At 38.8% G+C, this 57,671-nt stretch carries 56 protein-coding genes (2 of these 56 cut by a window edge); 35 read left to right on the forward strand and 21 right to left on the reverse strand.

All coding sequences use genetic code 11. The features are described from left to right. From FTV17_RS08780 to FTV17_RS08805, 6 genes are all read left to right on the forward strand, one after another. Positions 1-569 carry the 3' portion of a phosphoribosylanthranilate isomerase gene (locus tag FTV17_RS08780; protein ID WP_179998963.1) on the forward strand. Its footprint begins 76 nt before the window's first position, so the window shows 569 of its 645 coding nt (coding positions 77-645); its start codon lies off the left edge, out of view; it ends in the stop codon at positions 567-569. Continuing rightward, a complete protein-coding gene (gene trpB, locus FTV17_RS08785; protein ID WP_035265544.1) occupies positions 550-1,794 on the forward strand; it encodes a tryptophan synthase subunit beta in 1,245 nt (414 codons plus the stop codon). The genes FTV17_RS08780 and trpB overlap by 20 nt, the downstream gene beginning before the upstream one ends. Positions 1,795-2,348: 554 nt before the next feature. Then, positions 2,349-2,861 (forward strand): DUF1543 domain-containing protein, encoded by a 513-nt coding sequence (locus FTV17_RS08790; protein WP_179998964.1) that lies wholly within the window; start codon positions 2,349-2,351, stop codon positions 2,859-2,861. 229 nt (positions 2,862-3,090) lie between these two features. Next, positions 3,091-4,734, forward strand: coding sequence for a nitrite/sulfite reductase (locus tag FTV17_RS08795; protein WP_179998965.1), 1,644 nt, complete (start codon positions 3,091-3,093; stop codon positions 4,732-4,734). Next, a complete protein-coding gene (locus FTV17_RS08800) occupies positions 4,727-5,212 on the forward strand; it encodes a DUF934 domain-containing protein (RefSeq protein ID WP_179998966.1) in 486 nt (161 codons plus the stop codon). Before FTV17_RS08795 ends, FTV17_RS08800 begins: the two co-directional genes overlap by 8 nt. Positions 5,213-5,613: 401 nt before the next feature. After that, entirely contained in the window at positions 5,614-6,600 is a 987-nt protein-coding gene (locus tag FTV17_RS08805; protein ID WP_179998967.1) for a diaminopimelate dehydrogenase, read from the forward strand. 158 nt (positions 6,601-6,758) lie between these two features. On the opposite strand, the gene FTV17_RS08810 is transcribed toward FTV17_RS08805, so the two are convergent. Together FTV17_RS08810 and FTV17_RS08815 are read right to left on the reverse strand one after the other, a co-directional pair. After that, positions 6,759-7,934: an acetyl-CoA C-acyltransferase gene (locus tag FTV17_RS08810; protein WP_179998968.1), complete on the reverse strand. Its 1,176-nt coding sequence runs from the start codon at positions 7,932-7,934 to the stop codon at positions 6,759-6,761. A gap of 101 nt (positions 7,935-8,035) precedes the next feature. Then, complete coding sequence (locus FTV17_RS08815; protein ID WP_179998969.1) at positions 8,036-8,488, reverse strand: GspH/FimT family protein; 453 nt, start codon at positions 8,486-8,488, stop codon at positions 8,036-8,038. Between the two features lie 450 nt (positions 8,489-8,938). Here FTV17_RS08815 and omp38 point away from each other — a divergent pair, with 450 nt between their 5' ends. Together omp38 and FTV17_RS08825 are read left to right on the forward strand one after the other, a co-directional pair. After that, positions 8,939-9,991, forward strand: coding sequence for an outer membrane protein Omp38 (omp38, locus tag FTV17_RS08820; RefSeq protein WP_179998970.1), 1,053 nt, complete (start codon positions 8,939-8,941; stop codon positions 9,989-9,991). 108 nt (positions 9,992-10,099) lie between these two features. Beyond that, positions 10,100-10,558 (forward strand): OmpA family protein, encoded by a 459-nt coding sequence (locus tag FTV17_RS08825; protein WP_179998971.1) that lies wholly within the window; start codon positions 10,100-10,102, stop codon positions 10,556-10,558. Positions 10,559-10,606: 48 nt separating this feature from the next. On the opposite strand, the gene FTV17_RS08830 is transcribed toward FTV17_RS08825, so the two are convergent. The 3 genes from FTV17_RS08830 to FTV17_RS08840 form a co-directional block, all read right to left on the reverse strand. Next, positions 10,607-12,061: an amino acid permease gene (locus tag FTV17_RS08830; RefSeq protein ID WP_179998972.1), complete on the reverse strand. Its 1,455-nt coding sequence runs from the start codon at positions 12,059-12,061 to the stop codon at positions 10,607-10,609. Between the two features lie 10 nt (positions 12,062-12,071). Continuing rightward, entirely contained in the window at positions 12,072-13,097 is a 1,026-nt protein-coding gene (locus FTV17_RS08835; RefSeq protein WP_179998973.1) for a class I SAM-dependent methyltransferase, read from the reverse strand. Positions 13,098-13,158: 61 nt separating this feature from the next. Then, a complete protein-coding gene (locus tag FTV17_RS08840; protein WP_179998974.1) occupies positions 13,159-14,523 on the reverse strand; it encodes a uracil-xanthine permease family protein in 1,365 nt (454 codons plus the stop codon). Between the two features lie 177 nt (positions 14,524-14,700). On the opposite strand from FTV17_RS08840, the gene typA reads away from it, so the two are divergent. Then, a complete protein-coding gene (gene typA, locus FTV17_RS08845; RefSeq protein WP_179998975.1) occupies positions 14,701-16,533 on the forward strand; it encodes a translational GTPase TypA in 1,833 nt (610 codons plus the stop codon). 232 nt (positions 16,534-16,765) lie between these two features. After that, positions 16,766-17,200 carry a large conductance mechanosensitive channel protein MscL gene (mscL, locus tag FTV17_RS08850; RefSeq protein WP_035270698.1) on the forward strand — a complete coding sequence of 145 codons (435 nt, stop codon included), beginning with the start codon at positions 16,766-16,768 and terminating at the stop codon, positions 17,198-17,200. 161 nt (positions 17,201-17,361) lie between these two features. On the opposite strand, the gene FTV17_RS08855 is transcribed toward mscL, so the two are convergent. After that, entirely contained in the window at positions 17,362-17,646 is a 285-nt protein-coding gene (locus tag FTV17_RS08855; RefSeq protein ID WP_179998976.1) for a peptidylprolyl isomerase, read from the reverse strand. After that, the gene (mutM, locus tag FTV17_RS08860) at positions 17,643-18,497 is read right to left on the reverse strand and encodes a bifunctional DNA-formamidopyrimidine glycosylase/DNA-(apurinic or apyrimidinic site) lyase (RefSeq protein ID WP_179998977.1); all 855 of its coding nucleotides are present in this window, start codon (positions 18,495-18,497) and stop codon (positions 17,643-17,645) included. Before mutM ends, FTV17_RS08855 begins: the two co-directional genes overlap by 4 nt. Positions 18,498-18,744: 247 nt before the next feature. Between mutM and FTV17_RS08865 the strand changes: the two genes are divergently transcribed. Next, positions 18,745-19,863, forward strand: coding sequence for an NADH:flavin oxidoreductase/NADH oxidase (locus FTV17_RS08865; protein ID WP_179998978.1), 1,119 nt, complete (start codon positions 18,745-18,747; stop codon positions 19,861-19,863). 97 nt (positions 19,864-19,960) lie between these two features. After that, entirely contained in the window at positions 19,961-20,884 is a 924-nt protein-coding gene (locus tag FTV17_RS08870; protein WP_179998979.1) for an AEC family transporter, read from the forward strand. A 108-nt stretch (positions 20,885-20,992) separates the two neighbouring features. Here the strand turns inward: FTV17_RS08870 and FTV17_RS08875 are convergent, their stop codons facing one another. Continuing rightward, on the reverse strand, positions 20,993-21,793 hold the full coding sequence (locus FTV17_RS08875) for a tetratricopeptide repeat protein (RefSeq protein WP_179998980.1): 801 nt from the start codon (positions 21,791-21,793) through the stop codon (positions 20,993-20,995). 288 nt (positions 21,794-22,081) lie between these two features. Between FTV17_RS08875 and FTV17_RS08880 the strand changes: the two genes are divergently transcribed. The 3 genes from FTV17_RS08880 to FTV17_RS08890 all read left to right on the forward strand — a co-directional run bounded on the left by FTV17_RS08880 (position 22,082) and on the right by FTV17_RS08890 (position 24,271). After that, on the forward strand, positions 22,082-22,327 hold the full coding sequence (locus tag FTV17_RS08880; protein WP_092767507.1) for a hypothetical protein: 246 nt from the start codon (positions 22,082-22,084) through the stop codon (positions 22,325-22,327). A gap of 165 nt (positions 22,328-22,492) precedes the next feature. Then, the gene (locus tag FTV17_RS08885; RefSeq protein ID WP_179998981.1) at positions 22,493-23,056 is read left to right on the forward strand and encodes a TetR/AcrR family transcriptional regulator; all 564 of its coding nucleotides are present in this window, start codon (positions 22,493-22,495) and stop codon (positions 23,054-23,056) included. A gap of 27 nt (positions 23,057-23,083) precedes the next feature. Further along, complete coding sequence (locus FTV17_RS08890; protein WP_179998982.1) at positions 23,084-24,271, forward strand: MFS transporter; 1,188 nt, start codon at positions 23,084-23,086, stop codon at positions 24,269-24,271. 61 nt (positions 24,272-24,332) lie between these two features. On the opposite strand, the gene FTV17_RS08895 is transcribed toward FTV17_RS08890, so the two are convergent. Next, on the reverse strand, positions 24,333-25,769 hold the full coding sequence (locus tag FTV17_RS08895) for an NCS1 family nucleobase:cation symporter-1 (protein WP_179998983.1): 1,437 nt from the start codon (positions 25,767-25,769) through the stop codon (positions 24,333-24,335). A 212-nt stretch (positions 25,770-25,981) separates the two neighbouring features. On the opposite strand from FTV17_RS08895, the gene FTV17_RS08900 reads away from it, so the two are divergent. Continuing rightward, a complete protein-coding gene (locus tag FTV17_RS08900) occupies positions 25,982-26,686 on the forward strand; it encodes an aspartate/glutamate racemase family protein (protein ID WP_179998984.1) in 705 nt (234 codons plus the stop codon). Between the two features lie 177 nt (positions 26,687-26,863). Here the strand turns inward: FTV17_RS08900 and FTV17_RS08905 are convergent, their stop codons facing one another. Then, positions 26,864-27,586 (reverse strand): folate-binding protein YgfZ, encoded by a 723-nt coding sequence (locus FTV17_RS08905; protein ID WP_179998985.1) that lies wholly within the window; start codon positions 27,584-27,586, stop codon positions 26,864-26,866. A gap of 272 nt (positions 27,587-27,858) precedes the next feature. On the opposite strand from FTV17_RS08905, the gene acnD reads away from it, so the two are divergent. The 12 genes from acnD (at position 27,859) to FTV17_RS08965 (ending at position 37,275) form a co-directional block, all read left to right on the forward strand. Then, a complete protein-coding gene (gene acnD, locus FTV17_RS08910; protein WP_179998986.1) occupies positions 27,859-30,474 on the forward strand; it encodes a Fe/S-dependent 2-methylisocitrate dehydratase AcnD in 2,616 nt (871 codons plus the stop codon). A gap of 68 nt (positions 30,475-30,542) precedes the next feature. Then, on the forward strand, positions 30,543-30,827 hold the full coding sequence (locus FTV17_RS08915) for a hypothetical protein (protein ID WP_179998987.1): 285 nt from the start codon (positions 30,543-30,545) through the stop codon (positions 30,825-30,827). 31 nt (positions 30,828-30,858) lie between these two features. Next, a complete protein-coding gene (locus FTV17_RS08920) occupies positions 30,859-31,749 on the forward strand; it encodes a hypothetical protein (protein WP_179998988.1) in 891 nt (296 codons plus the stop codon). 30 nt (positions 31,750-31,779) lie between these two features. Beyond that, positions 31,780-31,986 carry a zinc ribbon-containing protein gene (locus FTV17_RS08925; protein WP_257219919.1) on the forward strand — a complete coding sequence of 69 codons (207 nt, stop codon included), beginning with the start codon at positions 31,780-31,782 and terminating at the stop codon, positions 31,984-31,986. Positions 31,987-32,104: 118 nt separating this feature from the next. Further along, positions 32,105-32,677 (forward strand): DUF4126 domain-containing protein, encoded by a 573-nt coding sequence (locus FTV17_RS08930; protein WP_179998989.1) that lies wholly within the window; start codon positions 32,105-32,107, stop codon positions 32,675-32,677. Between the two features lie 37 nt (positions 32,678-32,714). Beyond that, positions 32,715-33,437, forward strand: coding sequence for a hypothetical protein (locus tag FTV17_RS08935; RefSeq protein ID WP_179998990.1), 723 nt, complete (start codon positions 32,715-32,717; stop codon positions 33,435-33,437). Between the two features lie 245 nt (positions 33,438-33,682). Next, positions 33,683-33,886, forward strand: a complete 204-nt coding sequence (locus FTV17_RS08940; RefSeq protein WP_051586633.1) for a hypothetical protein — start codon at positions 33,683-33,685, stop codon at positions 33,884-33,886. Between the two features lie 518 nt (positions 33,887-34,404). Continuing rightward, positions 34,405-35,070 (forward strand): RluA family pseudouridine synthase, encoded by a 666-nt coding sequence (locus FTV17_RS08945; RefSeq protein WP_179998991.1) that lies wholly within the window; start codon positions 34,405-34,407, stop codon positions 35,068-35,070. A 166-nt stretch (positions 35,071-35,236) separates the two neighbouring features. Then, entirely contained in the window at positions 35,237-35,617 is a 381-nt protein-coding gene (locus tag FTV17_RS08950; RefSeq protein ID WP_179998992.1) for a ribonuclease E inhibitor RraB, read from the forward strand. A gap of 141 nt (positions 35,618-35,758) precedes the next feature. Then, positions 35,759-36,097 (forward strand): zinc ribbon domain-containing protein YjdM, encoded by a 339-nt coding sequence (locus FTV17_RS08955; RefSeq protein ID WP_035269853.1) that lies wholly within the window; start codon positions 35,759-35,761, stop codon positions 36,095-36,097. 235 nt (positions 36,098-36,332) lie between these two features. Beyond that, positions 36,333-36,797, forward strand: a complete 465-nt coding sequence (locus tag FTV17_RS08960) for a nuclear transport factor 2 family protein (protein ID WP_179998993.1) — start codon at positions 36,333-36,335, stop codon at positions 36,795-36,797. A gap of 73 nt (positions 36,798-36,870) precedes the next feature. Then, entirely contained in the window at positions 36,871-37,275 is a 405-nt protein-coding gene (locus tag FTV17_RS08965) for an NUDIX hydrolase (RefSeq protein ID WP_179998994.1), read from the forward strand. Between the two features lie 10 nt (positions 37,276-37,285). On the opposite strand, the gene FTV17_RS08970 is transcribed toward FTV17_RS08965, so the two are convergent. From FTV17_RS08970 to FTV17_RS09000, 7 genes are all read right to left on the reverse strand, one after another. Then, positions 37,286-38,236, reverse strand: coding sequence for a tRNA-dihydrouridine synthase (locus FTV17_RS08970; RefSeq protein ID WP_179998995.1), 951 nt, complete (start codon positions 38,234-38,236; stop codon positions 37,286-37,288). A 114-nt stretch (positions 38,237-38,350) separates the two neighbouring features. Beyond that, positions 38,351-41,125 (reverse strand): polymer-forming cytoskeletal protein, encoded by a 2,775-nt coding sequence (locus tag FTV17_RS08975; RefSeq protein ID WP_179998996.1) that lies wholly within the window; start codon positions 41,123-41,125, stop codon positions 38,351-38,353. Positions 41,126-41,139: 14 nt separating this feature from the next. Beyond that, positions 41,140-41,808 carry a PilW family protein gene (locus FTV17_RS08980; RefSeq protein WP_179998997.1) on the reverse strand — a complete coding sequence of 223 codons (669 nt, stop codon included), beginning with the start codon at positions 41,806-41,808 and terminating at the stop codon, positions 41,140-41,142. Positions 41,809-41,811: 3 nt separating this feature from the next. After that, positions 41,812-42,258, reverse strand: a complete 447-nt coding sequence (locus FTV17_RS08985) for a type II secretion system protein (RefSeq protein WP_179998998.1) — start codon at positions 42,256-42,258, stop codon at positions 41,812-41,814. Next, entirely contained in the window at positions 42,230-42,757 is a 528-nt protein-coding gene (locus FTV17_RS08990) for a Tfp pilus assembly protein FimT/FimU (protein ID WP_179998999.1), read from the reverse strand. Before FTV17_RS08990 ends, FTV17_RS08985 begins: the two co-directional genes overlap by 29 nt. 1 nt (position 42,758) lies before the next feature. After that, positions 42,759-43,172, reverse strand: a complete 414-nt coding sequence (locus FTV17_RS08995) for a type IV pilin protein (RefSeq protein WP_179999000.1) — start codon at positions 43,170-43,172, stop codon at positions 42,759-42,761. A gap of 360 nt (positions 43,173-43,532) precedes the next feature. After that, positions 43,533-44,342: an inner membrane protein YpjD gene (locus FTV17_RS09000; protein ID WP_179999001.1), complete on the reverse strand. Its 810-nt coding sequence runs from the start codon at positions 44,340-44,342 to the stop codon at positions 43,533-43,535. Between the two features lie 143 nt (positions 44,343-44,485). Here FTV17_RS09000 and ffh point away from each other — a divergent pair, with 143 nt between their 5' ends. Beyond that, positions 44,486-45,892, forward strand: a complete 1,407-nt coding sequence (gene ffh / locus FTV17_RS09005) for a signal recognition particle protein (RefSeq protein ID WP_035269264.1) — start codon at positions 44,486-44,488, stop codon at positions 45,890-45,892. 123 nt (positions 45,893-46,015) lie between these two features. Beyond that, positions 46,016-46,570 carry an alpha/beta hydrolase gene (locus FTV17_RS09010; protein ID WP_179999002.1) on the forward strand — a complete coding sequence of 185 codons (555 nt, stop codon included), beginning with the start codon at positions 46,016-46,018 and terminating at the stop codon, positions 46,568-46,570. Between the two features lie 30 nt (positions 46,571-46,600). Here the strand turns inward: FTV17_RS09010 and FTV17_RS09015 are convergent, their stop codons facing one another. The 3 genes from FTV17_RS09015 to FTV17_RS09025 form a co-directional block, all read right to left on the reverse strand. Next, positions 46,601-47,068, reverse strand: coding sequence for a hotdog fold domain-containing protein (locus FTV17_RS09015; RefSeq protein WP_179999003.1), 468 nt, complete (start codon positions 47,066-47,068; stop codon positions 46,601-46,603). Positions 47,069-47,168: 100 nt separating this feature from the next. Further along, entirely contained in the window at positions 47,169-47,909 is a 741-nt protein-coding gene (locus tag FTV17_RS09020) for a type III pantothenate kinase (RefSeq protein WP_179999022.1), read from the reverse strand. 26 nt (positions 47,910-47,935) lie between these two features. Continuing rightward, positions 47,936-48,688: a biotin--[acetyl-CoA-carboxylase] ligase gene (locus FTV17_RS09025; RefSeq protein ID WP_179999004.1), complete on the reverse strand. Its 753-nt coding sequence runs from the start codon at positions 48,686-48,688 to the stop codon at positions 47,936-47,938. A gap of 27 nt (positions 48,689-48,715) precedes the next feature. Between FTV17_RS09025 and FTV17_RS09030 the strand changes: the two genes are divergently transcribed. The 5 genes from FTV17_RS09030 (at position 48,716) to ligA (ending at position 57,084) form a co-directional block, all read left to right on the forward strand. After that, positions 48,716-49,516 carry a sulfite exporter TauE/SafE family protein gene (locus FTV17_RS09030; protein WP_035269256.1) on the forward strand — a complete coding sequence of 267 codons (801 nt, stop codon included), beginning with the start codon at positions 48,716-48,718 and terminating at the stop codon, positions 49,514-49,516. A 163-nt stretch (positions 49,517-49,679) separates the two neighbouring features. Beyond that, entirely contained in the window at positions 49,680-50,375 is a 696-nt protein-coding gene (locus FTV17_RS09035) for a GntR family transcriptional regulator (protein WP_035269253.1), read from the forward strand. A 10-nt stretch (positions 50,376-50,385) separates the two neighbouring features. Then, positions 50,386-53,838, forward strand: coding sequence for a chromosome segregation protein SMC (smc, locus tag FTV17_RS09040; protein WP_179999005.1), 3,453 nt, complete (start codon positions 50,386-50,388; stop codon positions 53,836-53,838). 1 nt (position 53,839) lies between these two features. After that, the gene (locus FTV17_RS09045) at positions 53,840-54,943 is read left to right on the forward strand and encodes a cell division protein ZipA C-terminal FtsZ-binding domain-containing protein (RefSeq protein WP_179999006.1); all 1,104 of its coding nucleotides are present in this window, start codon (positions 53,840-53,842) and stop codon (positions 54,941-54,943) included. A gap of 95 nt (positions 54,944-55,038) precedes the next feature. Then, entirely contained in the window at positions 55,039-57,084 is a 2,046-nt protein-coding gene (gene ligA, locus FTV17_RS09050; RefSeq protein ID WP_179999007.1) for an NAD-dependent DNA ligase LigA, read from the forward strand. A gap of 61 nt (positions 57,085-57,145) precedes the next feature. On the opposite strand, the gene FTV17_RS09055 is transcribed toward ligA, so the two are convergent. After that, positions 57,146-57,671, reverse strand: the 3' end of a protein-coding gene (locus tag FTV17_RS09055) for an aldehyde reductase (protein WP_179999023.1). 539 nt of this gene lie beyond the right edge of the window; 526 of the gene's 1,065 nt are visible here — the last part of the coding sequence; its start codon lies beyond the right edge, outside the window; its stop codon occupies positions 57,146-57,148.

Genomic DNA, 57,671 nt, shown 5'->3' on the forward strand with positions numbered 1-57,671 from the left:
CCATAGGATTTGTGTTTTTTCCACCAAGTCCAAGACACGTAGATGTTGAGCAAGCAGCACTGTTGGTTCAAGCGATTCCTGCTTATGTGCAATCAGTTGGATTATTTGTTAATAGCTCAGCCGAAGAGATCCAAAACATACTTAAAAAAGTCCCTTTAGATATTTTGCAGTTTCATGGCGATGAAAGTCCAGAACAGTGCAAACAAATTGCTCAAGCAGTGGGTCGCCGCTGGTATAAAGCAATTCAAGTAAAACCAGAACTAGATATCGTTGAAGAAATCAATAAATATCAAAATTTTGGTGCGAGTGCTGTGTTGTTGGATGCATGGCATCCAGATTTAAAGGGTGGAACAGGGCATAGCTTTGATTGGACAACATTTCCAAAATTAAATATTCCATTGATCTTGGCAGGAGGACTAAACCCTGACAATATCGAGCAAGCAATTCTTACAACACAAGCATATGCTGTGGATGTGAGCGGCGGTGTAGAGTCCGCAAAAGGTATAAAAGACCAACAACTCGTAGAACGCTTTATGCAAGGAGTCCATCGTGGATCAGCAAACCGTTAATCAACAAGATCAAGTGATTGACTATACCCAATACCCTGATGCAAAAGGGCATTTCGGTATCCATGGCGGACGTTTTGTGTCAGAAACTCTAATGGCTGCACTAGAAGATCTAGAGCAACTGTATTTCCGAATGAAAAATGACGAACAGTTTTTGGCAGAATTCGACCGTGACCTCGCTTTTTATGTAGGTCGTCCAAGTCCGCTTTATTATGCTGAGCGATGGTCAAAGGAGTTGGGTGGTGCACAAATCTATTTAAAACGAGAAGACTTGAACCATACTGGTTCCCATAAAGTAAATAACACGATTGGTCAGGCTTTGCTGGCGAAGTTATCAGGCAAAAAACGTATTATTGCTGAGACTGGTGCAGGTCAACATGGTGTGGCAACAGCGACCATCGCAGCGCGTTTAGGGCTTGAATGTGTTGTATACATGGGTGCAGATGATGTGAAACGCCAAGCGATGAATGTATATCGTATGCGTTTATTGGGCGCGACAGTTGTTCCTGTCGAAAGTGGTTCTAAAACATTAAAAGATGCCATGAACGAAGCCATGCGTGATTGGGTAACAAATGTCGATTCTACTTATTACGTGATTGGTACAGTTGCAGGTCCACATCCATATCCTCAATTGGTACGTGATTTCCAATCGATCATTGGTCGTGAAGCTCGCCGTCAAATTCAAGAGCAAGCAGGTCGTCTACCAGATGCACTGGTTGCTTGTGTCGGCGGTGGTTCAAATGCGATGGGCTTGTTCTATCCATTCTTGAATGATCAAGATGTGAAAATGTACGGTGTTGAAGCTGCTGGTTACGGTATTGAAACTGGAAAACACTCTGCTCCATTAAATGCTGGTCATGTTGGTGTACTGCATGGTAACCGTACTTATCTGATGTCGGATGCACAAGGTCAGATTATTGAAACACACTCAATTTCAGCAGGTTTGGATTATCCTGGTGTAGGCCCAGAGCATAGCTTCTTAAAAGATATGAAGCGTGTTGAATATGTTCCAATTAATGACAATGAAGCATTACAAGGCTTCCGTGACTTAACTAAGATTGAAGGTATTATTCCTGCACTTGAAAGTTCGCATGCGATGGCATATGTGACTAAGTTGGCTCCAACGATGTCTAAAGATCAAATTATTATTGCGACGGTTTCAGGTCGTGGTGATAAAGACTTAATGACAGTTGCACGCATTGATGGCGTGGAAATGGTAGAAATGTAATTCACCCTTTAAGTCTCTCCCTTTGGAATGAGAAGCACTGCTTCGTAAGGGGAGAGGTGCTATTTAGAAAATCGCATTTAAGCTATTGGATGCGATTTTTTTTATGCGCTCTAGAAAAGCTAAAACATTTTCCTAAAATTTGATTTTTGGATCGGCGACATGGATGTCGTCTGTATTTCTGTGATACAGGAAAGTATCATCAGAAATACAAAATGATTTTGTTACTTTTACCGAAAAAAAGTAAGGCAGTTTGGAGTGTGAATCTATTTGAGATTCAGATTTGAAGAGCTATTTCATGGACTTACTTTTACGTTACTTTGGAAAAGCCCAAAGTAACCGAAGGCTTTCTGTTGAGCAGATATTACATTCTTGTAATGCTGCTCAACGGGGGACATCCATGTCGCCACCACGTATCCAATATCGTTGCATTGGTCGGGTTAATCTTTAAACCCTGTATAAAAAATCAGTAACACAGCCAATCCATTCTTTTCAGTAGTGGCAAATCCAAATTCAGGTATGATTAATGGTCTTGTCAAAGCCAAAGGAAATCAACCATGCCAAGCCTATTTCTTGTAATGCTCGGTGGTCGCCACGCCCGTGCCAATACAGAAGTACATGATGTAGTTCTTGCTGTTGGAGATTCTTTAGAAGAAACCTATCCTCAATTAAAAACTGCATGGTTTGGTGAACAGAAAGGACTACATATTGATGCATGGGCACAAATTAATGGTGTGGAATTTGAAGGTAAAAAGTATCAGTTGCAGTTTACGGATGCGATGCCTAATCAAAATGATGAAAAGCTCTGGCTGATTAATCTCGGTGGCTACGATGCACGTGAATTTGGTGAATTGCATCGTTATGTCCTAGTGGTTGCGCAAAATCATATGGTGGCAAAACAACGTGGTAAGGCTTACTTTGCATCACATTGGCATAAACAACATACGGATCGCGTGCTAGATGTGGATGACTGTATTGCCATTGATCAAGTTCATGGTCGATATATTCAATTGATTGAGGGGCAATTTAAAGAAGGGTATTGGGAAAATACATACATCACGATCGGATAATTTTAATAAAGAACAAATTTACTATCTATATGAATTTATGTGCTAAGAATAGCTAAATAAAATCTTTATGTGGAATAAGTGCTGGAATCCAGAGCTTGTCTATATATCAGTGATTCGAGTGATTACATATCAATAAAACCGCTATTAAATATGTAAAAAACGCATTTTATTGATAGATGAATAAAAGCTATGCTGTGCTTCGTTAAAATTAAACTACTAGCTGTACGCCATGTATTTATATACTGATTTCGATCAGCAACTGATCAATGAACGTGTTGCACAATTCCGTGATCAAACGGAACGTTATTTAGCTGGAAAGCTTACTGAAGATGAATATCGTCCATTACGTTTACAAAATGGATTATATGTTCAGCGTTATGCGCCGATGCTTCGCGTCGCTGTACCTTATGGTTTGATGAACTCTAAACAGCTTCGTAAAATTGCTGAACTCGCTAAAGCGTATGACCGTGGTTATGCACACGTTTCTACTCGTCAAAACTTTCAATTTAACTGGCCAGCATTAGAAAATGTGCCAGACATGTTGCAAGAGTTGGCATCAGTTCAAATGCATGCGATTCAAACATCTGGTAACTGTATTCGTAATACAACAACAGACCAATATGCAGGTGTCGTTGCTGGTGAGATTGAAGATCCAAGACCGACATGCGAATTGATTCGTCAGTGGTCAACTTTCCATCCAGAATTTGCATTCTTGCCACGTAAGTTCAAGATCGCAGTTTCTGCTCTTGCTGAAATCGACCGTGCTGCAACAGCATTTCATGATATCGGAGTGTATATCGTTCGCAATGAAGCGGGTGAAATGGGCTATAAAATCATGGTGGGTGGTGGTTTAGGTCGTACACCAATCATTGGTGCTGTGATCAAAGAGTGGTTGCCACGTGAAGACCTTATTGCTTACTTAGAAGCAGTACTTCGTGTGTATAACTTACACGGTCGTCGTGATAACAAATATAAAGCTCGTATCAAAATTTTGGTAAAAGCTTTAACACCTGAAGTTTTTGCTGAAAAAGTTGAAGCTGAATTTGCGCATACGATTAAAACTTTAAAAGTTGATGCAGATACTCTGGCGAAAATGGACCAGAACTTCACACCATTTGCGTACCAAGATTATGCAGATGAAGATTTCTCAGAACTGTTTGCTGCACATCCGAAATTCAAACAATGGTTTAACATCAATACCAATGCACACAAAGTGAAAGGTTACCGCATCGTAACAATTTCATTGAAACGTGCAGGCGTTGCACCAGGTGACGTGACCACTGAAGAAATGAACTTGATTGCTGATCTTGCGGATAAGTACACTTTTGGTGAATTGCGTACCACGCATGAGCAAAACATTGCCCTTGTCGATGTACCGCAAAAAGATTTATTTGAGCTTTGGACGATTCTTGAAAAGAATAACTTGGCTCGCGCGCACATTGGTTTCTTAACTGACATTATCTGCTGTCCAGGTGGTGATTTCTGTTCGTTGGCAAATGCGAAATCTATTCCGATTTCTGAAGCGATTTCACGCCGTTTTGATGATTTAGATACGATTTACAACTTAGGTAAATTAGACTTGAACATCTCAGGTTGTATGAATGCCTGCGGTCATCACCATGTGGGTAATATTGGTATTTTAGGTGTCGATAAGAAAGGCGCAGAATTTTACCAAATTACATTGGGTGGTAATGCAGACCACGATGCCTCAATCGGTGACATCTTAGGACCATCATTTGCTGCTGAAAAAGTACCAGATGTGGTGGAAGAAATTTTGAACACTTATCTTGATTTACGTCAAGAAGGTGAAGAGTTCATTGATACTTATCGCCGTGTCGGCATTCAACCATTTAAGGAGCGTGCATATGCTTAATACCGCACTACAAGTGCTCTCTAAAGATGGCACGATTGCAGACAACACCTATCAATTGATCGGTGAAGATGGCGTTTTACCACAAGGTGATGTAGTTCTAAGCGTTGAACAGTTGGATCAAATTGAAAATGTTTCAGGCAAAAAAGCGCTCTACTTAACGGTTGATGCCTCTCCTGAAACCAATGAGTTTCCGCTTGATCAGTTAGATGCAATTTTTATTGAGTTTGCAGGTTTTAACGATGGTCGTGGGTATTCATTTGCCGCATTGTTACGTCGCCAAGGCTTCCAAGGCGAACTTCGTGCAACAGGTGATATATTCAAAGACGTGTTGAACTACATGAAGCGTGCTGGTTTCGATACTTTCGTGATTAAAGAAGGTAAAGACATTGCAGAAGCAGCGGCAGGTTTAAACGACTTTACTCAACCTTACCAAGCGTCGACTGCTGTACCAAAACCAAATTATCAAACGGGTGCTTAATTTTATTAAGTGATAAAAAAGCTGAACTTAGGTTCAGCTTTTTTTATTTGATGGAGACAAGATTTAGGTATTCATAGTTCAGCCTAAGCGCTATTCAAAATGACACATAGAAGGTCAAAGTTTAATCATAAGTCTATTTAGAGTAGAATTTTTTAATTCATTCAGAAATATATAGCGACAAAGCCTTTAGTGCAGCGGTTTTTTATATGATTCAATTGATCGATTAACACTGATTTAAATGATAAATTTGCTCCAAAAAAGTGCAGTTTATTGTAGTATGTTAGTATTCATTTGATCATTTTTGGTGCGGGTTTTTCTCCATTCAATCAGACTGTTTTGCTGTATATGTTTAGTACTCAGTCTAGTGATCTTGCCATCATTTAAATAGTGAAGCAGTTGTTATGCAAAATTTGATTCGTATTGGTATTGTCGGTTATGGCAACCTCGGTCGTGGCGTTGAAACGTCAATTCAAAAGAACCCAGATTTAGAGCTTGTGGGAATTTTTACACGCCGTGCACCTGAATCAGTGTCTCCTTGCTTTAGTGACACGAAAGTTTTTCATATGGATGACTTAAATGACCTTCAAGACAAAATTGATGTGTTGATCTTATGTGGTGGATCTAAAGATGATCTTCCAAAACAAACACCAGAATTGGCAAGTAAATTCAACACAGTAGATAGTTTTGATACGCATGCACGTATTCCTGAGTTTTTTGAAGCAGTGAATGAGCCTGCACTTGCTAACAAAAAAACGGCAATGATTTCGATTGGATGGGATCCAGGCATGTTCTCAATTAATCGTTTATTTGGTGAGGCATTATTACCAGATGGTGAAACCTATACTTTCTGGGGTAAAGGTTTGAGCCAAGGTCACTCAGATGCGATTCGCCGTGTGGCGGGTGTTAAAGCAGGTGTCCAATATACAATTCCATCACAAGATGCGATTGACGAGGTTCGTAGTGGTTCACGTCCTGTATTGGCGACTAAAGATAAACATACACGTGAGTGTTATGTCGTGCTTGAGGATGGTGCTGACGCTGAAGCCGTAAAGCAAGCGATTGTGACCATGCCAGACTATTTTGCAGATTACAATACGACTGTGAACTTCATTGATGAAGAAACACTTCGTAACGAGCATAATCGTATGCCGCACGGTGGATTTGTCATTCGCAGTGGTAATGGTAGTGCAGAGCAGACTCAAGTAATGGAGTTTTCGTTGAAATTAGATAGCAATCCTGAGTTTACTGCAAGTGTACTTGTGGCTTATGCACGTGCATGCTACCGCATGAATCAAATGGGTCAATATGGCGCGAAAACTGCATTTGACGTTGCACCAGGCTTATTGTCAATGAAATCTCCAGAGCAACTACGTAAAGAAATTCTTTAAGTCTAATAATTCAAAGTTATGCTTTGAATAGAGAAAAAAGCCTCTAGCTAAGTAGAGGCTTTTTTATTTACCCTCCTTGAGTCAAGGAGGGGGTAGGGGGGATTGATGATTTAAATCTCCCTCAAGCCCCTCTTTGAAAAATAGGGGCTTTAGACGCTTTAGATTAACTCAATCGCCACTGCAGTTGCTTCGCCACCACCGATACAAAGCGCAGCAATACCACGTTTACCACCTGTGCGTTTAAGTGCATGGATTAGCGTTAAAATAATCCGTGAACCTGTAGATCCTACTGGATGTCCTAAAGCACATGCTCCGCCGTTGATATTTACTTTTTCAGGGTCAAGTTTGAATTCATCAATAGGACACATGGTCACCATCGCAAAGGCTTCGTTGATTTCCCAAAGGTCAACCTCTGTAACATTCCAACCTGTTTTATCGAGAACCTTTTGGATTGCACCGACTGGTGCAATCGTAAATTCAGACGGATGTTGTGAATTAGAAGCATATGCCACAATTTTGGCTAAAGGATTTAAACCCTTTGCATGTGCTTGCTCAGATGAGCTGATAACCAAGGCTGAAGCACCATCAGAGATCGAGCTGGCATTGGCAGCAGTGATCGTACCATCTTTAGCAAAAGCTGGGCGAAGTGTTGGGATTTTATCGATGTTTGCGTTAAAAGGTTGCTCATCTTTATCTACAACGACATCTCCTTTACGAGTTGACACAGTAACAGGGACGATTTCATCCTTGAAGTAGCCTTCATTAATCGCAGTTTGAGCACGCTTTAATGAACGTATTGCAAAGTCATCCATTTGCTCACGGGTATAGCCTTTAGTGTTGGCCATATCTTGAGCAAATGAGCCCATCAAACGACCCGTTTCAGCATCTTCTAAACCATCGAAGAACATATGATCTTTGATTTCACCATGACCCATGCGGTAACCACCACGTGCTTTAGGTAAGATGTAAGGAGCGTTGGTCATAGACTCCATACCGCCTGCAACCACAAAATTTGCTGAACCAGCTTTAATCATATCAGCTGCTTGCATCACAGCTTTCATGCCTGACCCACATAATTTATTGATTGTCACTGCACCTGTCGAGTCAGGTAGTCCAGCTTTGCGCATGGCTTGGCGAGCAGGGCCTTGTTTTAAACCTGCAGGCAAAACGCAACCCATAATGACTTCTTCAATGTCTGCTGGTTGCAAGCCTGAGCGTGAGATAGCCTCTGTAATGGTCACTGCACCCAGTTCTGGTGCAGTCACACTTGATAAACTTCCCTGAAAGCCGCCCATTGCTGTACGTGCACCATTAAGGATGACGATATCAGTCATTATTCTCTCCAATTTATTTAGCTTTGTTTTACAGCTTGAGTATATGTAATATCAGGCCAATTAATATTGGCTATAGTGTGTAAAATGTGACTAATAAGTTGTCATTCACATGTCTTAGTTTCTTCAAGACGAGTCTGTCCCATCATTGAAAGTCTAACGATTAGATTTGATTTATTTGAATATGCACAGTATTTGAAATGTCCCATTGATCCACGTGGTAAACCAGAGTCTGGTTGGAAGGTGATCGTATTCTTGCTGGTAACACCACCTTTCCAACTGAAATCACCATATTGGTAATCTGTCGAAGTTGCTTGAATAAGCTTTTCGTGAGGATCGAATTGTTGATTGTGATTCTGATCTAGAAAGATGATAAACCCTTTATGCCACTGACTGTTCGTACATGATTTGAAATCTTGAGAAGCACAGATAATCACAGGGCTTCGGTAACTTACGGCATTGGCTTTAGCTTGGCTGATGGCCTGCCGCACCGTGCTAAGAATTTGAGCTCTTTCTTGATTTTCACGAAATTCATGATAATGAGGGAGTGCTATCATTACAAGAATACTAAGAATAACGATCGTGAAAATGAGTTCTAAAAGGGTAAAAGCAAGAGATTTACAATAGGAATACATTTTAAAGCTTCTAGTATTTGTTAATTATTTGAATTTATAGATAATATTGGTGAAGTTATATTATAAGCTGAAGTGCTAAAAAATGATTACTATCACCTTTGAATGCTGTTAATATACCAAAAATGAAAAGATAAGTTATTCATGCGGAAAAATTGAGTAAAAAATTACCGAATTACAACGGAAATTGTAAGTAATTTTGTCAATAATTTACTTGATTAAAGTAATCAAACACTTGGAATTCACTTTAAGTGTTTGTATGATTCAACATGAGTAGCTTAAAAAAAATACTGGGGTATAAAAAAGCCTATCTCAGGAAGCCATAATTATTTTAGGCTGAGCTTGAAAAACAATTGTTATCTCTGGAGGATATCCATGAAATTGAGTCGTATCGCACTTGCTATGCTTGTTGCTGCTCCATTCGCTGCTGCTAATGCTGGTGTAACTGTTACTCCACTATTAGTGGGTTACACATTCCAAGACACTCAACACAACAACGGTGCTGCTGATCACTTATCTGACAGCATTATCGAATTACAAGACGATTTATTCGTTGGTGCTTCGTTAGGTATTGAACTTACTCCATGGTTGGGTTTTGAAGCTGAATATAACCAAGTAAAAGGTGATATCGAAGGCACAATTACTGGTAATGATGTTGGCGAGTATAAGCAAACTCAAATCAATGGTAACTTCTATGTTACTTCTGATTTAATCACTAAGAACTATGACAGCAAAATTAAGCCATACGTTCTTTTAGGTGCTGGTCACTACAAATATGAATACGATGGTGTAAATCTTAAAGATGACGAAGGTACTTTAGGTAATGCAGGTGTAGGTGCTTTCTGGCGCTTAAACGATGCTCTATCTGTTCGTACAGAAGCTCGTGCAACTTATAACATCGACGAAGATTTCTGGAACTATACAGCACTTGCTGGTCTTAACGTAGTTTTAGGTGGTCACTTGAAGCCAGCTGCTGAAGTCGTAGAAGTTGCTCCAGTTCAACCAGCTCCAGCTCCAGTTCAACCAGCTCCACAAGAGTTGACTGAAGACCTTAACATGGAACTTCGCGTATTCTTCGATACGAACAAGTCTAACATCAAAGATCAGTACAAGCCTGAAATTGCTAAAGTAGCTGAAAAATTAAACGAATATCCAAATGCAACTGCTCGTATTGAAGGTCACACTGATAATACTGGTCCGCGTGCGTTGAACGAACGTTTATCTTTAGCTCGTGCTAACTCTGTGAAATCTGCTCTTGTAAGCGAATACAACATTGACGCTTCTCGTTTAGCGACTCAAGGTTTCGCTTGGGATCAACCAATTGCTGACAACGCAACTAAAGAAGGTCGTGCGATGAACCGTCGTGTATTCGCTACGATTTCTGGTAGCCGTACAGTAGTTGCTCAACCTGAAGCAGCAGCTCAATAATCTTTACTAGATTGTAAAAAACAGCTCTTAGGAGCTGTTTTTTTTACCCATTTTTTATAAATGTGATATATTTCACAAAATATAATCAACAACACAATGAGAATAAAGATGAAATATAGTTTAATAGCAAGCTTATGCATTGCTTTAACTTTGACAGCTTGTACAACGACAAAGATACAATCAACTACTGCTGTACAAGACTTGGATCAAAAGATACTAAATGAATTAAAACAAGGTCTACCGCTGTATTTTAATCACAATTCCCGTCAAATCGATGTCCGATATGAACCTTATTTAACAGCAGCTTCGAAAATTTTGGCGCAGAATAAAAGCTTTGTGCTTCAAGTAGATGGACATACAGATAATCGAGGGTCTGTAGCCGCGAATCAAAAAGTATCACTTGAGCGAGCAAATGCTGTCCGTAATGAATTGGTGATGCAATATAATGTTGATCCTAAACAAATTTCGACTCAAGGCTATGGTCCAAACCAGCCAATTGCGGATAACACAACAGAAGAGGGGCGAGCATTGAATCGTCGAGTGAATTTAACCTTAAAAATACAATAAGATCAGAATCTAATAATAAAAAAACAGCTCAATTTGAGCTGTTTTTTATTAATCTTGTTCGACTGGAATCGGTTTCACATCCATATCTTGATATTGAATCAACTTGGTTTTGTACTTGAACTTATAAACTAGCCATATTGCTAAGAATAAGAAGATCCCAATATAAGTGGAGATGACAGCAATCCATTCACCATCAAGTACGGCTTGATAATTTTGACCTAATACCACGATTGCACAAAGAATAAAGGCGAACCACGGTGCAAAAGGGAAGAACTTTGCACGATATGCTAGATCTTCTAACTTATACCCTTGAGCCAAATAGCCTTTTCTGAATCGGTAATGAGAGATTGCAATCCCAAGCCATACGATAAAGCCACACATACCAGACATATTGAGGAGCCAATTAAATACTTCCTCTTCACCGATAAATGTCGTCAGGAAGCATAGTGCTGCAATTGCTGTCGTAGCATAAAGTGCATTCATTGGAACACCGCGACCATCAAGTTTAGAGAACACTTTAGGTGCACTTCCATTTTTTGCCATATCAAACAGCATTCGCGTGGAAGAGTACATTCCTGAATTTCCAGCAGAAAGGATAGCGGTAAGAATGACCGCATTCATGACACTTGCAGCGAAAGCGAAGCCTGCTTGTTCATAGAGTAAAGTAAAAGGTGATAATGCAATATTTTCATCTGATGCGGCTTGCATTAAACGAGGATCATCATACGCAATCAATGTGCCGATAATAAAAATACATACGATATAGAATAAGAGAATACGCCAGAAGATCTGTTTAATCGCAATAGGAATGGTTTTCTTCGGATCTTTCGACTCACCAGCGGCAACACCAACCATTTCAGTACCCTGAAATGAGAATCCTGCGATCATCGCAACACCAATTAATGCTGACAAACCACCTACAAATGGCGCTTCACCCTTCGACCAATTTGCGAAAGTTGCAACATCTGGTGTCATCATGATTTTGGCAATCATGAAAATACCAATGATGATAAATGCAATTATGGCAAGAACCTTAATGAGTGAGAAAAAGAACTCAGACTCACCAAAGCCTTTGACTGTTAAGGCATTAATACCAAAAACGATCGCAAGGAAAATGGCACTCCAATAGAAACCTGGGATATCAGGAAACCAAAATTTCATGATGAATTGAACTGCAACGAGTTCAAATGCGACGGTTATCGCCCAGTTGTACCAATAGTTCCAGCCCAACGCGAATCCAAATCCACCCTCGACATATTTGGTGCCATAGGTGAAGAAAGCACCTGACGTTGGATTGTGTGTTGCGAGTTCGCCTAAGCTGGTCATGAGGAAGTAAATCATTACGCCAATTAAACAATAGGCAAGTAATGCACCACCAGGGCCAGCATTGGCAATTGTTGCACCCGAAGCTAGGAATAGTCCTGTACCGATAGAACCACCAATGGCGATCATATTAAGATGGCGTGCTCCAAGCTTTCGCTTAAGTTGACCGGTTTCGCTCATCGAAAGTTCCTTATGATTTCTTTTGAGTACTTGCAAACAGTACTTTAAAGCCTTGTTGATCAGTCAAAGTTTCACATTGACCAAAATTTTGCTCAATGAGAGTTGGATAGTTTAAAAAACGATTTGCCACGATCCAAAGTTCACCACCAGACTTTAGATGGCGACGTGATGTCTTACAAAGATTCTCACTCGCATTGTAATCAGTGTATATACCCTGATGGAAAGGAGGGTTACTGACGATGGCATGTAAAAATAGTGGTGCATCTTCAATGCCAGTCACAGCTTTGATTTCGAGCTGTTCTGGTGACAAATTATTTTTTTCAAATGTTAGGCGGGTAGAGGCGAGCGCAAAAGCATCCACATCAAGCGCAAAAATACGATTTTTGGGATTCAATTTGGCTAAATATGCGCTGATAATGCCAGCACCACAACCGAAGTCAGCGATTTTACCTGAACTCACTCGATTGAGGTAGGGGAGAAATACAGTTGTACCAATATCAAGTTTATTTTGACTAAATACACCAGGTAAAGCATAAATCTGTAATTCGCCATTCGGTGTTTGAATTGTATATTGTTGAGCCCAATTTTCTAAAGATCGAGGCGTAGGAGTCTTATCGATTATTAATTGCCACATTTGACAATGACGAGCGCTATCAAGTTTGACACATTTGCCAAATGGAACGAGTTGTTTTGCTGCTCGTTCAACGCCACCTTTCTTTTCACCTACAAGAAAAATTGATGCACCAAGACCGAGTTTTAATACCACACTGTGTAGTAAGTAATTCAAAAGCTCTTTGGCTTTAGGTACAAAAATAATGACTTGATCATATTCTGCTTCAGGGATATCCGTCCCAAAATGAACAGGAATATTTTGATTTTGGAAAAATAGAAAGTCGTTATAGTTCCATGTCCATACTGAAGCCTGAATATTTTTATCGAGCTGAGTAGTTAAGTCATCAGTTGGTGCATTGACTAATAATATTCGACCTTTCAGAAAGTTATGTTGACGAATAACAACTTCACTTTGAGGAACCATATATTTCTCCACAGAATAAAAGAGCCCAGACAATGCTGGGCAGTCTTTGATTCAATCTAAATTATTTTTTTGCTTCAGGTAGAACGAAGTTCAAGATCAAGGCTGCAATGCCGCCAGTTGCTACACCAGAGCTAAATATATTACGAATGAGTTCAGGCATATGTTCAAGAATCTGTGGAACTTGAGCAACACCTAAACCGAGGGCAAGTGAAATTGCAATAATAAGCAATGCACGGCGGTCAAGTTGAATGCCAGAAAGGATATTAATCCCAGATGCCGCAACAGCCCCAAACATCACCATGACAGCACCGCCCAGTACAGCTTGAGGAACAGCTTGGATGATGGCAGCCACTGCTGGTAGTAAACCTAGAATGACTAAAAGAGCGGCGATCCATATACCCACATGTCGACTAGCGACGCCAGTTAATTGGATAACACCATTGTTTTGAGCAAAAACAGAACTCGGGAAAGTATTAAATAAACCAGCGAGTAAGGAGTTTGCACCGTTGACGAGTACACCACCTTTAATTCGCTCCATCCATTTCGGACCATCAACAGGCTGATTGGATAACTTAGAGGTCGCGGTGATATCACCTATCGCTTCTAATGAAGTAACCAGATAAATAAATGCCATTGGTATAAATAAACTCCAAGAGAAGTCTAAACCAAAGTGCATTGGTGTAGGAACTTGAACCAAAGGTGCATTTTCTAAGCCAGAAAAATCTAAATGGCCCATGAAGCCTGCTAGTGCATAACCCACGATCAGTGCAATCAAAATCGCACTACTCTTTACCCAAGTTACATTCAAGCGGTTTAAGAGAATGATTAATGCCAAGACAGTACAAGACATAATAAGATTGTCTGTATTGGCAAAAGTGTTATTACTCATCGCTTGGTAACCACCACCCATTGAGATTAAACCTTCTTTAATCAAGGTTAAGCCAATGAGGAGTACAACAATACCAGTCACAAGTGGAGTAATGAGTTTTTTTACCCATGGTAATATGCGAGAAACTCCCATTTCAATGAATGAGCCTGCAATCACGACACCAAAAATTGAACCCATAACAGTTTCAACTGGAGTTCCCGCGGCAACCATTGCTGAGCCAATCCCAATAATAGGACCGATAAAGTTAAAACTTGTACCTTGAACAATCAGTAAGCCTGCACCGAAAGGACCAACCTTTTTACTTTGCAAGAAAGTCGCAATTCCTGAAATTACCAATGACATGGAAAGGATCATATTTGTATCTTCTTTAGAAACACCTAAAGCCAAACAGATCAATAGACCAGGAGTAACAATCGGAACAATAATGGCAAGTAAATGCTGAATTGCAGCGAGAAAAGCGATGAACGGTTTTGGTTTATCGTCTAAACCATAAACAAGATCGAGTTTCGGTTCTTGAGATTGGTCGGGAGCGGGCATGGTTTATACCATCTAGATTAAGCGAAAGTGCCGACATTCTAATCGAGTTACATGGGTTTACAAAACCGAAACATAACCATTTGTCAAAAAAAATGAAATTGTAAAGAAACAGTCACTATAAAAGTTTAGGATTTTTCTGTATAATTTGCCCTCAAATTTAAAGCGTATCGAATTTACATGTCAGATATTAAAACTCTCCGTAATATTGCCATCATCGCACACGTCGACCATGGTAAAACGACTCTTGTCGACAAACTTTTACAACAATCAGGTGCTTTGGGTGAACGCGCGGGTGAGATCGAGCGTGTCATGGATTCAGGCGCTATTGAAAGTGAACGTGGTATTACCATTCTTGCAAAAAACACTGCAATCAAATGGTTAGATAAACGTACTGATACTGAATACCGTATCAACATCGTGGATACCCCGGGACACGCCGACTTCGGTGGTGAAGTTGAACGTGTAATGTCGATGGTTGACTGTGTACTTCTTTTGGTAGACTCACAAGAAGGTCCAATGCCACAAACACGTTTCGTAACGCAAAAAGCGTTCGCACGTGGTTTGAAACCAATCGTAATTATCAACAAAGTTGACAAGCCTAATGCGCGTCCTGACTGGGTAATCGATCAAGTATTCGATTTATTCGATAACCTTGGTGGTACTGACGAACAGTTAGACTTCCCTGTGGTTTATGCTTCTGGTCTTCGTGGTGTAGCAGGTCCTTCTCCAGAAGAACTGGCTGAAGACATGACTCCGTTGTTCCAAACAATCGTAGACATCGTTGAACCACCAGCAGTAGACGTTGATGGCCCATTCCAAATGCAAGTGTCTTCACTTGACTATAACAGCTTCGTTGGTGTTATCGGTGTTGGTCGTATTCAACGTGGTTCAGTGAAATTGAACACTCCTGTAACTGTGATTGATCAAGAAGGTAAAACTCGTAACGGTCGTATCTTGAAAATTATGGGTTACCACGGTTTAGAGCGTATCGATGTTGAGTCAGCTTCTGCTGGTGATATCGTGTGTGTAACAGGTATGGACGAGCTTCATATTTCTGACACGATTTGTGATCCTAAAGCAGTTGAAGCGTTACCACCGCTTTCTGTAGATGAACCTACAGTTTCTATGACATTCCAAGTAAACAATTCACCGTTTGCGGGTAAAGAAGGTAAGTTTGTTACTTCACGTAACATCCGTGAGCGTTTAGATCGTGAATTAATTCACAACGTAGCACTTCGTGTTGAAGATACAGACAGTCCTGACCGTTTCAAAGTGTCTGGTCGTGGTGAACTTCATCTTTCAGTATTAATTGAAAACATGCGTCGTGAAGGCTTCGAGATGGGTGTATCTCGTCCGCAAGTAATCTTGAAAGAGATTGACGGCGAAATGCAAGAGCCATACGAAAACGTAACATTTGACGTAGAAGAACAGCATCAAGGTGCTGTGATGGAGCAAATGGGTAACCGTAAAGGTGAAATGACCAATATGGAAGTCGATGGTAAGGGTCGTATTCGTATTGAAGCAACTGTACCTTCACGTGGCTTGATCGGTTTCCGTTCAGAATTCATGACCATGACTTCAGGTACTGGGATCATGACCTCAAGTTTCTCGCACTATGGACCAATGAAACAAGGTTCTGTTGCAAAACGTCAAAACGGTGTGTTGATCTCTATGGTTCAAGGTACATGCTTGGGCTATGCATTGTTCAGTTTACAAGACCGTGGTCGTCTATTCGCTAAACCTCAGTTAGAAGTTTACGAAGGTATGATCATTGGTATCAACTCTCGTTCAGACGATATGGTTGTAAACCCAACTAAAGCGAAACAATTAACAAACGTTCGTGCATCAGGTACTGATGATGCATTAACACTTGTTCCTGCGATTGAATATACGTTAGAACAAGCACTTGAATTTATTCAAGATGATGAGCTTGTTGAAGTTACACCTAAATCAATTCGTATTCGTAAGCGTTGGTTGACTGAAAATGAACGTAAACGTAATAAATCTTAATTGATTTAAATAAAAAAACCGCTCAAAAGAGCGGTTTTTTATATCTTGACTACATCATTTAAGATATGAAATAAAAGTTGTTGAATTGTTGTAGTTGATTTGGACAAGATCTTGTTTATTTAAACAGAGATACTTATGATTTTGGTGGAAAACCAACGAGTTTAGACGGAAATATTATTAAGAATAATGTATATTATGTCACATTAATGCATAGAAAAATTTTGGAGAAAAAATGAGCATTATTAAAGAGTTTAAAGAATTTGCCGTAAAAGGCAATGTAATGGATCTGGCGGTCGGTGTGATCATTGGTGGGGCGTTTGGTAAAATCATCGATTCAATGGTGAAAGATGTCATCATGCCAATTATCAGTTGGATCTTAGGCGGTGATGTAGATTATTCAAATTGGTTTGTCGTATTAGGCGATAATCCAAATAACCTTACAACGCTTGCTGCCGCTCAAGAAGCGGGTTTAAATGTTTTGGCTTACGGTAATTTCTTGACGATTCTCATCAACTTTATCCTGCTTGCATGGGTGGTATTCTGGTTAGTGAAATTGATGAATAAAATGCGTCGTAAGCAAGAGGAGGAAGCTCCAGCACCTGAAGCTACTCCAGAAGATATCGAATTACTTCGTGAAATTCGTGACGAATTAAAACGTAAAGGTTAATGCTTTTGCAATGAAAACGGAGCTAAATGCGCCGTTTTTTATATCTCATTATTTTTTTAAATCGCCCTTTGTCAAAGGGAGGCTGGGAGGTATTGATTCTTAGCTCTCCCTTGCGAAGCGATGCTTCTCATCTCCTAAAAGGAGAGGGAAATCCAAGAAGTTTAAAAATCCATACGAAATTTAATTTCGAGTAAATGCCAGCCGAATTGACTCTTAATTGGTCCATGTAATTCACGTTCAGCCAAACTAAAAACTGCCTTATCGATAGGACCAACCAATTGTCCTTTCTTCACCTCACCTAATTCCCCTCCTTTTTTCCCAGAGGGGCAAGTTGAATGTTGTTTAGCAATTTTAGCAAAATCAGTACCGTTTTTAAGCTTTTGTTTAAGTTGTATGCACAGGTCTTTATCTTTGACTAAAATATGCCGAACAATTGCTGATTTCATTTGGATTTTACCTTTGATAAAGGACTCTTTAGGACTTGAGGTCGCTTAAGCGGTTGACACTCAGGGCAAAAAACAGAAGCACGTTGCCCGAGCTTAATATTTTCTAAAGTTGTTTCACAGTTGATGCACATTTCACCAGCGCGCCCATAAGCCAATAGCGTTTGTTGAAAATAGCCATTTTCGCCCATGGCATTGGTGTAATCACGTAAAGTAGATCCGCCTAAATCAATTGCTTGCTTAAGGATTCGTTTGATTTCAATGACAAATTTTTCAATTTGTGGCCGTGTAAGACTAGAGGCGGGTTGTGCAGGATGAATGCCCAAATTAAACAGACTTTCAGTTGCGTAAATATTTCCAACACCCACAACAATATGGTTATCCATAATTGCAACTTTGACTGCAACGCTCTTATTTTTAAATTTCTGCTCTAGATAGTCAGCATTGAAAGATTCACTTAAAGGTTCAGGTCCAAGCGTATCTAAAAGTTTGGTTTGAGCATGATCATCTAGCCATAAAATGCAACCAAAACGACGAGGATCGTGGTAGCGTAATTGGATATCATCGAATTGTATGATGAAATGATCATGTTTTCTCAGCGCATCACGTGAATCGCTTAAACGAAAGCTTCCTGACATTCCCAAGTGCCATAACATGGTCGCATTTTCAAATTGTGCCAAAATATATTTGGATCGACGTGTTAGCCCTATCAGTCGTTGACCGACCAATTGATTTACATCATTTGGTATAGGCCATCTCAGACTTGAATTATTGACTTGAACAGAAAGTACTTTTTGATTCAGCAAAGGGAGCAAGCTGGTTTTAGTGGTTTCAACTTCAGGTAATTCAGGCATGGAAACTCTGTTAAATGGGCGAGTAGAAAAATATTGGGTTAAATGAGGATATTGCAAGCAGCATCGAGTGAACTACAAGATATTACGCTTGAACAGAATATGATACACAATCCATCTAGTGCCTTCATGGTTAAGTTTTAAAATGTTTTTTAAAGCATTCAATGATGAAATGAACTTAGATGATTTATCACGTAAATGCGTTGTACACTTCTACAAATAAATCAATTTAAAATCAGGGAGATTCAGTGTGGCAAAATTATTTGAGCCAATTCAATTCGGAAATTTATCACTCAAAAATAGAATTATTATTGCTCCCATGTGTCAGTATTCTGCGAATGAAGCAGGGGAGCATAGTTTTTGGCATGAGCAACAATGGGCGAGTTATGCATTGTCGGGTGCTGGATTATATATTATTGAGGCAACAGCGGTACAAGCTGTAGGTCGTATCAGTTTTGCAGATTTGGGGTTATGGAATGATTTACAACGTGCACAATTAAAAGCATTGATTGATAAGGTAAAATCGATTGCTCCAACGCCAATCGCCATTCAGTTAGCGCACGCGGGACGTAAAGCTTCAACTGATAAACCATGGTTGGGACGTGGTCAATTCTCATCGAATCATGAACATGGCTGGCAAACGGTATCTGCAAGTGATTTACCATTTAATCCAGATGATCAGGCACCTCATGAATTAAGTATCGATGAAATCAAAAAAATTATCGATGACTTTGCAACTGCAGCAGTCAGATCCGTAGATGCAGGTTTTGATCTCATCGAAGTCCACGCGGCTCATGGTTATCTATTACATCAATTTATGTCACCTTTATCTAATCGAAGAACAGATGAATATGGTGGGAGTTTTGAGAACCGCATCCGTTTGACTTTAGAGGTTTTTCAGGCGATCAAAAATGCTGTTCCAGACAACTATCCAATCGGTGTTCGTTTGTCTGCAACAGACTGGATGGAGCAAGAAAAGGGGTGGAATATTGATGACTCAATTGGTTTATCAAAAGCATTAGAAAAACTTGGTGCAGTTTATATCCATGCATCATCTGGTGGATTACATGTCGATCAAAATATTCAGATTGGTCCTAATTACCAAGTTCCATTTGCGGAAGCAATCAAGAAACACGTAGACATTCCAGTGATTGCTGTTGGGCTGATCACTGAACCTCAACAGGCTGAAGATGTCTTACAACAAGGCAAAGCTGATGCAATCGGGCTCGCACGGGCAATACTATTCAATCCAAGATGGCCATGGCATGCTGCTGCAGAATTAAAAGCAGAAGTTGAAATCAGTCCACAATACTTACGTTGCCAACCGCATGATGTGAAATCATTATTTAAGCCATATGCTGATAGATAAAATAGGCATAAAGGTATACTTAAAAAGTCATCCTGAGTAATGACGGCTGTTGTATGATAATTTGACTAACTCATACAATAGCTAGGGATGCTAAGTCATGGTTTTATCGGTCATTATTCCGATTTTTTTACTGCTTTTTTCGGGATATGCCTCGGTTAAACTGAATTTACTTAGCAAGGAACAAGTCTCCATTGTCGGGACATTCGTCATTCGAGTTGCTTTACCTGCTCTATTTTTACAAGCACTTTCATCAAAAGATCTTGATGCGATATGGCAACCTGAACTTTTTTACAGTTATATTGTGGTGACCGCCTTTGTATTTGCAATCGCTTTATGGATTTTGACACAGCATTTTAAAAACAATTTAAGTGATGCTGCCATCCTCTCGATTGGAGCGTCAATGTCTAATACTGGACTACTTGGTACGGCCATTTTAAGTCTATTGATTGGTCATATTGCGCTTGCTTTTACTTCTTTAATTGTAATTATCGAAAGTGTTTTTCTTGTTCCAGCAGCTTTATTTATTGCGGGCTTGCAAGCTCAAAATCAGCAAGCAGTACTCAATACATTAAAAAATAACTTTATAAACTTATGTAAAAATCCATTGTTTATTGGTGTGGTAATCGGAATTGTGTGCGCGGTTTTTCAGGTTAAACTGCCGCATTATATAGATCAAGTTTTCTTAATGATTGGTCAGACGGCATCTCCTTTGGCGTTATTTGTGATTGGCGGGAGCGTCGCAGGTTTAACCTTAAAATATGTCAACCAGCAGAGTCTTTATATTGTTCTATCATCCAACTTTATTTTTCCAATATTCATGTATTTGACTCTACGATTTATTGCTCAAGCACCGATGGATATCGTGTATGTCGGGACATTGATTGCAGCTTTACCTACACCTGCATTATTTGGAATGCTGGGACAAGCATATGGACTCAATGATCGTGCAATTACACCTTTATTGATGAGTACAGTCATTGGATTTATTGTGACTGCTGGATTAATTATTTTATGGTGGTAATTGAATAAAACTTAGAATGTAATCATAAATATCCTTTTCATATAAGAAAACCCTATCTTGCGATAGGGTTTTTGTATTTGAGCATCGATTTAAAATTTAAATTAATGCTTAAGATTTAGCTTTCGTATTTGCTGCAGGTTTTTTTGCATTCTCAGCAATCAGTTTATTCACAATCGCTAGATTTTCCTTGGCTTGAGGAATATTTTCATCTGCTAAAGCACTAAATATTTTTTTTGCCTCAGGTAAGTTTTGCGGAACGATATTTCCGTTTACGAACATGTTACCAATGGCCATAAGCGCAGGGATGTATCCTTTTTTACCTAAATCTTGAATGCTCGCTAAACCTTTTTTCACAGGCGCTTCAGTTTTGGTTTTGAAGCCTAATGAAATATCGTATAAAGCACGAGCATGAATGGCTGGATAACTTCCTTTCTTAATTAAAGGATCAAGTTTTTGTAACGCGAGCTTATCAGATTGTTCTTTGCCTTCAGAGAACAGTAGAACAGCAGATTCAACAATAGCATCTTCAAAACCTTGAGCTGCAGCTTTATCTAGGTATTCACGAGATTTTTTTTCATTTTTGGTCAGACCCAAGCCACCAGTGGCATAGTTTTGCGCCAATACATAATTGGCTAGAGGATAGCCTGCAGTGCCAGCTTGTTCATAAAGTTGTACTGCTTTTTTGTTGTCTTGTTTGGTTCCTTGACCAGCTTGGGTCAGATATGCCAAGTTATAAGTCGCTTGGGGATTCCCAGCTTTTGATAAGCGTTCAAGTTCTTGGTAGGCCGCATTGTAATTCTTTGCTTGAATCAGTTCCTGTACTTTGTTGAATGCAGGATCGACTGGTGCGGCAGCGAAACTAAATGAGGTGGCTACAGCGAGTAAAGCACCACATAATATTTTTTTCATAATTGTTTTATACCTATCTTAAAAGCAACCCTATTTATCTGATGTAAATAGAGTTTCACACTATTTCATCATAGTCCGAATTGTGTGAATGTAAATATAGAATATGTATACATCCTTCAAATTTAGCTTCGCTTTGTGAATAAAGTGTGTATTGCAGTATAAGCCTATGAAAGACACTGGATTTATGTTGTTCAGCCTTGAATATATGGATTTAACCAAAATTTTAATCCACTAGTAGTTCTTCGATGGTTTTGCTTAAATACGCATTGTGCAATGAGGTGGTCAACGATGTTTATAAAAGGCATTAAACGTAATTACGATAAAGTTTTTCAAGATGATTCAATCCCAGATGAACAAAAGATAGATGCGCTCTTATTGAAACTTGGCGAGCAGTATTTAGTGAGTCAGGAGAATCGAGTGTACGTATTCCAAAAAGGTGATTTAACCGTAAAGTTTGATGCTAAACACGCGAGAGCATTTCATTTTAAAGATTATGTGGTGAAGGATATGAATAAACTATTTCATGGCTTTTAAAATAAAACCTCCTAGCGGTATAGGAGGTTTTTTTATGTGTCATCTCTCAATCGATTGACAGTTAAAATTTATTCCATCTAATGCCTTGGTCTTATTTTCATAATCAACAAAAACACTTTATTATAAAACGATACGAAACGTATCGTTTTATTTGAGGTTGATTTCATGTCAAGTGAAGACAAAAGTGCACGACGTCGATCATGTATTTTAGCTTCAGTCAAACAGGCTTTGAATGAAGTGGAATATCACCAACTGACAGTAGAAGACATTGCTTCACGTGCTGGGGTGGGAAAGTCGACTATTTATCGATGGTGGTCACATAAATCTGAATTGGTTCTGGACACCTTTAAAGAGCTCACACTCTCAATTTTTGAGTTTGAGTCAGAACTCGATCTTGAACAAAATCTTAATCAGCAATTGCTTCATTTGGCTAAGGCTTTAGATCATCCAGTGGGACGAGCGATGTTGGTGGTTATGGCGAATCATCGTGAATTGGCTGCAACATTCTTCAAGCAATATTTGTTACCTAAACGAGTTCAACTGCATCAACTGATCCAACAGGCGATTGAGGCGGGGGAGCTGATTGAACATGATCACTACGATTTGGTACTTGATCGACTGTATGGTCCTATTCATTACCAAATTATTTTCTTTAATCATTTGCCTGATGAGCACTATATCCGTCAATTGGTCAAACTGAGTTTAGATCCATTACGTCCTCAAGCCTAAACATTAATGCGACAAGAGTAGATTTTCATGAGTGTAACCACCGAACGACTTTGGAATCGTTCATTTATCTTGTGTGTATTAAATAATTTATTTGTTTTTATTTACTACTTTGCCATGTTGGCTGTCCTTCCGATTTACATTGTGAAGGACTTAGCGGGATCAGTTGAAGAAGCAGGATTAGCGTTAACGCTTTTTCTCGCCTCATCAATAGCAGTACGACCATTTTCAGGCATGATCATTCAAAAAATGGGTAAGCGACTCACTATGCGTGGATCGAGCACGTTTTTTGCGGTCTTTGCATTTGCTTATTTATTTATTGATAACATGTGGTCATTGTTGCTTATACGATTTTTGCATGGGATATGGTTTAGTGTGTTGACCACTGTGGCTGTTCCAGTCGCGAATGACTTTATTCCTGAGCATCGTAAAGGTGAAGGCATGGGCTATTATGTGATGTCCACTAACCTAGGTGTGGTATTTGGACCGTTAATTGCGCTCACCATGATTCAATTTTATAGCTTCCAAATTTTATTCGGTGCTCTCGCGGTGCTCATCAGTTTAGGTCTAATTTTTAGCTGGCTATTAAATATTCCAGCGAATCAGATACCTCAGCAAAATAAAATGAATAAAAAAGGTTTTAAGCTAGACGATTTTCTTGAGCCTAAAGTTTTTGCTGTAAGTGGTGTTGCTTTACTTACAGCTTTTGCTTACTCGAGTATTACCAGTTTTATTACGGTTTATAGTGAGAGCAAACAACTGCTGGCGTACACCAGTGTATTTTTTATATTGTTTGCGGCGTCGATGTTAATTGTAAGACCTTGGGTTGGTAAAATTTATGATCGTCAAGGTCCGAGTGCTGTTATCGTTCCATCTTTTATATTTTTTGCGATTGGGCTTGTGGTCGTAACACTAGTCAATAATCAATGGATGTTGTGGTTATCTGCAATTTTTATTGGAATTGGATATGGCTCAGTATTTCCTTGTTTGCAAACGCTCACCATTCAAACTGTAGATAAACAACGGATGGGGCATGCAATATCAACATTCTTTATTTGTTTTGATATTGGTCTGGCAGTTGGTTCAGTTGTAATGGGATTAGTTATCGCACAATGGAGCTTTGAATTTATGTACTTGTGCTGTGCAGTGTTGGTGATTTTGACTCTATTGTTTTATCAAAAATATGTTTCTAAAAAGATGGTTGAGAAGATTGATTAAATTGCATTTGGGGTTTGATAACTCTTAGATTAAAAAAGCCTCCGTTAAGGAGGCTTTCTAATTAAGCTACTTTTTTCTTGGTGACGTGGACTTTTTGTTTTGCATCTCGAGCGAGGAAATAGTAGAACGTTCCACCTAAAAATGCACCGATGAACCAGTTAAATGGTGCTAAAACTTGCAACAAAGGTACAAGGGTAAACGTCAAGCAAATCACAACAGCTGGTGCAAGTGCCCCAATTGCTTTTGGATTAAATCCATTTCGATACCAATATGCGCCATCCTTTTTGTCGTTAAAAAGATCCTCAACAATCACTTGCTGTTTTTTAACAAAATAGAAATCGGCAATTAATATCCCGAATAAAGGACCAATAAATGCAGCCAATACATCGAGGGTATAATGAATCAGTTCAGGAGAGTTAAATAAATTCCAAGGTGTAATGAGAACTGAACCGACCGCTGCGATCATACCGGCACTTCTAAAACTGAGTTTCTGTGGGAAAATATTAGAAAAATCAAACCCAGCAGAAACGAAATTCGCCACGATATTAATACCAATAGTGGCAGTCAATACTGTTAATAAGCCCAAAACAACTGCGAAAGTATTATCAATCATTGCGACTGTTTCTAGCGGGTCAGTCACCATTTTGCCGAATAAGCTATAAGTTCCTGAAACAATTATCACAGTGATTAATGAGAAGAAAATAAAGTTAAATGGAAGTCCCCAGAAATTACCTTTTTTAACCTGTTGCATTGATTTTCCATAACGCGAAAAATCACCAAAATTGAGTAAAGGACCTGAAAAATAAGAAACGACCAAAGCAATTGCAATAATGGTTTGTGTAACTTGTTCAGAGGTGGTGAGCGTTTTCGAGCCTAAATTGAAAGAAATATTTGACCAGCCCACTTGTGCAACTAACCAAGCTGCAAGCGCAAACATGACCACATAAACTAATGGTCCAGCCCAATCAATAAATACACGAATCGCATTCATTCCTTTCCAAAAGACTAAAGCCTGTAAAACCCACATCAATCCAAAACAGATCCAACCAATCGCTGAAAGTCCTGCAAAACTGATTTCTGATAAAGGTATCAAGCTTGGGAAAAATTTGAGCGCGACGATCATGAGTGCATTTGAAGCGAGCCAAGTTTGAATACCGTACCATGCTAAGGCAATGATTCCCCGAATAAGTGCGGGGATATTTGCCCCGAACACGCCAAAGGATTGTCTTGCGATGACCGCATAAGGTACGCCAGAGACTTGGCTGGGTTTTGCGACTAAATTTGCAGCAATTTGTACAATTACAATACCGACAATTAAGGCGATAAACACTTGCCAGCTTGCAAGACCGAGTGCGAATAAACTCGCAGCTACGACATATCCCCCCATACTATGAACATCAGACATCCAAAATGAAAAAATGTTGTACCAAGACCAATTTTGTTTTGCGGGCGCAAGATCGGCATTGGTTAATTTAGGACTATAATTTTCTTGATTCATTTTAATATTCACATTGTTTCGCTACTTTGTTCTGAGCAGAAACTATGCCAAATGATAAAATAATAAATATAAGATATTGTTATTTAATAAAATATTTTATATTTCTCTTTTGGTTTAAAAATTGCTAGATATTTATGTTCAATTTTTTATTGCAATTTTTTGTTGATAAAAAAACTAATATTTTCTTATGAAATTCAAAGTGTAACGATCTTATGTCTCTAAAAATTCAAGTGATCAATCCCAATACGAGTGCTGCAATGACAGAAATTATTGGTCAAGCAGCCCAAAATGTAGCAAATATGGGTACAGAAATCTTAGCAGTATGTCCAAAAAAGGGCGTAGCCTCAATTGAGGGGCATTATGATGAAGCAATATCTGCCATCGGTGTGTTGGATTTAATCCAACAAGGTAAAGAATTAAACGTTGATGGTCATATTATTGCGTGTTTTGGTGACCCTGCCTTACATGCAGCACGTGAACTTGCCGAAGCACCTGTAATAGGAATTGCTGAAGCTGCATTTCATATGGCGACCTTGGTCGCGACCAAGTTTTCAATTGTCACTACATTGGCACGGACGAAAATCATCGCTGAGCATTTATTGAATGAGTATGGGTTTAGAGATCATTGTGCTCAAATACGTTGTATTGATTTACCTGTTTTGGCTTTAGAGCAAGATCCTGATTTTGCCTATCAACAACTTTTAGTAAGCTGTACTCAAGCTAAAAATAATGATGGAATTGGCGCGATTGTACTGGGTTGTGGAGGCATGGCTGAAATGGCAGAGCGAGTTAGTGCAGAGCTGAATATCCCGATTATTGATGGTGTTCGTGCTGCGGTTAAGTTGGTTGAGGGTTTACATGGTATGGGCCTCAAAACCAGTAAGTGGGGAGATTATAATTTTCCGCGAAAAAAATGATAAAGAACTGACCTTGAAGTGAAAAGGATTTTATTCGCACCCTCAAAAGATCTAATTTTAGATATAGAAAAAAAATAGGGATTTAGATTTCATGAAGAATACCAAACTGTCATATTGATTAGTTTGGCATTCTTCCTTTATGTCGTGTAAATTTTTAGCTCAATAATTATTTCAAGCTTACTGTGGTCTAGCCACATCACCATTTAAATACTCAGGCAAATCTAAAACAGTCACGTCTAACTCTGCTAATGCTTCAGGGCGTGCCACCACCAAAGCGATATAACCGTTTTCGAATGGCGCACTATTGACGACTTGTACACTTTTATCGAGTTGTTCAGCTTCAGCAGGTACAGCACCTGTACCTTGAATTAAATGTAACCACGCTTTCGGTTTAGCTTTAAACCATAAACGTGCAATCACTTCCTGACCCAAGTAACAACCCTTGTCATAGTGAACGCCTTCACGTTGATGTAAACGAAGTTCTTGGGGTTGGAACACGTGTTCAATGGCTTGATCAATGTAAGCTTGACCATGTTGAATGGCCTGAACTTGCCAAGCGGCAATATCTGTTACTTCTGCTGAGAACGTTGTGGTGTCACCTTCAAGCGTAGGATAGACCTGACCTGCTTCTTCAAGTTTCATTTTGGAAAAAGCACCAAATTTTTTAATGTGTTTGGAAAATTCTTCAGCTTGATCTTGAGTGGTTACAATGACAAAGCTTTCAGGATTCAGCTTTGTTAGCCATAAACCAAAGTGAATTCGACCTTTTAAATCACAAATTGCTGTGTAGCGCGTGATATTTTCTTCAAGGCGCTCAACATGCAACGTCACTTGACCTTGTAAAAATTTTTGAGCATCCACGCCATTAAGCGTAAATGAGGAGAAAGATAAATTGTTCATTTTCTATGCTCGAATCTGAATCTAATACTAAAGAATTATCCCAATTTTCCACTATTTTTCAAAAAAAAGCACATAACTGCTTATTTATCTGCGTTATTTGAAACAAAATATTTCAAAAACCCTATTTTTTGTACCTAAGTGGATGAAATATATAAGATTTGGGAAATGGACTTTCAGCAGTGTACTATGCCATCACAAATGATGAAGTCTCATCAACAACAAAATGTTTAGAAAGTTTAGAAAAAAGATGCTCAAGGCAAGGCAGGAACGCGATGAATAACAACTACCGTAAACCACTGCAAGGTACCCAGCTTGAATATTTTGACGTGCGTCAAGCCGTTGAAGATATTGAGCCAGGCGCATATGCAAAATTACCTTACACATCGAAAGTACTTGCAGAACAACTGGTACGTCGTTGTGATCCAGCAATTTTAGAGCAATCTTTAAAAGAGTTGATTTACCGTAAACAAGATCATGATTTTCCTTGGTATCCTGCACGTGTCGTGTGTCATGACATTTTAGGCCAAACGGCTCTTGTCGATCTCGCAGGCTTGCGTGATGCGATTGCTGATCAAGGGGGGGATCCATCTAAAGTCAACCCTGTTGTACCGACACAGCTGATTGTCGATCATTCTTTAGCAGTGGAATATGGTGGTTTCGACCCTGATGCATTTGAGAAAAACCGTGCAGTGGAAGATCGTCGTAATGAAGATCGTTTCCATTTTATTGAGTGGACCAAAACGGCATTTGAAAATGTTGATGTGATTCCTGCGGGTAATGGCATCATGCATCAAATCAACTTGGAGAAAATGTCTCCAGTGATTCAAAACCGTGGTGGCGTGGCTTTCCCTGATACGTGTGTGGGAACAGACTCTCATACACCGCATACGGATGCTTTGGGCGTGATCTCGATTGGTGTCGGTGGTTTAGAAGCTGAAAATGTCATGCTTGGTCGTGCATCTTGGATGCGTTTACCTGACATTATTGGTGTAGAGCTTGTTGGTCAGCGTAAGCCGGGCATTACTGCAACTGATATCGTATTGGCTTTGACGGAATTCTTGCGTAAAGAGCGTGTGGTTGGCGCATATTTAGAGTTCTTTGGTGAAGGTGCAGACACCATGTCGATTGGTGACCGTGCGACCATCTCAAACATGACCCCTGAATATGGTGCAACGGCTGCGATGTTCTATATCGACCAAAACACCATTGATTATTTAACGTTGACAGGTCGTGAGCCTGAACAGGTTAAACTTGTTGAAAACTATGCCAAAGAAATTGGTCTTTGGGCAAGTGACATGACTAAAGCTGAGTACCCACGTGTACTCCGTTTTGATTTATCTACAGTCACTCGTAATATTGCAGGGCCATCAAACCCACATGCACGCGTATCAACAAGTGATTTAAAAGCCCAAGGCATCGCAGGCAATTTAGAAGCAGCACGTGCGCAAGAAGCAGAAGGCTTAATGCCTGATGGTGCAATCATCATCGCTGCAATTACATCATGTACCAATACATCAAACCCACGTAATACAGTGGCAGCAGGCTTGCTTGCTCGTAAAGCAAATGAGTTAGGCTTAGTGCGTAAGCCGTGGGTGAAATCATCTTTTGCACCGGGTTCTAAAGCCGCAGCATTGTATTTAGAAGAAGCAGGTGTACTCGGTGATTTAGAAAAACTCGGTTTTGGTATCGTGGCGTATGCATGTACCACATGTAACGGGATGTCAGGTGCGTTAGATCCAAAAATCCAACAAGAAATTATCGACCGTGACCTATACGCAACGGCGGTTTTATCGGGTAACCGTAACTTTGATGGTCGTATTCATCCTTATGCAAAACAAGCGTTCTTGGCATCTCCTCCATTGGTTGTGGCATATGCAATTGCAGGAACCATCCGCTTTGACATTGAAACGGATGCTTTAGGTCATGATAAAGATGGCAACCCAATTTACCTCAAAGACATTTGGCCATCTGACGAAGAAATTGATGCTTTGGTAAAAGTTGCGGTTAAACCTGAGCAATTTAAGAAAGTGTATATCCCAATGTTTGATTTGGGTGAAAAGGTTCAAGCGGCAAGCCCATTGTATGACTGGCGTCCGCAAAGTACGTATATCCGTCGTCCGCCATATTGGGAAGGTGCACTTGCTGCACCACGCACTTTAGCCAATATGCGTCCGCTTGCGATTTTAGGCGATAACATCACTACGGATCATTTATCACCATCGAATGCAATTATGATGGATTCGGCAGCAGGTGAATATCTACATAAAATGGGCGTGCCTGAGGAAGACTTTAACTCATACGCAACGCACCGTGGTGACCATTTAACCGCGCAACGTGCGACCTTTGCCAATCCGAAATTGTATAACGAAATGGTAGTGCGTTCGGACGGTACAATTAAGCAAGGGTCTAAAGCACGTGTAGAGCCTGAAGGCGAAGTGATGCGTATGTGGGAAGCGATTGAAACCTACATGAACCGTAAACAGCCTTTGATCATTGTTGCAGGTAAAGACTACGGTCAAGGTTCTAGTCGTGACTGGGCTGCGAAAGGTGTACGCCTTGCAGGTGTAGAAGCCATTGTGGCGGAAGGTTTTGAGCGTATTCACCGTACTAACTTGGTCGGTATGGGGGTGTTACCGCTTGAGTTTAAGGCAGGAACTGACCGTAAAACTTTAGGTTTGGATGGTACTGAGCTGTATAGCGTGATTGGGAATATTGCACCTCGTTCGACTTTGACTTTAGTTATTGAGCGCTCAACGGCGGATGGTAAAAATCAAACGATTGAAGTGCCTGTGACCTGTCGTTTAGATACCGAAGAAGAAGTGTCTGTGTATGAAGCGGGTGGGGTATTGCAACGCTTTGCACAAGATTTCTTGGAAGGGAATGTTTGATTGGTATTTGATTGAATTTGAATAAAAAAGAGCCCATATTGTATGGGCTCTTTTGTTTGGATTTAGAAATGTCGAAGTTAATTAAAAACCTCTATGCTATTGGTACTAGAGGAGGGGCTTTTGGAAAAGTCTTTAAAGCTAAAAAGAATAAAAATAGTAAATATGTTTTAAATATTAGAAGGGGGGCTTATGCTTTAAATCCTACAAACTATGCCATTAATAAAGTTGAGTTAGATACTTTGGAAGAGGTATATGAAGTTTTAAAGCAAGAGCAACATGTTATTAATGTTACTGATGATAGTGGAAATAGGGCTTTACTTAATTTTAAATCAATCAAAGTAGAATATTTTTGAAAGATAAGCAGATATGTAATGGAAAATGACAATGTCTTTATTAAGAGAAATTCAAAATGATGCAGTAAATACAGATGTCAAAGTTTCTGATTTATTGAGGAAATGTAAGATTCTTTCCTATCGTTTAGGTAATGATAGTTTTAAAAAATGGGTGGAATCAGAATTAAATGGATATCCAGATGAAGAGGTACTACCTCTTTATAGAGTATTACAAGTAGCTTCTAAGGGAAACTTTGTAGGAAGTTTTGGTTCAAGTCTATCTAATGCAGACATGCCAATGCACGGGCTTCCTGAAAAATTAAAAGATGACCTTTTAAGAGCTCAATTTAATCAACCAATTGCCACGGTAGAAGGTTTTATCAATGATGGAGAGGGGTATCTTACGCAAAGTTGGAATCCTATAATTTTGGCTAAATATGGCTCAAATATGTATACAAATTTAAATTGTATACAGGCTTGGAAAATAATTTCTATCGCTTCAGTGATAGGTATTGTTGATACTGTAAAAACTAGAATTTTGAATTTTGCTCTTGAAATCGAAGCGATCAATCCTGAAGCAGGCGAAGCTTCATTAATCTCGAATCCAATCTCTCAAGATAAAATTAGCCAAATTTTTAATATTAATATTTCAGGAAGTGTTGGCAATTTAGCTTCAGGGAATCATCAAAGTACTATTCATCAGGCAACAAGTAGTTCACAAATTCCTTCAGATTTTATTGAACTTCTAAGGAGTTTAAAGAAATCTGATCTTGAGGAGGAAATTGTATTAGAACTTGAAAAGAGAATTGAATCTTTAGGTAATTCTGTTGGGAAAGAAGAATATAATGAGAATTATAAGGATTTAATGGCTTTTGCATCCAATCATGTCACGGTGTTAACATTTCTAGCAACATATATACCTATGCTTGTAGGGTATTTATAAGTTGCAAAAATGCCATCATCATCTGTTGAAATGGACAATAAAAAGTCATTCATTCTCCGTTATAGTGATCTCACCATTTCTAAAATTATACGGAGAACAAAAATGGTTACAGCTGGCTCTAAACCGGGAACAGGTTTCTATTTTTGCGTTCAATGTGGGCATCGTGCTTACTTAGAAATTGGTACTGATCGTTTACCACCGTGTACCAAATGCTTAAGCAATCAATTTAAAAAATAATTCGCTCAAGCAAACACACTAAAACAGACACCACTGTTTTAAACAAAAGCCCTATTACACCATAGGGCTTTTTTGTTACCTTAAGAAAATTAAAAACATATAAATAAAAAGGTTTGCTATGGAAACAATACTCGGTTTATGTCTTGGTATAGGATTGAGTGCTGCATGTGGCTTCCGCGTATTTGTTCCCTTATTGGTGATGAGTATTGCCGCTATTATGGGCATTTTTGAACCCATCAAAGGTTTTGAATGGTTGGCGATGCCATCAGTCTGTATTGCACTCGGTTTTGCCACACTGTGTGAAATAGGTGCTTATTACATCCCATGGGTAGATAACTTACTTGATACCATCGCAACACCTGCCGCGATAGTGGCTGGAACATTGACGACCATGGCTGTAAGCTCTGGTGAAATGTCGCAATTTGCAAGTTGGGCTGCTGCAATCATCGTTGGTGGTGGAACAGCAGGAGCGGTGCAACTTGGGACAGTGGCAGCACGGGGTGTATCGACCGCAACCACGGGTGGCGTGGCAAATCCTGTGGTATCTACAGGTGAGTGGGTCAGCGCATTGGTGATTTCCGTATTGTCATTCTTTATACCCGTATTGGTGGTGATCGTTTTACTAATTGGTGTGGTTTGGGCAGTACGTTGGTTCAAAAAGAAAAAGCAGCGTCAAGCTGATGCTCAGTAAATTTATAAAAGAAGTATTAAAAATACTCGGATAAAGAATGAAAAATATATTGGCATTTTTTCAAGTTTTAATTGGGCTTTACTTTTTGGGTGATCTGATTAGACAGAATCCAAAGATTGATGGGTTTTTACAAAATATTGAAAAAAAATTTTCAAATTGGAATCACAAGCTCAAAGATTCAAATGCAAAATCAGGCTTATTTTTGTTGAAGAAGATTCATGGTTACTTATCTATAATTTTTATCATTATATTTCTCGTTATCCAAAAATTATGGCCTTCACAAATTTATTTGCTTCATCTTCTGTCCGCTGCATTCGTTGCTTGTATATTTGTTTGGTTGTCTTTGACCTGGACAATTGACCATAAAAACATGATCCTTTCGATGGCAAAGCAAGTTGCTTTTTTAAGTGTAACGCCTTTTATTGCAGGAATAATGGACCATCTTTTTTCATTAAATTTTACAGCAATATTTGTTCAGATATACAACACGCTCGCACAGACACTGCATTTGGAACCGAGCGGGATGCATCATCCAATTATTATGGGGCTTGTAGGTAGTCTTATTTTGACAAGCTTATTTGTCATCTATTACATAATAATGTGGGTGATTTCGCTACCAACACTACTGATTTTTCTATTATTTATGCTGAGTGCTCAGAGAATTGCCAAATTAATTAACAGTATTGCGCCTAAACAGCCTTTAATGGGTTTAGCTGTTATATTGTTTATCATTCTGACGTTTGTTCAAGCAAATATCTAAATTATTCAATGGATGAATTGAATTTACAGATTTCTGAACAAACTATATCTTTGATTTTTAAGTGAGATTGTTTAAATATTTAAAAAATACGATCAATTTTACAGCTATTTTAGCTCAGCATTGGTCTAAAGCTTGCTTTAGATTTATAGCACTTAAGCTCATTGAAGACTGAAATAAACTTATAGGATCACCCTGTGAATACAGTACAAGAAAAATCCCGCGCAAAACTTCCTTTTAAAGTCCACATGATGGCAGGCTGGCCGTTGTTACTACTGATTATTGGTGGTGCTGTGGGTGGTGCACTCGGTGCAATTGCTTATACAATTAACCTCAAAATTTACAAATCTGAATTATCTCAACTACAAAAAGTACTCGCTAATCTTATGTGTGGCATGTTTGCCATGATGTTGTGGTGGAGCATTGCATCTTGGATTCAAGCCAGTCTCTAAAATGGAAGGTCAACTTGAATTTTAATTGCAATATTTAGCTAAAAATCGCTAAAAAAAGTGTATCAATGAGCCTATTTGGGAAAAAATATTATATTTATAAGGTGACATGAAATATTTTTTTATTCGATGCTGAAATTCGTTAATCTTAGGAAATTAATCCCGACACTGTCTCGCTATTATATATCTCAAGGGTGTGACGGGATCGAAAAGAGTAGATTGCTACCAGTTGCGTACAGCGTGCGTGTAGTACTTACCCAAAAGGTCTTGATTCGGCTTAGGACGCTATAAACCAGAAATTTATAGGCAATAGGGTTATAACTTACAAAGTTATAATAGTTGAAGTAAACAACATGTTTTCCCTGACACCCTCAAAATTCTATTAAAAAAATTATAATTCTCAATTCTCAATTCTCAATTCTCAATTCTCAATTCTCAATTCTCAAATCGTTCATCTTATAAATTGACACTGTGTTGATCAGTTGCTATTTTTCCGCATCCCAAAGAAATGCTTTATTCACATGCCTTTAGACGATAATTTTGTATATATGCCACCTCAAGGTCCACTTAACATCGTCTATGAAGATGATGATTTGGTGGTCATTGATAAACCAGCAGGATTATTGTCTGTGCCAGGACGCTTGCCTGAGCATCATGACAGTGCGTATTTAAGAGTGATAGCTCAATATCCAAATGCAAAAATTACCCATCGTCTAGATATGGCAACCTCTGGAATTTTGATGTTTGCAAAACATCGCGATGCTGAAGTGGCTGTGAGCAAAATGTTCCAAGCGCGCACCGTGAAAAAAAATTATGTGGCATTGGTGCAAGGTAAAATTGCACAACAGGGACAAGTAGACTTGCCTTTAATTACGGACTGGGAAAACAGACCGAAACAAATCGTTCATTTTGAACTTGGAAAACCGGCCTTAACACTGTTTGAATTGGTCGCTTATGATGCACATCTAGATGTTAGTCGTGTGTTGTTGACGCCAATTACGGGGCGTTCACATCAATTACGCGTACATATGCAAGCCATAGGTCATCCGATCACAGGTGATAAACTCTATCATCCAAACCCTAAACTCAGTGATTTAGGGCGTATGGCTTTGCATGCAAGTTATTTAGAGTTTCAACAACCGTTGAGTGGTTTTGAAATTAAAATTGTGAGTGAAGTTCCATTTTGAATGAAACGCTTCAAGCAGAATATGTAATGTGAGTGCCTTAATAAAATTTAGCAATTAGGATCATATAAGTTTAAGAACAATTTCTAATGAATTCTTCTCCAAAATGAAATAAATATAGGCTACTGTAGGATACTGTATACGCAATAACCACAATAAGGATGAACGTATGAGCCGTGATTTAGAACAGTTTCCAAATGATGATAATGGCGATGTACTGTGGCAAATGTTCCAGGATGGAGATGATTTAAGCGAGCCGCATGAGATTGAGTACTCCATTGCTTTTAGCTCTAAAGAAAAAGCTGAAAAATGTGCCTTGTTCTTGCTTCAGGAAGAACAAAAGATCAGTTTATTCATTGATGAAGAGTCTGAGTCCGCAGAATGGATTATCACGATTTATGTGTACATGGAGCCAGAATACTCAGATATTGTGGATTTGGAAGAGTGGTTTACCAAAATAGCCAATGACTATGACGGTGAGTACGACGGATGGGGATGTATGGCATATGTATATGATGATGAAGATATAGAAGATGAGTTTCAAAGCTAAATAAGGCTAGAGCCAATAAAAGAATCTAAGTGATTGAACTTAGGTTTTTTTATTTAAACCTTACAAAATTTAAGGTTTTTTTCTATTCACGACATGAAAGTGGTATATTGAGCAAAATTTTTTTAATTTTTTGGATTTTTTATGTCTTTGCCAAATTGCCCAAAATGTTCCTCTGAATATACTTATGAAGATGGGGACCTCTTGATCTGCCCAGAATGTTCACATGAATGGAAAGAAGGAGAGACACTTGAAGAAGTGGTTCAGATCAAAGATGCAAATGGCAATCTTCTTGCAGATGGCGATACCGTAACGGTTATCAAAGATTTAAAAATTAAAGGTTCATCATCCGTAATCAAAGTCGGTACTAAAGCCAAAAGTATTCGTTTGTTACCAGATGCAACGGATGGTCATGATATTGATTGTAAAGTAGATGGTTTTGGCGCAATGAAACTTAAGTCCGAATATGTAAAGAAAGCATAAGCTTTTATAATGGCTTCAGTGAAACTGGGGCCAATTTTTTTATGTGATAATAACTCGTCGTTGGTTTTCTGATCATAATGATAAGTTTTAATAAATAATGGTTGTTTTTTATCAATTTAAATTGAATTTCAGATACAAATTAGAATAAAAATTTCTTTGCTTGGCACAAAATAACATTACAGTTTTTTCTTTAAAAGTGTTAACTTTATCACACTAATAACAATAAGGTCACATCATGTCTATTCAGATTGAGGGTAATGTTGTTGCTGCTCATGAAGTATTAGCGCAATTAAAAGAATGGGATTCAGCATTAGTGGGTAATAATGTTGATGCGTTAATCGAAAAATGTGCGCAAAATGTAAGTATGTTTGATGTCAGCACCCAACTTGAGGGAGCTGAAGCTTATCGAAAAGAATGGCAAAAATTTAGCCCCTATTTCTTCGATGGAATGCAAATCACTCGCCGTGATGTAAAAGTGCATGCGAGTGATCATTTGGTTGTATTACATTGTCACTCTAAAGTGGAACATAAAGCCTTAAAAGGTCAGCTGCAAATGCCTTGGTGTCGTACAACATTATGTCTACAAAAAACCAATGAACAATGGGTGATGGTACACCAACATATTTCTATGCCTGTAGACTTAGCAACGGGAAAGGCTATCATCTTGAAGGATAAATCTAAATTACGGCTGGTGGTTTAGCCAATTATTTTACATTCAAATGAGCCTTAACAATGTTATCTTTCATGAATGAGTTAAATTTTGGAGACACATCATGGGATTTCATGATTTATATCGTTTAAGTTCTCATGCGGTGATCACCAATACTGAGGGGCAAGTTTTATTACTGAAAGCAAACTATGCCAATTACAGTTGGGGATTGCCTGGTGGTGGTTTAGATCAAGGTGAAACCATACATCAAGCTTTGCTCAGAGAGTGTAAAGAAGAAATAGGTTGTGATGTAAGCATTCAGTATTTATCTGGAGTCTACTATCACGCACATGTAAACTCACATACCTTTATCTTTAGATGCATGATTCAAAATAACGCCCAAATTCAACTCTCTAAGGAACATACGGAATATGCATGGTTTAGTCCAGAGCAACTGTCTGATGTTCAACGCATTCGCGTTCAAGACTGTCTGAATTTTCAAGGTGAAGTTCGGAGTTATTCATTCTAGAATTTAGAAATTAGACAGTTGGCATAATGTTTTGAAAATGATTGAGCTTAGCAATGATTTCATCTACTTGTTTCAGACGTTTCACCTCATCCCATAACAGTTTTGCTTCAGGATAATGTTTAGACATCATACCTAGCCATTGCTTATAACGTCCGACCATATTCATTTCTTTTTTATAAGAACCATTTAAGAAGCGAATTTGGAGTGTAATTAAATCACTCCATTGTAATATCGCTTCGTCTTTATTTTGTCGGATGCATTGTGTGACATCGGGTGTTGTCACTGCTGCACGACCAATCATTAGATCTTCACAACCTGACTCTATTAAACACTGGCGCGCATCTTGGTTATTCCAGATTTCACCATTGGCTATCACATTAATGCTAAGCGCATGACGAATGGGTTGAAGTTGATCCCAAAAAGCGGGTGGGGTATAACCATCTGCTTTAGTGCGTGCATGAACGGTCACCCAAGCTGCACCTGCATCTTCTATAGCATGTGCATTTTCGAGGGTGAAGTTACGATCCAGATAACCTAAACGCATTTTTGCTGAAACTGGTATTTCAGCAGGCACTGCATCACGTACAGCTTTAACCAATTGATACACTGTTTCTGGCTCATCCAATAATACTGAACCACCTCGATGTCGGTTAACTGTTTTAGCTGGACAGCCAAAATTCATATCAATTGCAGGTGCACCTAACTCCACCGCTCGAACGGCATTGGCAGCCAACATGGTTGGATTATTCCCTAAAAATTGAACATGAACGGGTGTTCCTGCTGCTGTTTTGCCATCGTTCAATAATTCGGGACAGTAAGAATGATAGATATGATCTGGAAGGACAGAATCAGTGACACGGATAAACTCAGTTACACACCAGTCGAAGCTGCCGACATGTGTGAGAACATCACGCATGATGGGATCAGTTAAACCTTCCATGGGTGCTAAAACGAGTTTCACTTGGTCACCTGAATATGGGAAAAACGGTGTTATACGGTGTTTTGTATAGCTTGTCTAGTCAGAAATTTCACACAAAAAAAAGCCCAAACGTATGTTTGGGCTATTCGCTTCCAATTATTGATATTTAGCCCATTGTAGGTCTGCATTTTTAATGGCGATGAAATCATTTGCATTCACATCGTCAACTTTATTTAAATTTTTATATTCATTTTTGGGAATATAAATATTTGTACCAGCACCCATTGTATTGTGTTGTTGAACACTAGTATACGGTGGGACACCTTGAGAACTGATATTACCAAAGATTCCATTTTTTTCACCGATACCACATGCTGCACTACCTTCAACATTACTTCTTGCTAATACGTCACCATAAATTTGTGCACATGCACCAATACGCACAACTTGATTAGACATCAAGGCAACTAAACCAAGTTCTAACTTTGTTATTTCTTTATTATCAATAGTCACTGTATCAAGCGTACCGTTAGGTAATCTATTGGTATTTTTATACATCGTATTCGCATCTTGGCACAAATTCACTGGCGTCAAGAATTTGTTCGATAAAGTTGCAGGTGTTGTTGCAGGTGGACTAACACTAAACTTAGTATTAGACGTAGTGCCTAAGTTACGTGAACAAATTAAGGCATCTGTTGCATTTGGATTTCGCGTAATATTACGAGGCGAATAAATACGGGGAGACATCGCAATCGCATCAATATCACCTTCAGCAAGGAAAGTATTGGTGAATACAGAATCAGTACTATCTGCCGCAAGATTCGCTTTACCAGAAATAATTAATTTACCTTCGAAATACAGAATACCTGGAGCAAAACTTGCGTTATCGAATGTAGATGTATCCATTGAGCGAATATACCAAGTGTTTGGTAATGTATAGTCATAATCTTTAGGCCAGCCAAATATATAACGATCTTTACCATCAAGACCATTGAAGTCTAAGCTGACCCGTGGAAGATATCCAATAATTTGACTCGTACAATAACCGCTCTTATGCTCAGTACGTAGCCCTGAACTATTGGTCATGACCTGTTCTTCATGAATAGTTTCACAAATAGCACCGACATAATCTTTGCTATTCAAGGTGTATTTCCCTAAATAGAAACCTCGTGAGCCTGAGTTGGAGCTCTCAGGGTCAATTTTCATGATTTGAGTTTTATTGCCTGAAACATCTACAGCAAACTGTTTGTGAATATTATTAGTAGCGTCATACTCATACATGTAAGTGATTTTAGAGCTCTCATTGCGAAGATGATTTAAATATACGCGAGCAGCACCATATTCACGTACGAAAATATAGTTTGCATCACTTCGATATTGACGAACATCGACTCTGGTTTCAAACGTCATATTTTGAATTGCTTCTTGAATACTGGCTATGGTTTCAGAAACGTCATATTTAGGAATATCTGGAAAAGTACTGAGCTGAGGGATGCTTGTGAGTTTTTCATAAATTTTTCCACTAATTGCATTCGTAAATCCTTCAACTACACCATTCTGGTTTGAAGTACTAAAGTTGGCAAGATAGACATCACCTTTTACGTCTTCAGCAATAAGACCATCTAGTAAGCGTAATGGACCGTTAGAATACACATTTCCACCAATCCAACTCGTACTTAAGCGGACTCCAGCCTTGTACGCGCCAATCCCTTGTTTCGACTGATTGTGAGCATAGGCCGATTGTTCAATTTTGGAGAAGGTATCAAGGTCAATAAATTCTTTGGCTCTTACACTGCCCTTAACGTCACTACTAGAAATATTAACTTTCCCGCCTGATGTAATATCACCCGTAACAACACTAGTTCCGATCATTGTTACGTTGCCACCTGCCATGACATTTCCGTTGACTTTACTAGAAACGGAAATATTGACATTCCCTTGGTGTGTGGTGATAGAAGACACTTTAACATTCGTGCGTAGTGTTACATCTTTATTGGTATGTAAGTTTGCAGCGTAGCCTCCTTCTGTAAGACTAATATTTCCGTCAGTGGAAATATTTTGAGCTTTAGAACCAAGAGAAAGTGTGACATCACCAAGTGCTTTAATATTTTCTGCTTTGACATTGGTTAACAGTTTAACCCACTCACCAGATGAAATATTGCCAAAATTTCCGCCGTTAATAATGTGAACATAGCCCTCAGCATTGATGTTAATTACAGCCCCATTTCTTGTACCACAGGCATCAATTAAACAATCAATATAGACATTTCCACCTTTACCATCTTTGTCTTTCTTAACGTTAATAGTTAAGTTTTTGATATTTTGGATTTTGAAACCCGCTTGTAAGGACAGGCTGCCACCATCGACATTCAGTTCGACATATTCATCTGGTTTAGTTGGATCTTCGCCGGATATAGTAGTGCCAGACATAAATGTTTGACCAGTGAAATTAATAACACTCTTGTACTTAATCAGGTCTGCTGCAAGATCATAGATTGCTTGTATCGTAGTAGCTGATTGAGCTGACCCACTTTTTGACATAATATTTGCGATTACAATGCATTTGGTTCCAGTAGAACCATCTGGGTTATTGGTTAAACCATTGCAACCTTTTACATCTTTTACTTCAACCGTGACATAACGTTGGTTGGTATCATCATTTAAAAGCTGAATTTCACCTGTATTTAATAAGCTTTGGCGAAAGTCATTAATATCGGTATCCTTATATTTTTTTAATAAATATTCACGAAAGGCACTAACACCTGACCATCCCATGAGTTGTACGTTGGTTTGTGCATGCGCAGCTACATTTGCTTCTTTGTTGGAGATGAGTGATTTTGCAACAGTCGATGTTATGATCATCACTGTAAGCCCGATGAGCAAGACCAAAAGAATAGTGGCCATGCCTTGCTGCTTTCTTAAACTATTCATCTTTAATCTCGCTCTTAAAGGTTAACAATGTTATTCAGACAAACAGTATTACTCACTGTTTGACCAATGTTTGAATTTTGCATTTCATCTGCATCTGCGTATTGACGATTAGCAGTAATCGTCAGTTGGCGCGTACCTTTGGAGTTGTTTTTATCAATTCCAAAAGGTGTACAATTTCCCGGTGTTAATACAAAGTTAAAAACGGTGCCTGTTTCTAAGGTCTTAAAGGAAACAATATGCTGTTTTTCATCAGGTTGGCTAAAAGTTTCAATATTTAATACTGCTTCAGAACCACAGTTATTCTTTTTAAGAAAGATTAAGCGATATGTATCACCTTCTTTTTCTTGAGTTAATGCTTCACAGTTGTAACTAATCGTTGTATTTGCAGACATTAAGCTTGTTACAGGATCTGGATTCATTCGCCAGAAAACAGCAGGTAAATTTTGAGTGTCCACTCCTACAGCAATATCTGATGTTTTTCCTGAACCATAGCCTGCATTTTGAACGAGCTTCTGTGCAACTGATAATGCTGTTCGTATTTGAGCATCGTATTCCGAATCACGAGAAGAACTAATACCAATTTGAGTCGTTTGTTTAAAAAGCATGAGCATCATGATCATACATAGCATGGCTATGACCAAGCCAACCATCAATTCAACGAGTGTAAATCCTTTTTGACTCATGATTTATCTCCCGACTCGATAACAATCTAAACCATCTATACTGCCTTCAGCACAGGTTTTGGCATGAGATTCATTAGTGCTGGCGGCTAATACAGGCCATGTAATTTTTGTGCCCGCGACACCGCTCGTTTCACTCATATTTTCAGAATTCAAATTGCAATAAATGTAGTAGGTATTGCCATTTAACGTGAATGATTTACTCACGGCAGGTTGGTTATTGAACGAAGCGCAAACATCAGTTGAGTCATTTGATATAGTGATGGTTTGTAAACGATTTTGCAGTTCGTTTATCACTATATTGTCAATATTCATGTATCGTTGCGTGTTCAACATTTTACTGATTGCTAAACCGCTACCAAAAACAATAATTGAGAATATAAGTAAACCAACAAGTGACTCCAACAATGTGAAACCACGTTGATTAGTTGATTTGAATTTCTGCACTTTCATTATTCTTCTCAACTATAATGGTTAAATTTAAATTTGAATTACACGTAGCCGATGGTGAACTTGCAGCGACTAACATCCCATTCGAGTTAAAAGATAGACAATAAAACTCTGTATTGTTTACTTTGAAAAATACATTCGATGCATAGGGGATTTTTTGAAGGATGTAGTTTTGGTCAGGTGTGTTACTGTCACTCGTTGAACACGCATCAGTATTGTCCTTAGCAACACGAATGACTCTAATTTCTTGATGGGTTTTATCTATACAAACAGATGCTGCTGCAAGTGAAGACTCTTGATTATTCGTGTTTCGAATTGCTGCAGAACGGGCTTGATAAGTCGCATTTTTAATAGCTGCTAGCGCTCCATCAACATGACTTTGATCTACCCAAGCTCTGGTTAAAGAAGTACCTACAAATAACAAAATAGCCAGTACAACGATCGTAATCATTAGTTCGATCAGCGTGAAACCAAGTTGTTTTCTATAACCAGTATTTTGCATATTATTTCACCCAGTCAGTATATGAACCACAACCGGACACGGTACGAGTTCCATCATTTTTGAGTGTTAATGTACAACCTAAAACTCTTGCTTCAGCTCCAATTGCCTGAACCGCATAATTCACACCATCTGATGAAGTGTACGTAAAATTAAATGAATCAGAACTCGGATTCCAAGTTGTAAATTTAGTTTTTACTGCATTGGTATTTGACAAGGTTTCTTTAGGGTAGTTTAGTGTTCTTTGATATGCATTTTCAGCACCTAATGAAAGTGCGATTAAATTGGACTGTGCTTCTTTGATTTTGGCTTTGGTGACGTAGTTTTGATAACTAGGTACTGCAATTGCGGCCAAGATTGCAACAATAATGATGACGATCATTAATTCGATTAAGGTAAAACCTTTTTGCAATTTCATACATACCCCAAAATAATCATCAAAAATATCCATTTACTAACTGTAACATTAGTTACTAACCTAAATAATAACAACTTATAGGAGATTAATGGGGGCTATTAAGCGATGAATAGATTATTAATATTAATTAATTAAATAATTCAAATAATATTAACTATTATTTATTAAATCATCATGAAGGCTTAATGTGGTTTTTTTATTTTAAGTAATTGATTTTAATTGATATTTTTGATATAAAATTTTATTTATACTTAAAATTTATTTACCTATATTTTAAATGTATTTAAAATATATAAAATTTAATATGATGTGATATTTATTTAATTATTATTATTTATTGTGATTTAAATCACACAATGGTTATTTTCCTAGAATCATTTCTAATACAAATTTTGATCCAATAAAGCCTATTGCAAGTAAAATAAAACCAATAATGGTAAAGCGTCTCGCTTTTTGACCGCGCCAACCAAAACGATAATGTCCAAATAAAAGTGCACCGTAAACAAACCAAGAGACAATACTAAACGCTGTTTTATGTGCCAAATGTTGTGCAAAAAAATCATCAATTGTAAAAAAACCGAAGATAAGTGCAGTACTTAATAAAATGAAACCTGTAACAAGCATATCGAATAACAAAGATTCCATTGCTTGATAGGAGGGTAATAGATTTACCCAAACACGATGTTTCTGTTTGTTTTTTAACTCACGATCTTGTAACCACAACAAAACTGCGTGAATTGTTGCCATTAATAGCACTGCATAAGCTGAGAGTGACAAAATAATATGGACATCAAGTCCAAGCGTGTTCTGTTTAAGTGTAAGTATAGGTTGGCTCAGGGAATAGCCTAAAATTAAACCCAATGCAGCTACTGGTATGCCAATCAGATTCAGCGCAAGTACAGGTCGATAAGTGCTATAAAGCAGGCTCAATAACAGCATGAGTGCTGAAGTAAATGAAAGGAGATTAAAAACATTATAGTTAATGCCGAAAGGCGTTTTCATATCTATCAATAAGACGACAGCATGCAAGATCAAGCCTAATCCAGCTACGAGACTGATAAACCAATGATTAGGGACACGTTTAGTCATTAAATGGGTAAATAAATACCAAAAGGCAGTGGTATAAGCGATCAATGCTAAAATTGTGTAAACCAAAGGGAGGCTAATCATGTCAAACCTTTTTATGGATGCTGAATATTCATCTAATAAGATATAAATTCCAAACGAACTACAGTATCCTATAGCATCTTATGCATAAATTTTCTATTTTAAGAAAGATTTTTTTGCAACAACCATTTTAAGCGGATTTTGCAATGTTTGATACCTTAACAGAACGACTCACGCAGAGTTTAAGAAATGTTACTGGCTCTGGGCAACTGACCGAAGACAATATTAAAGATACGTTACGTGAAGTGCGTATGGCACTTCTTGAAGCCGATGTTGCACTTCCTGTAACTCGTGAATTTATCGCGAAAGTTAAGGAAGAGGCATTAGGTCAAGAGGTGATGTCACAGTTATCTCCAGGCCAAGCATTCGTCAAAATTGTTCATGATGAACTCACCAAAATGATGGGTGAGGCAAATGAAAGTCTTGATCTTGCTGCAAAGCCTCCCGTTGTTGTTTTATTGGCTGGTTTACAAGGTGCAGGTAAAACGACGACTGCTGCAAAATTAGCTCGTTTTTTACAAGAGCGTCAAAAGAAAAAAGTCGCAATGGTTTCTGCCGACGTCTATCGTCCTGCGGCGATTAAGCAGCTCCAGACTGTAGCAGGTGAAGTCGGCGCGATTTTCTTTGAATCAAGTGCTGATGAAAAGCCAATTACGATTGCAAACCGAGCAATTGAACAAGCCAAAATTCAATTTGCGGATGTATTGATTGTCGATACTGCAGGTCGTTTACATATCGATGACGATATGATGGGCGAAATTAAAGAATTGCATGCAGCGATTAATCCAACAGAAACACTGTTCGTTGTAGATGCAATGACCGGTCAGGATGCTGCAAATACAGCAAAAGCATTCAATGATGCATTGCCTTTAACCGGTGTGATTCTTACAAAAACTGATGGTGATGCGCGTGGTGGTGCGGCACTTTCTGTTCGTGCAATTACTGGTAAGCCTATTAAATTCTTGGGGATGGGGGAGAAACTCGATGCCCTTGAACCATTCCATCCTGAGCGTGTAGCACAACGTATCTTAGGTATGGGTGATGTTCTTTCTTTGGTCGAAGAGCTTGAACGTAAAGTCGACAAAGAAAAAGCTGAAAAAATGGCGAAAAAACTGCAAAAAGGCGGCAGCTTCAACTTTGAAGATATGCTGATGCAGTTTGAACAAATGAATAAAATGGGCGGTATGATGGGCTTCTTAGACAAGTTGCCTGGCATGAGTAACTCAGGAATTCAGGATGCGATTGCTCAAGCAAATCCTGAAAAGCAAGTGAAGAAAATGGAAGCGATTATTCAATCGATGACCATCAAAGAGCGTCGCAATCCTGACTTGATGAATCCAAGCCGTAAAAAACGTATCGCAGCAGGTTGTGGTATGGATGTAGCTGAAGTCAATAAGCTGATCAAACAACATGCCCAAATGGCAAAAATGATGAAAAAATTTGCGAATCCATCGGGTATGGCGAAAATGATGAAATCATTAAGCGGTATGCAAAAGAAATTTGGTGGCGGCGGTGGCGTTGGTCCGTTATTTGGTGGAAAAGATCCAAAATAACTCCCAAAATTTAAAAAGGCGCTGTGGCGCCTTTTTTCATGCTACATAATTTTGCAAACTTACTATTTAGTTTAAAAAATAATCAATTCATGATGTTGAGAATACAGTCAAGAGTGCAAGAAAATGACACAGGTTTATGTTGTGCATGGATATACGGCAAGCCCTGAAGAAAATTGGTTTCCATGGATACAACAACAAGCTGATCAGTATGGTATTCCATTAAAAGTATTGAGATTAGATCCTTCTGAGACGCCACAATTAGGAACGTGGGAACAACAAATGAAAGAGCAAATAGCTCAAATTGATGATCAAACAATTTTTGTTGCTCACAGTCTCGGGTGTATTGCAACTTTACATTACTTAAGCCAAGTGCTTTTAAACCAAAAAATCAAAAAATTAATTCTAGTTGCTGGTTTCAATGGACGTTTAGGGCGGCTTGAGCAAGTCAATCCATTTATTGATGCTGCTGATATAGATTTTGAACTCATTCGTGACCAAGTTCATGATCGCGTGGTCATTTATTCTGAAGGTGATGAGCGCGTTCTGCCTAAATTTAGTTTCCAGCAAGCTGAAAGTATTGATGCACATGTCGTTGCTGCTGAACATCAAGGCCATTTTATTGATTCAGAAGGTTGTACGGCATTGCCTGAGGTCTGGGCTGAGATTATTCGAGATTAATTCAGAAGCTATAAGCTCTCACTGACGTGTTTAACGTGATGTCACCCACATATTGATTTCTGCTCTAAAGACAAGCGCTTGGTTTTGATCATGGACTTCGACACACGCTACAAATCTATTTGGTATGGATTGTCCCGCTTGAATTGGCGTCAGAGGATAAGCAACTGCTGTTAAATCGGTCGTTGCTTTTTTAATATAGTTGACTTGCATACCGTCGGGTATCCATCGATGACTTGGTGGAAGAGTGACTTCTGTCATTAGACCACCAGTAAGCTCTGCCAAATTACACAATGCAATCGCATGTACAGTATCAAGGTGATTTAAAATCCTTTTTTCTTTAGACATCTGGACCTGACAAAAATCTGGTCTCAATTCAATAATTTTCGTGCGAATCGATTTGAAATAAGGTGCTTTGAGTTGAATCATTTGATTGAAAAGCACTTTCCCTAAGGGAAGTTTCTTCGCAATATTCCAAACATTTAACGTCCTGTTATTCATGTTGTTCAGCCTACTTTTATATTTTGGATGTGTGTACTGATACTGAGTGAATAATTTTTTGTTTTAAGAGACACTCAGTTCAGCAGACCTGATGACCAAGTTATGTTTTTTTTTGCGCGACAGCAAGATAGCGTTGTAAGCCTTTTAATAATAAATCGGTTTCAATTTTTGGGTCATAAGATTGTAAATATTGAGCAAAAAGTGCTGCATCTCCACCTGTAAGGATTAATTTTCTTGGAGATGTTGTTAAAACTTTTTCGATCATACTGACCAATCCCAATAAAATACCATGATGAACAGCATCCATTGTATTTTGCCCAGGACTTAACTCATCAAATGCAGCATCAGGGATTTTGATCCCTTTGGTATTTTGAATAAGTGAGTCTCGTTGTAGATAGAGATTTGGTACGATATATCCCCCTAAATGTGTAAATCCATCTGCTAAATCAATTGTTAAGGCCGTTCCGCAACTAATCACGCAATATTTCTCTTGAGGATCGGTGACGACCGCTAGAACTTGTAGCCAACGATCGATACCCAATTGATTCGGTTCTGTATATCCACATTGGAGTCCTGCATATTCTTGATGAACTTTAGCAACGACAATTGGGATATCCAGCAGTTTTAAAATTTTGAGTATACGATCGTTATTTTTCTTGTCTTGAACAGATGAGATACCGACTTCTGATAGGTTTTGAGATTTAAAGTGTTGGATGAGACCCAACATTAAGTCCGCAGGAGATTGTAGATGAAGCTCCGCCACATGCTCCAAGATTTGCTCACCTTCCGTGATCCAATATTTTAAACGCGTATTGCCTATATCTAACCAAAGACGTTTCATCATGTATTCGCTGACCTATCTTTTCTTTATTTTTTTAAGCGTAAACGCCCTTGATACAAACCGATTAAACCTTGTTCAGTCAAAATATTAATTCGACCATCATCTCCAATACCTTTAAAGATACCTTGTACCGTTTTATTCACTTGCTCAAACTCTACAGTCTGATTCATAAAAGCAGCATAGTGATTGAAACGTCCCGAGAGGTTATAACTTCCATGCTCAAACCATTGTCCAGCTTGCATGATTGCGAGATAAAGCTCTGAAATAATCTTAATTCGATTTGGATGAGCTAAACCCAATTGCATGATTGATGTGGTTTGCTGTTCGATTGCTGCATCAGAAACAGGCAATAAATTAATACCAACACCAACAATCGCCTGATGTGGGGTTACAGGCTCTACCAAAATGCCACCCCATTTGCCTTGCGCACTATAAAGGTCATTTGGCCATTTGATTTGTAAATGATCCAATGACTTAAATGAAGGAATTTGCAAAATATTAAGTGCAATCTCAAGGGATAGTCGACCATCTAAGGGTGTTTTGGTTTCTAGCAATGTGCTTAAATAAATATTCCCGACTGGGGAAACCCATTGTCGTTGATGTTGTCCACGTCCCTGAGTTTGAGTCTCACTGCATACAAGAATACCCTGTACACCTTTTTTGATGAGTGCGCGTACTTCATCATTGGTTGAAGTGGTGCTCTTTTTTAACAGTAAAACTTCTGGAAGTTGTTGAGCTTCAGTTAAAAGCTGACTGAGGTGGCGAGTCTCTAAATCCATGTTGAATCTGAGAAGAGTAAAAGATTTATGGAGTTAATCATATATTTAGCTATTGGTGCAATCGCTGGTTTTACTGCAGGGTTGTTTGGCGTGGGCGGTGGATTAATCATCGTACCCATTTTATTTATTGTATTTACCCAAATGGGTTATGACCCAACTGTCATTATGCACATGGCGCTTGGAACATCATTAGCTACGATTGTGGTCACATCGATTAGCTCAGTTATGGCACATCATAAAAAAGGTGCAGTGCTATGGTCAGTATTTAAAAATTTAGCGCCAGGTTTGGTACTGGGTTCATTTTTTGGTGCTGGATTGGCCAGTATTATCTCTGGACCAATGCTGCAATTGATTATCGGTTGTTTCGCAATTTGGGTTGCATACCGTATGTTCCGTGGTGCTAATGTGGTGGTCGATCAATCTAAGCAACTACCATCTGTGCCTGCTCAATTGGCTGCGGGAAGTGGAATTGGGGTGGCTTCAGCAATTTTTGGGATCGGTGGAGGAAGTTTAACCGTACCTTATTTAAATCATCATGGGGTGGTGATGCAAAAAGCTGTTGCAACATCTGCTGCATGTGGACTGCCGATTGCTTTAGCAGGTGCATTTGGATTTATGTTCTACGGACAAAAAGCACCTGCTGAAATCGAAAATGCCATTGGATATGTTCATGTTTATGCATTCATTGGCATTAGTGTAATGAGTTTTATCACCGCAAAAGTAGGAGCAAAAGTTGCACATAAACTGTCAGCAGCCATGTTGAAAAAATGTTTTGCAGCTTTGCTTACAACTGTAGGGATTTATTTTATTTATCAAGGCGTATTTTGAGAAAAATATGCCAAATCATTCTCGAAAATAATGATGTGTATTGACCTAAAAATTTGATAAATTGTCAGACAAAGACATAGCCAGTATGATGCTATTGGTATAAAAACAATAAAATAGCATCATGCTTTATGAAGTATGAGTAAAAAAAATAAATAGGAATATTATGCAATTGGAAGAAGTGGACAGCCTTTCAGAGCAAATAGCCAGACATATAAGTGAACAGATTATTAGTGGCGAATTGGTCGAAGGTGAACGTATACAAGAATTGCGTATCGCTAAAGAATTAGACGTGAGTCGAGGTTCGGTACGTGAAGCTTTATTATTACTTGAACGCACGCATTTAATTGAAATTTATCCAAGACGCGGCGCAATTGTGTCAGAAATGTCTGCCCAACAAGTGCGAGCTTTATTTGATACGAGTGCACTTATGTTAGGGCAGATCGTCCAGCGTATGAGTGAAACTTGGCGTAATCATGAAGCTGAGGCGCTTCAGCAACTTTTGCAATATTTAATTGAACAAGTTAAACAAAGTAATACTGAAAAATTTTACGATGGTGTATTTCAATTTTTAGCAAAGCAACAAGATATGGTAGCCAACCCATACTTAATGAAGTTTTATCGCGAGCTGTTGCCATCTATTCGTCGTAGTTATTTTTTAACCTTAAATACTTCGCGTAGAGAGCTCCAAGAAGCACTTGAATTAATTAAGCTCGTGATCGATGCAATTTTGATCCGAAAATCACAACAAGCTACTTTATTTATGGAAGATTTTTGCCGACACTTGCGCAATCTAGTGTTAGAGTCACTGACACGAATGAAACAAATTGAACTAGCTTGGGCGCGGAGATCGCGCAGATAATCAGGACACTATGCGATTAAGCAGCTTAAAACTCTCTGGCTTTAAATCTTTTGCGGATAGCAGCACCTTACAATTTAAAGCCAACCGTACCGCAGTCGTGGGACCAAATGGTTGTGGTAAATCCAACGTCATCGATGCAATCCGATGGGTGATGGGAGAGTCAAGCGCACGCCAGTTACGTGGTGGAACTATGCAGGATGTCATTTTTACTGGGACAGCAAAGCGTAAACCAGTGGGAATGGCCAGTGTAGAATTACGCTTTGAAAACACCTACGGAAAATTAGGTGGAGCATATAACGCTTATAGTGAGTTGGCGGTACGTCGCCAAGTCAATCGCGATGGTAAATCTGAATATTTTCTTAATGGTACAAAATGCCGCCGCCGTGATATTACAGATATTTTTTTAGGAACAGGCTTAGGTCCTCGTTCGTATGCGATTATTGAACAAGGCATGATTAACCGTTTGGTCGATGCAAAACCAGATGAAATGCGCGTTTATATCGAAGAAGCTGCTGGAGTATCACGTTATCAAGCACGTCGTCGTGAGACGATGCAACATTTAGAACATACTCATCAAAATTTAAGTCGTCTAAATGACATTGCTGTTGAATTAAAATCCCAATTAAAGACACTAAAGCGTCAAGCAGAAGCTGCACTTCAATATAAAGCCTTAGAGACTGAAATTCGAACTTTGAAAGTTGAGATACTTTCTTTTCAATGCCATCAAAGTGAACGAATTCAACAAGAATATACAACTGAAATGACTGAATTGGGTGAGCAATTTAAGCTTGTTCGTTCTGAACTCACCACTGTTGAGCATGATTTAACAGCAACAAATGAGTTATTTCAGCGATTAATGCAACAATCCACACCACTTCAGCAAGAATGGCAACAAGCTGAAAAAAAGCTGGCTGAATTACAAGCCAATTTGGATCAAAAACAGCAATTGTTTGCTCAAAATACTTTAACTTTAAAGCAGCTTGAAGAGCAAAAAATACAAACCAAAGAGCGGATGCAACTGATTGATATTCAGTTGGAAGATTTGATCCTCCAGCAAGAACATCAAGCAACAACATTGAGTGATACTGAATCAAATGCACAGCTTGATTTACAACAATTCAATGAGCTGAAGGCAAAGCAACTTGAAGCGCAAAAATCATTTTCTGAAATAAAAGCATTGGTTGAAAAGCAACAACAGCAACGTGCACAAATGTTGGCGCAGAGTGATCACTTGGCTAAAAATGTGCTTCGAATTGAGCAGCAAAAGCAAACTTTGCTCGAACAAAAATCTCAAAATCAAGCACAGTATGAACAGGATGATATTGACAATCTCCTGCATGAAAAACATGATGTACAGATTGAAATCGTTCGTCTAGAAGAAAGAATTGAGACATTAGAAACTCAATTGAAACGTGATCAAATCTCATTGACTGAGCGAAAAAGTAAATGCACAGATTTGAATTCACACATACAGATTTTGAAATCTGAACAAAAACAATTACAACAGCTTGTGGTGAAAGTCAGTCGACATGCATCGAAGAGCAATGACCCTTTAATGCAAATTTTGAAGCTGAAAGATCAGGCGAAACCATTTGCAGCATTGGTTGAAAAATTTCTGTCAAAGTGGCTGCATGCGAATACGTTAAAGAGTGAAGATTTATTTCAGACCGAATCTGCCCGTCAATTAAAAGTTATTCAGCAAGATGTATCTGGAGCTGTACTTGGTTTACCAACATTAGCAAGTTGGATTGATTTTCCCCAAAACTCATTGTGGTTAAACGTTGCGATAGCTCAAGATTTTGAGCAGGCGCTTCAATTACAGCCTCAATTAAAACAAGGTGAGTCTATTTTAAGTTTGGATGGCTATCATATGGGTCCTGACTGGATGATTGCTCTGTACTTTGATGAGTCCAGTCAAGATGCTCAAGGAGCACTTAGCCACCGAATTCGATTAGATGAAATTGAATCAGAGTTGACACAAATGGTGAAAGCGCATGAGTCAATGACGCTCGAACTGGCTGAGATGCAATTAAAGCTTGAACAAAAAAATAGTGAAAGTACTGAGTTGCAAAAAGCGTTAAAAAATCATCAAGCTCTTGCTCACCAATTTGAAGTGAAGATTGCAAAACAGCAAATGGCTCAGCAGGCTTTTGAATCGCAAAATCTACACATCGAGTCGCAAATTGCTCAACTTGATGCGCAGCTTGAAGAAGATGCGATGCAAAAAGATGATCTCGAAATCGATTTACATGCATTGATGCTTAAGATTGAACACAATCTTCCACACTACAAAACCTTAGAGTTTCAAGTTGAAGAGTTGAATGATCAGGTTGAGCATCTTCAGGATCTAGTCTACAAAAAACAACAAGAGTTAGAAACAAACCGCCGTACTCATACGCAAAATCAGCAACAAATTGAGCTGTTGGAAAAAGATGCAAGTTTTCTAAAAACCCAATATCAGCAGATCATCACTCAAATTACACAAGCTAAAAATTTCGTGGATCCGATTCAATTAGAATTACCCACTTTGCAAAGCCAATATGAGGCTCAAAAGCAGCAGACTGAAAAGTTACAAAAGACTTGGTCCTCATGGCAAATAGAACTTAATGAAATACAGTCTAAGCAACAAAAGTTGACAGAGCTACGGTTAAATCATCAGCAAAGTGATGAGCACTTTAGAACCCAGTTAGAAGAGAAACGTTTAGCATGGCAAGTGGCTAAATCTGATTTACAACATTATGCTGAACAATTAAAAGAGCTTAATGCTGAATTATTAGAAAATGTGCCAATCGATCTAACTCAGCACCAACAGCAGTTAGAGCAAGCACAGCGTCAGTTTGACAAAATAGGCGCTGTGAACTTAGCAGCTTCAGAAGAGTATGAAGAAGTATCAAAGCGCTATGAAGATTTGAGCCATCAAATTGAAGATCTTGAAAAAACAGTCGCACAATTAAAAGACGCGATGAAAAGTATTGATCAAGAAACTAAAAAATTATTCATGACTACCTTTGATCAAGTAAATGCGGAATTGCAAAACTTATTCCCAAAGGTGTTTAATGGTGGTGAAGCAAGTTTAAGTTTAGAAGATGATTGGCAATCTGGTGTAAAGCTAATGGCTCGACCACCAGGAAAGCGAAATAGTTCTTTAGCACTGTTATCAGGCGGTGAAAAAGCGCTAACAGCGCTAGCATTGGTTTTTGCTATATTTCGACTGAATCCAGCACCATTTTGTGTATTGGATGAGGTTGATGCACCGTTAGATGATGCAAATGTTGGACGTTTTTGTAATTTAGTAAAAGAGCTTTCTGAACAGGTCCAATTCATTTACATTACACACAATAAAGTTGCGATGACGATGGCTACTGACTTACTTGGTGTAACAATGCCTGAGCCAGGAACATCGAAGTTAGTCACTGTTGATCTAGAAGAAGCGAAAGAATACGGTTTAGCTGCGGAGTCTTAATATGGAAATCAGTACCATTATCGGAATTGTGATCGCAATCGTGATCTGTTGCATAGGGTTGTTTATGATCCTGCGCAAGCCGAGTGATGCAGCACCGTCATTAGATGCTGAATTACATATAAATGAACAATGTAATCAACCCGTCATTCCGCGCCATGTTCGTAGTCTTTTACAGGCGCAAGCCGCTCCATTGGCTTCTTCTGAGCGTGTAGAACCAAGTTTGAAAGACATTGAAGCGAGTGATGTGGCTCAAGTGGATCAAGCAGCTGATCAGCATGCTACAAAGACGCCTGAAAATATTCAAGAAACTGTAGAAGTGGTAGATACAGTGCAACTGAATACTTCGGTAGACCTTGCAGAGAAAGAAAGTAAATCTTCGCTCGATTCCAGTAAAAACACGGATAGCATTGAGACTGACCCATTAGAAAAAAATACAGAAACAATTGAGAGTAAAGCGTATTCGATTGATGGTGTAACAGACACTCAAAGTGCAGATCATATATCCAAAGATCCAATAGTAGAAATTACAACTGAAGACCCAAAAAAAGTTGAGCCAAGTTTTGTATTAAATCCAAATATTCAAACTGCTGAAATCAAAGAATTTGAAGAAGAAAGCAGCATCTTGGATGTGCATTTACATGAACAGCAACGTTTTGATGATGAAAGTGCTTTAGCGAATGCCGAATACATTATTAGTTTGAATATGTATCCGAATCCTCGAAAAGCACTTTCAGGTGATAAGGCTTTGAAAGTATTAATGAAATATGGATTGCGCTTTGGCGAAATGAACTGTTTCCATCGTTATGAAACTCCTGATGCAGTCAGCCCATTGCTGTTTTCCGTACTCAGAATCACAGATCAAGGTCCTGCAGGTTTTGATTTAGAAACATTATCTGGTGAACAAGTTCAAGGTTTAGCGTTCTTCTTAGCATTACCGCATCATAATGTTCAAAAAGGCTATGACAGTATGGTCAGTATTGCAGGGCTTATTGCACGTGAAACAGATGGTACAGTCTATGATGAAAATAATCTTGAATTTACACCGCAGTTAAAAGAACACTGGCGCCATAAAGCGATCGACTATAGATCAGGTCAAGCTGTTTAATTCCTAGGTGACTTACTGTATTTGTGTAAAGTCATTTATACTCTTTAGGTTGAAATTATTGGGCGGAATTTTCCGCCCTTTTATATGGTGAAAATATGGATCAGAACGCTGTCGTTGCGCAAATGCGCCAACTCATTCAATTACTGGCTCGGCATAACCATGCTTATTACGTGATGGATCAGCCGACAATTGAAGACAGTGAATATGATCAATTGTTTCATCAACTAAAAAACTTAGAAGAACAATATCCTGATTTAGTACAGGCGGATACACCGACCAATAAAGTGGGTGATAAACCTTTATCTAAGTTTGAAAATATTACACATACTGTTCCAATGTTGTCTTTGGGCAATGTTTTTAATCAAGAAGAGTTATTTGCCTTTGCACGCAGAATTGAAGAGCGTTTACCTAACCAGAAAATCCAATACGACGTTGAACTAAAATTTGATGGGCTTGCGATCTCGCTATGGTATGAACATGGTGTGCTGATTCGAGCGGTTACACGTGGTGATGGTGAAACAGGAGAAGTCATTACCCAAAATGTAAAAACAATTCGTAATTTGCCTAAAGTACTCATGATGTCTCAAGGTGTACCACCAGCGTTGTTAGAAGTTCGTGGCGAAGTACTGATGCCAAAAGCTGGATTTGTAAAGTTAAATGCTGAAAATGAGGCCAAAGGTGAGAAAACATTCGCTAACCCAAGAAATGCAGCAGCAGGGAGTTTGCGTCAACTTGATCCGAGCATAGCAGCATCACGACCACTTGCATTCTATGCTTATGGTATTGCGCAATGCATGCCACATCATGGTCTGAGTACGATGTCAGAGAGCTTAAATTGGCTGGAACAGTTGGGCTTTGCTGTTGGGGAAAAACATTTTGTTTGTGACAGTATTGAAGAGGTTCAAGCGGCTTATGAATCTGTAAATCAGGAGCGTCCAAACCTGTCAGTTGAAATTGACGGGATGGTGATCAAAGTTAATGATTTGAAACAACAACAACAATTAGGCTTTTTAAGTCGTGAACCTCGATGGGCGACAGCGTATAAGTTCCCTGCAGTGGCTGCGCTAACAACGGTTGAAAATATTGATTGGCAAGTAGGGCGTACAGGTACTTTAACGCCTGTAGCGCGATTAAATCCTGTGTCGGTTGGCGGAGTCACTGTATCAAACGTGACTTTACATAATATTGGTGAAATACATCGCTTGGACGTGCGCGTTGGAGATACGGTGAGTGTCTATCGTAGCGGAGATGTTATTCCTAAAGTTGAAAAGGTTTGGCCAGAATTTCGACCTCTAGAAACCACTGAAATTCAATTGCCAGAACAATGTCCTGTATGTGCTTCTCCTGTTGTGATGCCTGAAGGCGAAGCTTTAGCACGATGTTCTGGTGGGCTTTATTGTGCGGCACAGCGTATAGAGGCGATCCGTCATTTTGTATCACGTAAAGCAATGGACATCGAAGGTTTGGGTGATCGTTGGGTTGAGTCTTTATTACATCTTGAACTCCTCAAAGATGTTGCAGACATTTATCACTTGCACGAGCATCGTGAAAAATTATTGACTATTGAAAAAATGGGTGAGAAATCTGTACAAAATCTCATCGACTCAATTGAAAGTAGTAAAAAAACAACATTAGCGGCATTTATTTACGCACTAGGCATTCGAGGAGTGGGAGAGACTACGGCTCGAATGTTAGCCAATACTTTCCAGACTTTAGATGCGCTGAAATCTGCTGATTTAGAAGCACTGAAAAAAACCCCTGATGTAGGTGATATTACTGCAGAATGGATATTAGACTTTTTCAAAGCTGAACATAATATTGAAGTATTAAATCGATTAATTGAGGCTGGAATTCATTGGGATGCACCGATAGCACCGACTCGACAACCTTTAAATGGTGAGAGCTGGGTGGTGACTGGTACTTTAAGCAGTATGGGGCGAGATGAAGCGACTCAACTCTTACAGGCATTAGGTGCACGTGTGAGTGGTAGTGTATCCAGTAAAACGAAATGCTTGGTTGCTGGTGAAAAGGCAGGTTCCAAACTTGAAAAAGCAGAAAAACTAGGTATTCCGGTGATGAATGAAGCTGAGTTTATTGCATTTATGATTCAGCATGGTCAGCTCACTGAACCTGAGTCTTAAGTGTATCTTGCACATAACGAAGGGCATCAATAGATGCCCTTTTTTCTCGAGTAATTAGATATTAACCACATTTTTTGATAATGCCATCGTCAAGTAGCTGTTGAAAATGTTCTATGATACTTGTCTCAACGTCACGATATTGCATGCCTAATTCTTGCTTACTACGCTCAGCATTGAAGTAAATGGGGTAACCCACATTCAAGTCAACGAATTTTCGCGTATAGCCAAACAGAGGAGCGAGTAATTTGAATAAAAACTTGGGGGCAATCATTCGTGGGAAAGGATAGCGTCCACCAAAATGTTGTCGTAATGTTTTACCCATTTCGAGTAGGGTCATCGTTTTAGCATTAATAATATATCGTCCATGTGCTTTAGGGTGAAGTGCTGCTTGGATATGCGCATGAGCGACATCTCGAACATCGACTAACCCATTCCACATTGGAGGAACACCAAATAAAGTCATGCCATTTCCAAATTGTTGAATGACTTCAACACTTCCAGATTGCGTAGAAGGTGTAAGTGATGGTCCAACAACCAATGAGGGATTGATACACACTAAATCCCATCGAGATTGTGCCTTTTGCATA

It is taken from the genome of Acinetobacter sp. YH12239 (assembly GCF_013417635.1).
Classification (GTDB): Bacteria; Pseudomonadota; Gammaproteobacteria; order Pseudomonadales; family Moraxellaceae; genus Acinetobacter.

Coding starts and splice junctions, on each gene's coding strand:
- FTV17_RS08790 (WP_179998964.1), top strand. CDS start 2,349: ATGCCAAGCCTATTTCTTGTAATGCTCGGTGGTCGCCACGCCCGTGCC.
- FTV17_RS08795 (WP_179998965.1), top strand. CDS start 3,091: ATGTATTTATATACTGATTTCGATCAGCAACTGATCAATGAACGTGTT.
- FTV17_RS08800 (WP_179998966.1), top strand. CDS start 4,727: ATGCTTAATACCGCACTACAAGTGCTCTCTAAAGATGGCACGATTGCA.
- FTV17_RS08805 (WP_179998967.1), top strand. CDS start 5,614: ATGCAAAATTTGATTCGTATTGGTATTGTCGGTTATGGCAACCTCGGT.
- FTV17_RS08810 (WP_179998968.1), bottom strand. CDS start 7,934: ATGACTGATATCGTCATCCTTAATGGTGCACGTACAGCAATGGGCGGC.
- FTV17_RS08815 (WP_179998969.1), bottom strand. CDS start 8,488: ATGATAGCACTCCCTCATTATCATGAATTTCGTGAAAATCAAGAAAGA.
- omp38 (WP_179998970.1), top strand. CDS start 8,939: ATGAAATTGAGTCGTATCGCACTTGCTATGCTTGTTGCTGCTCCATTC.
- FTV17_RS08825 (WP_179998971.1), top strand. CDS start 10,100: ATGAAATATAGTTTAATAGCAAGCTTATGCATTGCTTTAACTTTGACA.
- FTV17_RS08830 (WP_179998972.1), bottom strand. CDS start 12,061: ATGAGCGAAACCGGTCAACTTAAGCGAAAGCTTGGAGCACGCCATCTT.
- FTV17_RS08835 (WP_179998973.1), bottom strand. CDS start 13,097: ATGGTTCCTCAAAGTGAAGTTGTTATTCGTCAACATAACTTTCTGAAA.
- FTV17_RS08840 (WP_179998974.1), bottom strand. CDS start 14,523: ATGCCCGCTCCCGACCAATCTCAAGAACCGAAACTCGATCTTGTTTAT.
- typA (WP_179998975.1), top strand. CDS start 14,701: ATGTCAGATATTAAAACTCTCCGTAATATTGCCATCATCGCACACGTC.
- mscL (WP_035270698.1), top strand. CDS start 16,766: ATGAGCATTATTAAAGAGTTTAAAGAATTTGCCGTAAAAGGCAATGTA.
- FTV17_RS08855 (WP_179998976.1), bottom strand. CDS start 17,646: ATGAAATCAGCAATTGTTCGGCATATTTTAGTCAAAGATAAAGACCTG.
- mutM (WP_179998977.1), bottom strand. CDS start 18,497: ATGCCTGAATTACCTGAAGTTGAAACCACTAAAACCAGCTTGCTCCCT.
- FTV17_RS08870 (WP_179998979.1), top strand. CDS start 19,961: ATGGTTTTATCGGTCATTATTCCGATTTTTTTACTGCTTTTTTCGGGA.
- FTV17_RS08875 (WP_179998980.1), bottom strand. CDS start 21,793: ATGAAAAAAATATTATGTGGTGCTTTACTCGCTGTAGCCACCTCATTT.
- FTV17_RS08880 (WP_092767507.1), top strand. CDS start 22,082: ATGTTTATAAAAGGCATTAAACGTAATTACGATAAAGTTTTTCAAGAT.
- FTV17_RS08885 (WP_179998981.1), top strand. CDS start 22,493: ATGTCAAGTGAAGACAAAAGTGCACGACGTCGATCATGTATTTTAGCT.
- FTV17_RS08890 (WP_179998982.1), top strand. CDS start 23,084: ATGAGTGTAACCACCGAACGACTTTGGAATCGTTCATTTATCTTGTGT.
- FTV17_RS08895 (WP_179998983.1), bottom strand. CDS start 25,769: ATGAATCAAGAAAATTATAGTCCTAAATTAACCAATGCCGATCTTGCG.
- FTV17_RS08900 (WP_179998984.1), top strand. CDS start 25,982: ATGTCTCTAAAAATTCAAGTGATCAATCCCAATACGAGTGCTGCAATG.
- FTV17_RS08905 (WP_179998985.1), bottom strand. CDS start 27,586: ATGAACAATTTATCTTTCTCCTCATTTACGCTTAATGGCGTGGATGCT.
- acnD (WP_179998986.1), top strand. CDS start 27,859: ATGAATAACAACTACCGTAAACCACTGCAAGGTACCCAGCTTGAATAT.
- FTV17_RS08915 (WP_179998987.1), top strand. CDS start 30,543: ATGTCGAAGTTAATTAAAAACCTCTATGCTATTGGTACTAGAGGAGGG.
- FTV17_RS08920 (WP_179998988.1), top strand. CDS start 30,859: ATGTCTTTATTAAGAGAAATTCAAAATGATGCAGTAAATACAGATGTC.
- FTV17_RS08925 (WP_257219919.1), top strand. CDS start 31,780: ATGGACAATAAAAAGTCATTCATTCTCCGTTATAGTGATCTCACCATT.
- FTV17_RS08930 (WP_179998989.1), top strand. CDS start 32,105: ATGGAAACAATACTCGGTTTATGTCTTGGTATAGGATTGAGTGCTGCA.
- FTV17_RS08935 (WP_179998990.1), top strand. CDS start 32,715: ATGAAAAATATATTGGCATTTTTTCAAGTTTTAATTGGGCTTTACTTT.
- FTV17_RS08940 (WP_051586633.1), top strand. CDS start 33,683: ATGATGGCAGGCTGGCCGTTGTTACTACTGATTATTGGTGGTGCTGTG.
- FTV17_RS08945 (WP_179998991.1), top strand. CDS start 34,405: ATGCCTTTAGACGATAATTTTGTATATATGCCACCTCAAGGTCCACTT.
- FTV17_RS08950 (WP_179998992.1), top strand. CDS start 35,237: ATGAGCCGTGATTTAGAACAGTTTCCAAATGATGATAATGGCGATGTA.
- FTV17_RS08955 (WP_035269853.1), top strand. CDS start 35,759: ATGTCTTTGCCAAATTGCCCAAAATGTTCCTCTGAATATACTTATGAA.
- FTV17_RS08960 (WP_179998993.1), top strand. CDS start 36,333: ATGTCTATTCAGATTGAGGGTAATGTTGTTGCTGCTCATGAAGTATTA.
- FTV17_RS08965 (WP_179998994.1), top strand. CDS start 36,871: ATGGGATTTCATGATTTATATCGTTTAAGTTCTCATGCGGTGATCACC.
- FTV17_RS08975 (WP_179998996.1), bottom strand. CDS start 41,125: ATGAATAGTTTAAGAAAGCAGCAAGGCATGGCCACTATTCTTTTGGTC.
- FTV17_RS08980 (WP_179998997.1), bottom strand. CDS start 41,808: ATGAGTCAAAAAGGATTTACACTCGTTGAATTGATGGTTGGCTTGGTC.
- FTV17_RS08985 (WP_179998998.1), bottom strand. CDS start 42,258: ATGAAAGTGCAGAAATTCAAATCAACTAATCAACGTGGTTTCACATTG.
- FTV17_RS08990 (WP_179998999.1), bottom strand. CDS start 42,757: ATGCAAAATACTGGTTATAGAAAACAACTTGGTTTCACGCTGATCGAA.
- FTV17_RS08995 (WP_179999000.1), bottom strand. CDS start 43,172: ATGAAATTGCAAAAAGGTTTTACCTTAATCGAATTAATGATCGTCATC.
- FTV17_RS09000 (WP_179999001.1), bottom strand. CDS start 44,342: ATGATTAGCCTCCCTTTGGTTTACACAATTTTAGCATTGATCGCTTAT.
- ffh (WP_035269264.1), top strand. CDS start 44,486: ATGTTTGATACCTTAACAGAACGACTCACGCAGAGTTTAAGAAATGTT.
- FTV17_RS09010 (WP_179999002.1), top strand. CDS start 46,016: ATGACACAGGTTTATGTTGTGCATGGATATACGGCAAGCCCTGAAGAA.
- FTV17_RS09015 (WP_179999003.1), bottom strand. CDS start 47,068: ATGAATAACAGGACGTTAAATGTTTGGAATATTGCGAAGAAACTTCCC.
- FTV17_RS09020 (WP_179999022.1), bottom strand. CDS start 47,909: ATGAAACGTCTTTGGTTAGATATAGGCAATACGCGTTTAAAATATTGG.
- FTV17_RS09025 (WP_179999004.1), bottom strand. CDS start 48,688: ATGGATTTAGAGACTCGCCACCTCAGTCAGCTTTTAACTGAAGCTCAA.
- FTV17_RS09030 (WP_035269256.1), top strand. CDS start 48,716: ATGGAGTTAATCATATATTTAGCTATTGGTGCAATCGCTGGTTTTACT.
- FTV17_RS09035 (WP_035269253.1), top strand. CDS start 49,680: ATGCAATTGGAAGAAGTGGACAGCCTTTCAGAGCAAATAGCCAGACAT.
- smc (WP_179999005.1), top strand. CDS start 50,386: ATGCGATTAAGCAGCTTAAAACTCTCTGGCTTTAAATCTTTTGCGGAT.
- FTV17_RS09045 (WP_179999006.1), top strand. CDS start 53,840: ATGGAAATCAGTACCATTATCGGAATTGTGATCGCAATCGTGATCTGT.
- ligA (WP_179999007.1), top strand. CDS start 55,039: ATGGATCAGAACGCTGTCGTTGCGCAAATGCGCCAACTCATTCAATTA.